Origin of the sequence: Algicella marina (assembly GCF_009931615.1) — a bacterium.
GTDB lineage: Bacteria > Pseudomonadota > Alphaproteobacteria > Rhodobacterales > Rhodobacteraceae > Algicella > Algicella marina.
Map to the genome: position 1 here is coordinate 1825926 of NZ_CP046620.1, position 55040 is coordinate 1880965.

At 60.6% G+C, this 55040-nt stretch carries 59 protein-coding genes and 2 tRNA genes (2 of these 61 cut by a window edge); 21 read left to right on the plus strand and 40 right to left on the minus strand.

What is annotated here, in order from left to right; genetic code table 11:
• The 3 genes in view from GO499_RS09100 to GO499_RS09110 are tightly spaced (at most 10 nt apart) and all read left to right on the plus strand, a layout consistent with a single transcriptional unit that may run on beyond the window.
• Positions 1–188, plus strand: the 3' portion of a protein-coding gene (locus tag GO499_RS09100) for a type II toxin-antitoxin system RelE/ParE family toxin (protein ID WP_161861905.1). 166 nt of this gene lie to the left of the window's left edge; 188 of the gene's 354 nt are visible here — the last part of the coding sequence; its start codon lies off the left edge, out of view; its stop codon occupies positions 186–188.
• Positions 185–571: a helix-turn-helix domain-containing protein gene (locus GO499_RS09105; protein ID WP_161861906.1), complete on the plus strand. Its 387-nt coding sequence runs from the start codon at positions 185–187 to the stop codon at positions 569–571. The genes GO499_RS09100 and GO499_RS09105 overlap by 4 nt, the downstream gene beginning before the upstream one ends.
• Positions 572–581: 10 nt before the next feature.
• Positions 582–1238 (plus strand): DUF6946 family protein, encoded by a 657-nt coding sequence (locus GO499_RS09110; RefSeq protein WP_161861907.1) that lies wholly within the window; start codon positions 582–584, stop codon positions 1236–1238.
• A 172-nt stretch (positions 1239–1410) separates the two neighbouring features.
• Here the strand turns inward: GO499_RS09110 and GO499_RS09115 are convergent.
• The 10 genes from GO499_RS09115 to GO499_RS19710 form a co-directional block, all read right to left on the minus strand.
• A tRNA-Phe gene (locus tag GO499_RS09115) sits at positions 1411–1485 on the minus strand.
• Positions 1486–1597: 112 nt separating this feature from the next.
• A complete protein-coding gene (locus GO499_RS09120) occupies positions 1598–1747 on the minus strand; it encodes a DNA gyrase inhibitor YacG (RefSeq protein ID WP_161861908.1) in 150 nt (49 codons plus the stop codon).
• Complete coding sequence (locus tag GO499_RS09125; protein ID WP_161861909.1) at positions 1744–2796, minus strand: ribonuclease E/G; 1053 nt, start codon at positions 2794–2796, stop codon at positions 1744–1746. Before GO499_RS09125 ends, GO499_RS09120 begins: the two co-directional genes overlap by 4 nt.
• Positions 2793–3377: a Maf family protein gene (locus GO499_RS09130; RefSeq protein ID WP_161863896.1), complete on the minus strand. Its 585-nt coding sequence runs from the start codon at positions 3375–3377 to the stop codon at positions 2793–2795. Before GO499_RS09130 ends, GO499_RS09125 begins: the two co-directional genes overlap by 4 nt.
• Positions 3377–3595 carry a translation initiation factor IF-1 gene (gene infA, locus GO499_RS09135; RefSeq protein ID WP_107495332.1) on the minus strand — a complete coding sequence of 73 codons (219 nt, stop codon included), beginning with the start codon at positions 3593–3595 and terminating at the stop codon, positions 3377–3379. The genes GO499_RS09130 and infA overlap by 1 nt, the downstream gene beginning before the upstream one ends.
• A gap of 129 nt (positions 3596–3724) precedes the next feature.
• A complete protein-coding gene (locus tag GO499_RS09140) occupies positions 3725–4168 on the minus strand; it encodes an arsenate-mycothiol transferase ArsC (RefSeq protein ID WP_161861910.1) in 444 nt (147 codons plus the stop codon).
• Between the two features lie 4 nt (positions 4169–4172).
• On the minus strand, positions 4173–4658 hold the full coding sequence (locus GO499_RS09145; RefSeq protein ID WP_161861911.1) for a UPF0262 family protein: 486 nt from the start codon (positions 4656–4658) through the stop codon (positions 4173–4175).
• Positions 4655–5965, minus strand: a complete 1311-nt coding sequence (gene hisD, locus GO499_RS09150) for a histidinol dehydrogenase (RefSeq protein WP_161861912.1) — start codon at positions 5963–5965, stop codon at positions 4655–4657. Before hisD ends, GO499_RS09145 begins: the two co-directional genes overlap by 4 nt.
• A 76-nt stretch (positions 5966–6041) precedes the next feature.
• Complete coding sequence (locus GO499_RS09155; RefSeq protein ID WP_161861913.1) at positions 6042–6518, minus strand: DUF2948 family protein; 477 nt, start codon at positions 6516–6518, stop codon at positions 6042–6044.
• 41 nt (positions 6519–6559) lie between these two features.
• Positions 6560–6730 carry a hypothetical protein gene (locus tag GO499_RS19710; protein ID WP_284154951.1) on the minus strand — a complete coding sequence of 57 codons (171 nt, stop codon included), beginning with the start codon at positions 6728–6730 and terminating at the stop codon, positions 6560–6562.
• A 135-nt stretch (positions 6731–6865) separates the two neighbouring features.
• Between GO499_RS19710 and GO499_RS09160 the strand changes: the two genes are divergently transcribed.
• Positions 6866–6940, plus strand: a tRNA-Thr gene (locus GO499_RS09160).
• Between the two features lie 94 nt (positions 6941–7034).
• Here the strand turns inward: GO499_RS09160 and GO499_RS09165 are convergent.
• The 4 genes from GO499_RS09165 to GO499_RS09180 form a co-directional block, all read right to left on the minus strand.
• Entirely contained in the window at positions 7035–7406 is a 372-nt protein-coding gene (locus GO499_RS09165) for a hypothetical protein (RefSeq protein WP_161861914.1), read from the minus strand.
• A gap of 2 nt (positions 7407–7408) precedes the next feature.
• On the minus strand, positions 7409–8215 hold the full coding sequence (locus GO499_RS09170) for a hypothetical protein (RefSeq protein WP_161861915.1): 807 nt from the start codon (positions 8213–8215) through the stop codon (positions 7409–7411).
• Between the two features lie 341 nt (positions 8216–8556).
• Positions 8557–10260, minus strand: coding sequence for an ABC transporter ATP-binding protein (locus tag GO499_RS09175; protein WP_161861916.1), 1704 nt, complete (start codon positions 10258–10260; stop codon positions 8557–8559).
• Positions 10261–10499: 239 nt separating this feature from the next.
• Positions 10500–11453 carry a zinc ABC transporter substrate-binding protein gene (locus GO499_RS09180; RefSeq protein WP_161861917.1) on the minus strand — a complete coding sequence of 318 codons (954 nt, stop codon included), beginning with the start codon at positions 11451–11453 and terminating at the stop codon, positions 10500–10502.
• Between the two features lie 56 nt (positions 11454–11509).
• Here GO499_RS09180 and GO499_RS09185 point away from each other — a divergent pair, with 56 nt between their 5' ends.
• From GO499_RS09185 to GO499_RS09195, 3 genes are read left to right on the plus strand one after another with little or no spacing between them, the layout of a single operon-like run.
• Positions 11510–12028, plus strand: a complete 519-nt coding sequence (locus tag GO499_RS09185; protein WP_161861918.1) for a helix-turn-helix domain-containing protein — start codon at positions 11510–11512, stop codon at positions 12026–12028.
• Positions 12025–12807, plus strand: a complete 783-nt coding sequence (locus GO499_RS09190; protein ID WP_161861919.1) for an ATP-binding cassette domain-containing protein — start codon at positions 12025–12027, stop codon at positions 12805–12807. The genes GO499_RS09185 and GO499_RS09190 overlap by 4 nt, the downstream gene beginning before the upstream one ends.
• A complete protein-coding gene (locus GO499_RS09195; protein WP_161861920.1) occupies positions 12807–13598 on the plus strand; it encodes a metal ABC transporter permease in 792 nt (263 codons plus the stop codon). Before GO499_RS09190 ends, GO499_RS09195 begins: the two co-directional genes overlap by 1 nt.
• A gap of 120 nt (positions 13599–13718) precedes the next feature.
• On the opposite strand, the gene GO499_RS09200 is transcribed toward GO499_RS09195, so the two are convergent.
• The 7 genes from GO499_RS09200 to GO499_RS09230 are packed head-to-tail and all read right to left on the minus strand — an operon-like array spanning position 13719 to position 19670.
• The gene (locus GO499_RS09200) at positions 13719–14945 is read right to left on the minus strand and encodes a BatD family protein (RefSeq protein ID WP_161861921.1); all 1227 of its coding nucleotides are present in this window, start codon (positions 14943–14945) and stop codon (positions 13719–13721) included.
• Positions 14939–15592: a hypothetical protein gene (locus GO499_RS09205; RefSeq protein WP_161861922.1), complete on the minus strand. Its 654-nt coding sequence runs from the start codon at positions 15590–15592 to the stop codon at positions 14939–14941. Before GO499_RS09205 ends, GO499_RS09200 begins: the two co-directional genes overlap by 7 nt.
• Positions 15589–16524, minus strand: coding sequence for a vWA domain-containing protein (locus tag GO499_RS09210; protein WP_284154952.1), 936 nt, complete (start codon positions 16522–16524; stop codon positions 15589–15591). The genes GO499_RS09205 and GO499_RS09210 overlap by 4 nt, the downstream gene beginning before the upstream one ends.
• Positions 16521–17480, minus strand: a complete 960-nt coding sequence (locus tag GO499_RS09215; RefSeq protein ID WP_161861923.1) for a VWA domain-containing protein — start codon at positions 17478–17480, stop codon at positions 16521–16523. The genes GO499_RS09210 and GO499_RS09215 overlap by 4 nt, the downstream gene beginning before the upstream one ends.
• A complete protein-coding gene (locus GO499_RS09220; RefSeq protein WP_161861924.1) occupies positions 17477–17848 on the minus strand; it encodes a hypothetical protein in 372 nt (123 codons plus the stop codon). The genes GO499_RS09215 and GO499_RS09220 overlap by 4 nt, the downstream gene beginning before the upstream one ends.
• The gene (locus tag GO499_RS09225; RefSeq protein ID WP_161861925.1) at positions 17845–18690 is read right to left on the minus strand and encodes a DUF58 domain-containing protein; all 846 of its coding nucleotides are present in this window, start codon (positions 18688–18690) and stop codon (positions 17845–17847) included. Before GO499_RS09225 ends, GO499_RS09220 begins: the two co-directional genes overlap by 4 nt.
• The gene (locus GO499_RS09230) at positions 18687–19670 is read right to left on the minus strand and encodes an AAA family ATPase (protein WP_431309889.1); all 984 of its coding nucleotides are present in this window, start codon (positions 19668–19670) and stop codon (positions 18687–18689) included. The genes GO499_RS09225 and GO499_RS09230 overlap by 4 nt, the downstream gene beginning before the upstream one ends.
• 155 nt (positions 19671–19825) lie before the next feature.
• Here GO499_RS09230 and GO499_RS09235 point away from each other — a divergent pair, with 155 nt between their 5' ends.
• On the plus strand, positions 19826–21163 hold the full coding sequence (locus tag GO499_RS09235) for a HAMP domain-containing sensor histidine kinase (protein WP_161861926.1): 1338 nt from the start codon (positions 19826–19828) through the stop codon (positions 21161–21163).
• Positions 21160–21816, plus strand: a complete 657-nt coding sequence (locus GO499_RS09240) for a response regulator transcription factor (RefSeq protein ID WP_161861927.1) — start codon at positions 21160–21162, stop codon at positions 21814–21816. The genes GO499_RS09235 and GO499_RS09240 overlap by 4 nt, the downstream gene beginning before the upstream one ends.
• 193 nt (positions 21817–22009) lie before the next feature.
• Here GO499_RS09240 and GO499_RS09245 read toward each other — a convergent pair whose 3' ends face one another.
• Genes GO499_RS09245 through GO499_RS09255 form a run of 3 tightly spaced genes read right to left on the minus strand, consistent with a single transcriptional unit; the run spans position 22010 to position 24880 of the window.
• Positions 22010–23287: a TRAP transporter large permease gene (locus tag GO499_RS09245; protein ID WP_161861928.1), complete on the minus strand. Its 1278-nt coding sequence runs from the start codon at positions 23285–23287 to the stop codon at positions 22010–22012.
• Between the two features lie 7 nt (positions 23288–23294).
• Positions 23295–23873: a TRAP transporter small permease gene (locus GO499_RS09250; protein WP_161861929.1), complete on the minus strand. Its 579-nt coding sequence runs from the start codon at positions 23871–23873 to the stop codon at positions 23295–23297.
• Between the two features lie 29 nt (positions 23874–23902).
• The gene (locus GO499_RS09255) at positions 23903–24880 is read right to left on the minus strand and encodes a sialic acid TRAP transporter substrate-binding protein SiaP (protein ID WP_161861930.1); all 978 of its coding nucleotides are present in this window, start codon (positions 24878–24880) and stop codon (positions 23903–23905) included.
• 200 nt (positions 24881–25080) lie between these two features.
• Here GO499_RS09255 and GO499_RS09260 point away from each other — a divergent pair, with 200 nt between their 5' ends.
• The gene (locus tag GO499_RS09260) at positions 25081–25860 is read left to right on the plus strand and encodes a GntR family transcriptional regulator (RefSeq protein WP_161861931.1); all 780 of its coding nucleotides are present in this window, start codon (positions 25081–25083) and stop codon (positions 25858–25860) included.
• A gap of 435 nt (positions 25861–26295) precedes the next feature.
• Here the strand turns inward: GO499_RS09260 and iolB are convergent, their stop codons facing one another.
• The 8 genes from iolB to GO499_RS09300 form a co-directional block, all read right to left on the minus strand.
• Positions 26296–27102, minus strand: coding sequence for a 5-deoxy-glucuronate isomerase (gene iolB / locus GO499_RS09265; RefSeq protein ID WP_161861932.1), 807 nt, complete (start codon positions 27100–27102; stop codon positions 26296–26298).
• A 5-nt stretch (positions 27103–27107) separates the two neighbouring features.
• Positions 27108–28013 carry a myo-inosose-2 dehydratase gene (gene iolE, locus GO499_RS09270; protein ID WP_161861933.1) on the minus strand — a complete coding sequence of 302 codons (906 nt, stop codon included), beginning with the start codon at positions 28011–28013 and terminating at the stop codon, positions 27108–27110.
• The gene (gene iolD, locus GO499_RS09275; RefSeq protein ID WP_161861934.1) at positions 28013–29842 is read right to left on the minus strand and encodes a 3D-(3,5/4)-trihydroxycyclohexane-1,2-dione acylhydrolase (decyclizing); all 1830 of its coding nucleotides are present in this window, start codon (positions 29840–29842) and stop codon (positions 28013–28015) included. The genes iolE and iolD overlap by 1 nt, the downstream gene beginning before the upstream one ends.
• A gap of 5 nt (positions 29843–29847) precedes the next feature.
• Positions 29848–31758, minus strand: a complete 1911-nt coding sequence (locus GO499_RS09280; protein ID WP_161861935.1) for a bifunctional 5-dehydro-2-deoxygluconokinase/5-dehydro-2-deoxyphosphogluconate aldolase — start codon at positions 31756–31758, stop codon at positions 29848–29850.
• Positions 31759–31948: 190 nt separating this feature from the next.
• On the minus strand, positions 31949–32770 hold the full coding sequence (locus GO499_RS09285) for an ATP-binding cassette domain-containing protein (protein ID WP_161861936.1): 822 nt from the start codon (positions 32768–32770) through the stop codon (positions 31949–31951).
• A gap of 1 nt (position 32771) precedes the next feature.
• On the minus strand, positions 32772–33881 hold the full coding sequence (locus GO499_RS09290) for an ABC transporter permease (RefSeq protein WP_161861937.1): 1110 nt from the start codon (positions 33879–33881) through the stop codon (positions 32772–32774).
• Between the two features lie 87 nt (positions 33882–33968).
• A complete protein-coding gene (locus GO499_RS09295; protein WP_161861938.1) occupies positions 33969–34889 on the minus strand; it encodes a substrate-binding domain-containing protein in 921 nt (306 codons plus the stop codon).
• 127 nt (positions 34890–35016) lie between these two features.
• A complete protein-coding gene (locus GO499_RS09300; RefSeq protein ID WP_161861939.1) occupies positions 35017–35847 on the minus strand; it encodes a MurR/RpiR family transcriptional regulator in 831 nt (276 codons plus the stop codon).
• 82 nt (positions 35848–35929) lie between these two features.
• Between GO499_RS09300 and GO499_RS09305 the strand changes: the two genes are divergently transcribed.
• From GO499_RS09305 to GO499_RS09315, 3 genes are read left to right on the plus strand one after another with little or no spacing between them, the layout of a single operon-like run.
• On the plus strand, positions 35930–37042 hold the full coding sequence (locus GO499_RS09305; RefSeq protein WP_161861940.1) for a Gfo/Idh/MocA family protein: 1113 nt from the start codon (positions 35930–35932) through the stop codon (positions 37040–37042).
• Positions 37043–37055: 13 nt separating this feature from the next.
• The gene (gene iolG, locus GO499_RS09310; protein ID WP_161863899.1) at positions 37056–38057 is read left to right on the plus strand and encodes an inositol 2-dehydrogenase; all 1002 of its coding nucleotides are present in this window, start codon (positions 37056–37058) and stop codon (positions 38055–38057) included.
• A 3-nt stretch (positions 38058–38060) separates the two neighbouring features.
• Positions 38061–38834: a TIM barrel protein gene (locus GO499_RS09315; RefSeq protein ID WP_161861941.1), complete on the plus strand. Its 774-nt coding sequence runs from the start codon at positions 38061–38063 to the stop codon at positions 38832–38834.
• A gap of 576 nt (positions 38835–39410) precedes the next feature.
• Here the strand turns inward: GO499_RS09315 and GO499_RS09320 are convergent.
• Positions 39411–40277 (minus strand): helix-turn-helix domain-containing protein, encoded by an 867-nt coding sequence (locus GO499_RS09320; RefSeq protein ID WP_161861942.1) that lies wholly within the window; start codon positions 40275–40277, stop codon positions 39411–39413.
• Between the two features lie 188 nt (positions 40278–40465).
• On the opposite strand from GO499_RS09320, the gene GO499_RS09325 reads away from it, so the two are divergent.
• The 8 genes from GO499_RS09325 (at position 40466) to GO499_RS09360 (ending at position 48122) form a co-directional block, all read left to right on the plus strand.
• The gene (locus GO499_RS09325; RefSeq protein WP_161861943.1) at positions 40466–41704 is read left to right on the plus strand and encodes an amino acid ABC transporter substrate-binding protein; all 1239 of its coding nucleotides are present in this window, start codon (positions 40466–40468) and stop codon (positions 41702–41704) included.
• Between the two features lie 89 nt (positions 41705–41793).
• On the plus strand, positions 41794–42657 hold the full coding sequence (locus GO499_RS09330; RefSeq protein ID WP_161861944.1) for a branched-chain amino acid ABC transporter permease: 864 nt from the start codon (positions 41794–41796) through the stop codon (positions 42655–42657).
• Positions 42657–43574 carry a branched-chain amino acid ABC transporter permease gene (locus GO499_RS09335; RefSeq protein ID WP_284154953.1) on the plus strand — a complete coding sequence of 306 codons (918 nt, stop codon included), beginning with the start codon at positions 42657–42659 and terminating at the stop codon, positions 43572–43574. The genes GO499_RS09330 and GO499_RS09335 overlap by 1 nt, the downstream gene beginning before the upstream one ends.
• Positions 43571–44299 (plus strand): ABC transporter ATP-binding protein, encoded by a 729-nt coding sequence (locus GO499_RS09340; RefSeq protein WP_161861945.1) that lies wholly within the window; start codon positions 43571–43573, stop codon positions 44297–44299. Before GO499_RS09335 ends, GO499_RS09340 begins: the two co-directional genes overlap by 4 nt.
• Positions 44292–45002 (plus strand): ABC transporter ATP-binding protein, encoded by a 711-nt coding sequence (locus tag GO499_RS09345; protein WP_161861946.1) that lies wholly within the window; start codon positions 44292–44294, stop codon positions 45000–45002. Before GO499_RS09340 ends, GO499_RS09345 begins: the two co-directional genes overlap by 8 nt.
• A gap of 12 nt (positions 45003–45014) precedes the next feature.
• A complete protein-coding gene (locus tag GO499_RS09350; protein WP_161861947.1) occupies positions 45015–46466 on the plus strand; it encodes an aldehyde dehydrogenase in 1452 nt (483 codons plus the stop codon).
• A gap of 523 nt (positions 46467–46989) precedes the next feature.
• The gene (locus GO499_RS09355; protein ID WP_161861948.1) at positions 46990–47205 is read left to right on the plus strand and encodes a hypothetical protein; all 216 of its coding nucleotides are present in this window, start codon (positions 46990–46992) and stop codon (positions 47203–47205) included.
• Positions 47206–47333: 128 nt separating this feature from the next.
• Positions 47334–48122 (plus strand): Crp/Fnr family transcriptional regulator, encoded by a 789-nt coding sequence (locus tag GO499_RS09360; RefSeq protein WP_284154954.1) that lies wholly within the window; start codon positions 47334–47336, stop codon positions 48120–48122.
• Here the strand turns inward: GO499_RS09360 and GO499_RS09365 are convergent.
• The 7 genes in view from GO499_RS09365 to GO499_RS09395 are tightly spaced (at most 18 nt apart) and all read right to left on the minus strand, a layout consistent with a single transcriptional unit that may run on beyond the window.
• Positions 48104–48694 (minus strand): class I SAM-dependent DNA methyltransferase, encoded by a 591-nt coding sequence (locus GO499_RS09365; protein ID WP_161861949.1) that lies wholly within the window; start codon positions 48692–48694, stop codon positions 48104–48106. The two genes, GO499_RS09360 and GO499_RS09365, sit on opposite strands and share 19 nt — an antisense overlap.
• The gene (locus GO499_RS09370) at positions 48691–49413 is read right to left on the minus strand and encodes a PIG-L deacetylase family protein (RefSeq protein WP_161861950.1); all 723 of its coding nucleotides are present in this window, start codon (positions 49411–49413) and stop codon (positions 48691–48693) included. The genes GO499_RS09365 and GO499_RS09370 overlap by 4 nt, the downstream gene beginning before the upstream one ends.
• Positions 49410–50501, minus strand: a complete 1092-nt coding sequence (locus tag GO499_RS09375; protein ID WP_161861951.1) for an acyl-CoA dehydrogenase family protein — start codon at positions 50499–50501, stop codon at positions 49410–49412. The genes GO499_RS09370 and GO499_RS09375 overlap by 4 nt, the downstream gene beginning before the upstream one ends.
• Entirely contained in the window at positions 50498–51535 is a 1038-nt protein-coding gene (locus GO499_RS09380) for a glycosyltransferase family 2 protein (protein ID WP_161861952.1), read from the minus strand. The genes GO499_RS09375 and GO499_RS09380 overlap by 4 nt, the downstream gene beginning before the upstream one ends.
• Entirely contained in the window at positions 51532–53583 is a 2052-nt protein-coding gene (locus GO499_RS09385) for a catalase (protein WP_161861953.1), read from the minus strand. Before GO499_RS09385 ends, GO499_RS09380 begins: the two co-directional genes overlap by 4 nt.
• Positions 53584–53601: 18 nt before the next feature.
• Positions 53602–54642, minus strand: coding sequence for a glycosyltransferase family 4 protein (locus GO499_RS09390; protein WP_161861954.1), 1041 nt, complete (start codon positions 54640–54642; stop codon positions 53602–53604).
• Positions 54639–55040, minus strand: the 3' portion of a protein-coding gene (locus GO499_RS09395) for a glycosyltransferase family 2 protein (RefSeq protein ID WP_161861955.1). The gene runs 510 nt beyond the window's last position; 402 of the gene's 912 nt are visible here — the last part of the coding sequence; the start codon falls outside the window, past its right edge; the stop codon is at positions 54639–54641. The genes GO499_RS09390 and GO499_RS09395 overlap by 4 nt, the downstream gene beginning before the upstream one ends.

Here is a 55040-nt window from a genome sequence, read left to right on the forward strand (position 1 = left end):
TGAAGGAGCTGCGCTGCACCGCCGCCGATGGCGTCTGGCGCATCGCCTTCGCATTCGACCCCGACCGGCAGGCGATCCTGCTTGTCGGCGGGGACAAATCCGGTGGCAGCGAGAAGCGGTTCTACAAGTCGCTGATCGCCCGGGCGGACGACCGCTTCGACCGCCACCTGGAGAGACCGAAAGGATGACGACGATGGCCCGGAGCCTGAAGGACAAGCTGGCGACCTTGGACCCTGCCCGCCGCGCGGTGATCGAGGCTGAGGCGGATCGGTTGCATGCCGAGTACCTGACACTGCAGGAGTTGCGGAGAGCCAAGAAGCTGACCCAGGTGCAGCTGGCGGAAACTCTCGGCGTCCAGCAGGCCACCGTCGCGAAATATGAACGGCAAAGCGACCTCCTGCTTTCGACGCTGACGAGCTACGTCCGCGCGATGGGCGGGGAGCTCAAACTGATGGTCGAGTTCCCGGGTAAGGCTCCGGTGGCGCTGGAAGGGTTGGGAGAGACGGAGGAACCGCGGCGAGGGCGTCACGCATGTCGGCAAGACCAAAGCCGAGCAACGGTGATCCCGTAGTCCGTTCTTGATGAGCAAGATCTTCACACCCAGCAGTGGCCCCGACGATTGGCAGCAGTTCCTTGCCGATCCGCAGAAGCAGTGGAAACGCGGTTATTCCGCCATGGCCGCGGCCCTTTCTTGGGAGGCAGCAAAGGATCTACCGCCGGAGATCGCCGCGCTGCTCGGGCCCGACGTGGAACTTCTCTTCGCGATCCCGGAGCACAAGGTCGCCCTTCCCGGCGGGCGACGGGAAAGCCAGTGCGATGTCTTTGCCGTCGCCCGGGCCGGGGATGAGACGATCGCCCTTGCTGTCGAAGCCAAAGTCAACGAACCCTTCGGGCCGACGGTCGGGGAATGGATGGTCGGCGCCAGCGCGGGCAAGACGGAGCGGATGACCTTCATCCGTGACCTGCTGGGATTGCCGGATGGGGCGATCGACCACGTCCGCTACCAGTTGCTCCACCGCACCGCGGCTGCCGTGCTCGAAGCGACGCGGTTCAAGACTGACCGCGCCGCGATGATTGTGCAATCCTTTTCCCAGGAGCACCGGTGGTTCGAGGATTTCGCAGCCTTCACCAGCCTGCTCGGGCTCGAAGCCACGCGCGGAACTCCGCTGCGGCACATCCTGCCCTCCGGCAAACCGCTCGACCTTGGCTGGGCGGTCGGGTCAGCCGAGTTTGTCTAGGTCTTCACTTCATCAAAATCCACGACTCCCCGGATAGCACCGAGGGCGCGATTTCACGCACCGGAACGCGAACGTCTCACGAACAAAAAAGTCCCACTTTTGCCCAGACGCGAAAACGGTGGGACGATTTTGCCCCATAACCCATTGATATCATTCATCCAGGGAGGTGCAATGGTGCCCGGGGGCGGATTTGAACCACCGACACGCGGATTTTCAATCCGCTGCTCTACCCCTGAGCTACCCGGGCACGGGTGAAGATAGTCTCTTCGGGTGGAGAGGGTTTAGGCCATGCGAACTTGGGTGTCCAGAGCGTTTTTCATGCCTTTTTCACCTGACGTTCGCAATGGACCACGCATGTCCTACTCGGTTTCCGGGGTTTCGGATTCGTCGTCCGTTTCAACCCTGTAGCTCTCCGTCAGCCAGCGTCCAAGGTCGACGTCGGCACAGCGCTTGGAGCAGAAGGGTTTGTATTTCCGGTCGCTTTCCCGCCTGCAGATCGGGCAGGTCATGGCAGCAGTTCCCGCAAGGGCCGTCTCTCTCGCTTCCGCTGGAACTCGGCGTGGCCGAGGGGCGTCCAACCGGCGAAACTGGTCTCGACACTGTCCCCCTTCAGGCTGGAGCGGATAACCTGTTCCAGAACCTTGCGTTCCTTCTTGGGATAAGGGGCGAAATCCACAGTAATCTGCCCGCCGAGGCCCCGGACACGCAGCGCCCTGGGCAGAGCGCGGATCGTGGCAATATTGGCCTTTAGGCCAGCGGCAAGCGAAGTGTCGCCGCCGGTATTGACGTCGATGGCCACAAGGGCGCTGGTGGGCTCCACGCTGAACCAGGCGCCGCCTGACAGCTTCTCGACACTACCTTTTGCCGCCTCGACGGCCTCCCACAGACTGAGTTCCTCGAACGATCCCGCGCGCTCTCGCACTTCGTCAGGTTCCGGCGATGCCCAGTCCCTCCAGGCCAGTTCGGCGGCACCCGGTGCGTCCAGCAGCAGGGTTGGTGCATCGGCGCCCGTGTCGGCCATGATTTCGGTGGCCAGTTTGCGCATGTCGGAAATATCGGCAAGGATCGTCTCTTCATCGCGCCCTTCGGCAGCTGATCGCAGGATCAGTCCGAGGCCGCTGGCACCTTCCATCCCCTCCGCGCACAGGTCTGCGAGGCGCGCGCGTTCTTCTTCATCCTTGATCTGGCGGGAGATGTTGTTGCCCGGCCGGTCGGGCGTGACGATGGTGTAGCGACTCTTGAACAGGATGCGGGTGGTGACCGGCACAGCCTTGCCCGGTTCGGCATTGGTGGTCGTCTGCACCAGCAGTTTCTGACCGGGCGCAAGGCCCTTGTGCTCCCGCAAAAATCCTCTCCGGCCGCCGCCCAACTGCACGGTCACGCCGCCCATGCCCTTCAGAGGCCGGTCGACTATGGCATGATAGGTTGCGCCCGGTTGGGGTGAGGCGGCCTCTGCGGGCGCATCAACCAGCAGATCCTCCAGTACACCATCGACCTGCAGGGCCGCAATCTCGCGCCCATCTGGCAATCTGTCTACGGCGATGACGCGGCCTTTCATGCGACAGCTCCGGTATCCGACCGCGCATAGCCTATGCCTTGCAGCATCCCGGCGGTTTCGGCCAGCGGCAGCCCCACGACGGCCGACCACGACCCCTGAAGCCACGGTACAAGCGCGGCGGCGCGACCTTGGATGCCATAGCCCCCCGCCTTTCCTCGCCACTCGCCAGACGCGATGTAGCCGGTGATTTCCGCCTCGCTCAATCTCTTCATCTTAACCAGAGTTTCCACTTCACGTGTGCGCTGCACATCTGCACTCCGCACCGAGACGCCTGTGATCACACGGTGACGCCGTCCGGACAACAGGCGAAGGAAGCGTTCGGCCTCTGCGGCATCGTTCGGCTTGCCGAGAATTCGAGAGCCGGCGGCGACAACTGTATCTGCGGCGAGAATGATCTCGCCCGGCCGCACCTCGGTGGCAAGGGCCTTCTCGTATGCCATGCGCTTGGCATACGGGCGCGGCTTCTCGCCTGCTGTCGGCGTTTCATCGATGTCGGCAGGTCGCACCTCATCCGGTACGATGCCGATGCTTTCCAGCAGTTCCAGTCGCCGCGGACTTGCGGAGGCAAGGATCAGACGCATCACTTGAAGCGATAGTTGATCCGGCCCTTCGTCAGGTCATAAGGGGTCATTTCGACCTGCACCTTGTCGCCGGCAAGCACGCGAATGCGGTTCTTGCGCATCTTGCCTGCGGTGTGCGCAATGATCTCGTGGCCGTTTTCGAGCTCCACCCGGAATGTCGCGTTGGGCAGAAGCTCGGTCACGACACCTGGGAATTCAAGAAGCTCTTCCTTGGCCATGGTCTCTCCGATTCTTATTGCGAAAATGCGCCTCCTTGGAGGTGCGCGCGGAAGATGGGTGCAAAAGTGCGGAAATTCAAGTCAAATCGCCGTTTTGTTGAATGCCGCGATGTTACCTCGCTGCAGTCGTCACGCAAAGCGTTCCTTGATCTTTGAAAGTATCTGATCCCGGCTCTGACGATACGAAGCCAGTTTTTCCTCTCTCGTTTCGCCAAGCCCCGTGGGGTCGAAGATCGGCCAGTATTCGACTTCCAGCGCATGATGCCGGGTGTATTCCTGCGCCTTGCGGAGGCTGGCCGGGCTCAGGGCGACGATAAGATCGTAGCTGTCGATCTCATCACCCCATTCCTCCATCTCCTCAAAGGAGCGGGAGCGGTGGCGCGTCAGCTCGACGCCAATCTCATCGCAGACAGCTATGGAAAAACCGTCAATTTCAAGCTCATGGCGCACTCCGGCGGATTGTACGTAGATCTTTTTGCCGTGCAGCTTCTTCATGATGCCCTCCGCCATGGGTGAGCGGACGGAATTGTAGTCACAACAGAACAGGACCGACGTAGGTGCCTGAGATGTCATGATTTCAACCCTTGAAGTGCAGCACGCAAACGAGAGTGAACAGGCGCCTGCCTGTATCGAAGTCCAGTTTGACCTTGCCTTCCAGACGCTCCATCAGCACCCGACTGCCTTCGTTGTGAATACCGCGCCGTCCCATGTCGATGGCTTCGATCTGGCTCGGAGGCAGGCGCTTGACCGCGTCGAAATAGCTTTCACAGATCTGGAAATAGTCCTTCACCACCTGCCGGAATGGGCTGAGTGACAGCTGAAATTCCGCTGCTGGCTCGTCGTCAGTGTCGGCGACATTGAAGATCAGGCGGCGGTCCTTGATGGAAAGGTACAATTTGTACGGCCCCGGCGGGACTGGCCGTCCCTCGCGCGGGACAAGTTCAAAACTGTTGTCTTCCAGCAGGTCGAAGATGGCGACACGGCGTTCCTGTTCGATCTCCGGGGTCGGTGGCGGCAGCCCCCGATCATCCAGCGTGACATGGACAAGGCGGGATCTGCTCATCGGCTGGCCTCGTTTATGCGGTCGAGGCGGCACCGGACGGACAGCCCGTGCGCCTGCAGACTTTCTGACCGGGCAAGTGTTTCCGCGGCCGGGCCGACTGCGGCGAGACTGGCCGGTGTCATCCGGGCCAGAGTCGTGCGTTTCATGAAGTCGAGCACCGACAGACCACTGGAAAACCGTGCTGTGCGCGAAGTAGGCAGAACGTGATTGGGGCCGCCGACATAATCGCCAATCGCCTCCGGCGTCCAGGCGCCGAGGAAGATGGCCCCTGCGTTGCGAATCTTCGAACTCAACGCATCGGGGTCACCGACGCAAAGCTCCAGATGCTCCGGCGCGATGATGTTGGTAAGTCGGGCCGCTTCCTCCAGAGAAGGGGTTACGAAGATCGCGCCATAGTCTTCCCAGCTTCTGCGGGCGATGTCTTCCCGCTCCAGCGTTGACAGCCGCGTCTCCACCGCCCGTTCGACCGACCGTGCGAACCCGGCGTCGTCGGTGATCAGGATCGATTGGGCGCTCTCGTCATGCTCGGCCTGGCTGAGAAGGTCGCATGCGATCCAGTCCGTGTCGTTGTCAGCATCGGCGACAACAAGAATTTCCGAGGGGCCGGCGATCATGTCGATGCCGACACGACCGAACACCCGGCGCTTGGCCGCTGCTACATAAGCGTTGCCGGGTCCTGTTATCTTGTCCACCGCGGCAATGGTTTCGGTGCCGTAGGCCAGTGCCCCGACCGCCTGTGCCCCGCCGACGCGATAGATCTCGTCCACCCCCGCCAATCTTGCTGCCAGCAGCACCAGGGGATTGAGCACACCATCGGGTGTCGGCACGACCATCACAAGGCGGTCGACCCCGGCCACCCGCGCGGGAATGGCGTTCATCAGTACCGACGAGGGATAGGAGGCCAGCCCGCCAGGAACGTAGATGCCGGCCGCCTCCACCGCCGTCCAGCGCCAGCCGAGGGTGGCGCCGCTCTCATCCTGCCAGGACTCGTCACGCGGCAACTGCTTTTCGTGGTAGGCCCGGATGCGGGCGGCAGCCAGTTCCAGCGCCCTGCGCTCATCCTGCGGCACCTGGGTTTCAGCCGAGGTAATCTCCTCCTCGGAAATGCGCAGGCGTTCTTTCGGGATGTTCATGCGATCAAACCGGGCAGTGTACTCCAGCAAGGCCGCATCGCCCCGCCGCTCCACATCCGCGAGAATGGCAGCGACCGCCTGATCAACGTCTTCCTCGACCTCGCGTTTCAGACCGAGAAAGCGCTGAAACGCCTCGGCGAATGACGGATCATCGGATTCAAGCCACAACGGCATGCGCAACCCCTTGAAAAACTCCCTGCTGACTTACCCTCTGGGCAAGTGGGTCTCAAGCCAAATGGGACGGCGGATGTCAGATGTCGTGGCTGGGCAAGCTGCCAGATATCGCCTTGTAGGGACGTGTCACATCCTTGAGGATGACACCGAGGCACTCGACATCGGCGACGATCTGGCCGTCACCGGCGAAGGTAAGCACCAGCTTGCCGGTCCCGTCCTCCCCCGGCTCGAAAGTCGCCTGAAGGATGCTGAGAACCGTGTCTTTTTCCTTCGGGTCGATGCCGTTGGACGAGACGGCCTGCACATCCTCGATGATCAGCAGGCTGCGCACCCGTTCGAAAGGACGGCCTGCCGTTTCCGCCCGATCCTTTTCTTCCCAGCGGAAACGATTGCACAACAGGGCCAGCCGCCGCCGCCTCGGCATCCACGAAATATCCCCGGTTTCCAGGACGCTGTCCTGCAAGAGCGCCGACATGACGACGACGTCTTCATTCGACTCGGCATAGATATTAAGCGGGCGCTCGGCCCCGTCCTCGAAAGTCGCGTCCTGCACTTGGTTCTCCCTGCTGCTCACCGCCCGGCTACCCGCACGGGTCAGCCATCGCCCTTGCTCGTCTCGTCCGGCCTTGGATCGGCGTCGCCACCTTCGGAACGTACCCTGGCCTGTGCCTTGCGCTTGCGCAGGTTCTCGCGAAGTGCCGCCGCCAGCCGTTCGCTGCGATCGTTTCTTGCCGTCGTTTTGTCCGTTGTAGTTCGATCCGTCATGACATCCTGCGTAGCAAGCACGCACGTCCGCGTCCAGCGCCTGCGCCGTCGATGAAATCGCAGTCAGGCTCTGGAAAGACTCGGTTTGCACTTGCACGCGGCCGCAAATCGGCTAAAACCCGCCCCAGTCTACGGGCCGCTGTAGCTCAGTGGTAGAGCGCACCCTTGGTAAGGGTGAGGCCGAGAGTTCAATTCTCTCCAGCGGCACCATTTCACATTTTCTTTCAAAACGCCCAAAAACCTAAAAATTACAGAGACTTGCGAAGTTCGAAATCCATATTCGCGAGAGTAGACCATAAGCGCCTTAAACACGATTCTCAGCACTGTTTCTTGAGAGTGAGATCGCCGTTTTCCAGATATTCCAAGGATTTGCGAGAAAAGCCAAGGTGATTTCGAAAATCTCCTCTAGTGTGTGTTTCGACTTGGCGTTTTGTCCCGCGACTGTTGTTGGCAGACGGGTCATGACGACTGGGTTGTTTATGTCGAGGTCGCGCCCCGCCTGCGTAAAAGCGTCAGTCATCACACCTGCAAATTGATTTAGAACATTCTTGGGCAACGCATGATGTACCTGGCTTTGAACGCCAAAACTATTGAACATTGCGGTATCGTTCGGAAATGTTTGATCATAAGCTGAAACGTAATTGGACGAGCTCTTACTCAGGTTAATTGTAACCACTTCTATCTCCGGGCTTCAGCCGTACTTGGGTTGAGCGGGTGCACGCATTCGAAAAGGGCAAGCGCTTGGCCGCCAGGGCGGGCGCCGTCGGTGAAGTCGAACAAACCTGTGACGTTGTGATCCTTGAGGTGCTTGTAAAAGGCCCGGTTCAGGATCGGATATCTATCGTGACGCGAGTGAACCAAGAGGGGTTCTTCGTAGTGAAACGCCTGTGCTGCCGCGTTTTCGCAGAGTGGATGCCAGATACCGTTCAAGACGCGATACTTGCCACGATACCCGTGCTTTGGTTTCTCGCCCAGATACTCCAGCAGCCGCCGGACGGTGACGTTGAAATAGGGCGTCTCGGGCGTGATCCCGGTCTCGCGCCCCGTGAACGTGACTACTGAGAAATGGCAGCGCCCCGGCATGTATGCCTCAATCAGATCACGGACCCGCGCGGACACGACCAGATTGTTGAGGACGAAAGCCTCCGGCAGCAGTGCCAGTGCGGCATCCGCGCAGGTATAGCTGCTCCAGAGATAATCGCTGAGCGCGTCGTCCGGGATGGTCAGTTCGCCGTAGGCCCAGTCCTCCATTCCTTCTGGCAAGGGCAAGACGTCCCATCTGGCTTTCGTTTCGGGTTCGAGGATGCGGGTCTCCCGGTCGGGTCCGAATTGCAGATGTCGTCGACGCGGTTCTGATTTTCGTTGTAGCGGCATAGAAAGGCCCTCCGCGGACGTGAGCCCATAGAGCGGCGCATCGGTCCAGATCATCGGGTCCAGCCAATCGGCGCCGGTCTTGATCTCCAACGGATGAGAGGGAGGGTTCATGAATCATCCTGTGTGAAATCAATGAGTGTTGGGCCACAAAGACCAAGTTTGCGCTGTCGGCTCAAGTATGTTGATTAGCATTTGGTTGAGGGTTGCATGGCCGTGGCCCACGCAAGGCTTCGGCATGGGGCCTCAGAACCGCTTCCCAGCGCTCCAGTTTGTCGAAGGGCTCCTGCTGGTCAAATCCAACGAATCCGCCACAATCGGAGTTCGAAATCACTCTGTTTGGGCGCGCCACATCACACTTTCGACTGTCAGAATAACTAAACGCCACGCAAAGAGAGGCTTTTTTGGTGTTCCATACCCATCTTCCGGCGTGAGTATCAGTGGGTCAGGCTGTATCAGGCGGCATTCATCGCCGCGTAGCGTCCGTTTCGCTCAATAAGCTGCGCGTGGGTTCCGGTTTCAACGACCTGGCCCCGTTCCATGACGACGATCCTGTCTGCTTCGCGAATGGTGCCCAGCCGATGCGCGATCACGAGTGTGGTACGTCCTTTCGAGAGCGCGGTGAGCGATTGCTGGATGCGGCGCTCCGTTTCAGTGTCGAGGGCCGAAGTTGCTTCGTCCAGGATGAGGATGGGCGGGTTTCTGAGAAAGATCCGGGCGATGGCGACGCGCTGCTTCTGACCACCGGAGAGCATGACACCGCGTTCACCGACCACAGTGTCCAGCCCTTCCGGCAGGTCGGCGATCATGTCGTCGAGGCGGGCTTTGGAGGCGGCTTCCACGATGTCCGCTTCCGTGGCATCCAACCGACCGTAAGCGATGTTTTCGCGCAGCGTACCGCCAAAAAGAAAGACATCCTGGCTGACGACACCGATCTGCTGGCGGAGTGAGCGCAGAGAGAATTCGCGGATGTCAACACCATCAATCAGGACGCGTCCGGCTTGAGCCTCATAGAAGCGCGGCACAAGCGAGAGTAGCGAGGTCTTGCCTGCACCAGACGGGCCGACGATGGCCACGGTCTCACCGGCCGCGGCCGCCAATCTGACGCCATTGAGCACCGGCCGCGCCTTGTTGTACCCGAAAACAACATTGTCGATTTCGATATCGCCACGAAACCTCGGGGCCGGCCGGGCATTGCTGCAATCCAACACTTCGGGTTCCAGTTGCATCAGTTCCAGATAACGGCGGAAACCGGCGATGCCACGCGGATAAAGTTCGATGACGGCTGCAATCTTTTCCAGCGGACGGAAGAAGAGCGCCACAAGCAGAAGAAATGCAACGTACCCTCCCGTTGTCAGTTCGCCGCGGAGGACGAAGAGCGCGCCAACAACCATTACGGTCACCTGCACGAAGCGCATGCCCATGTAATTCAGTGTGGAAGACGCTGCCATGTAGCGGTAAGCGGCCAACTTTGTGTCGCGATAGCGACCGTTGTCCGCCGAGAACAGTTTCTTCTCGTGTTCCTCGTTGCCGAAGGCCTGAACCATCCGAATGCCGCCAACATTCTCTTCCAGCCGGACATTGAAATCAGCGACTCGTGCATAGATTGACCGCCAGATCCGCGTCATGCGGCCACCAAAGAACATTACGATGACAGTACAGGCCGGTACGATCACGGCTGTGAGCAGCGCAAGTTTGACGTTGATCGCCATCATCATCACGAATGCGCCGACGAAGGTCATCACTGCGACGAACAAATCCTCCGGCCCATGATGGGCGACTTCACCAATCTCTTCGAGATCCCGGGTAACACGAGCGACGAGTTTGCCGGTGCGCACTTTGTCGAAGTAGGAGAAGGACAGCCGTTGCAGTTGTTCGAACGCACGGCGGCGCATCTCGGTCTCGATATTGATGCCCAACATGTGGCCCCAATAAATGACGATGGCCATGAGTGCCGAATTGAACAGGTATATGACCACCAGCCCCGCAGCGGCCAGCAGCGTCAGGGTGACATCGCCGCTTGGAAGCAGCACATCGATGAACAGCTTGATCGCAAAGGGGAAGGCCAGTTCGAGGATTCCGGAAAGTACGGCGCTTCCGAAATCCAGCCAGAACAGGGCTTTCCATGGTCGGTAATAGTTGAGAAATTCCCGCAGCATTTCCATCCGCCGTGACCGTTTCCGCGGTGCCTGGGAGAGCTGCCTGAGTGCCGCGGACGCAGCGTTATCACAGCGCGGATGCAGGCGCCACAAAACTTGAACCTGTAGCAGCGCCGATGGTCAAACAGCAGATTCGCGCTGACTTGGAAGCAATGGTATCAGCCGAGTGCAGGCCTCGAGTCCCTGAAACTGTGGCCCCTTGCGGCTGACACCTGGTGCGATGACTGGGGCCGTGGAAACTACATGCAATCCGCAAGCTTCGCCGCCAGGTTGCGCAGAACCTGCGGGTAAAGCTCCGGCCCCGGCTCGATTTCGGCACCCAGCGGGTCAACAACTGCCGTCCGAGCAGCCGAACCTTCCATGACGGCATTGACGATACCCGGATCGAACTGTGGCTCGGAAAGAACACAGCCTATCCCCTGCTCTGCCACGCGAGCCCGGATTTCGGCAATTCGGCCGGGGCTCGGAGCGGATGCGTCGGAAAGGGATATCGCGCCGGAGGCTGGAAACTCGAAGGCATGTTCGAAGTACTGGTAAGCATCATGGAAGGAGATGAACTTGCCGCCACGCTTCGGCTCCAGCACCTCATTGATTTCGGTGCGAAGGGTACTCAGTTCTTCCTGCGCCTCGGCCGCGTTCGCCTTGTACGTAGATGCATTATCCGGATCGGCTGCGGAAAGTTCCGTGGCAATGGTGTTCAGCCAGACAGACGCATTGTCCGTCGATAACCATGCGTGAGGATCGTGCGCATGGCCCTCGTGGGAATGATCTTCCTCCAGATCGTCCGCATGCCCATCCTCGGCTTCGCGATCTTCATCGTGGTCGTGACTTTCGAACAGGGCGCCTTCGCGAACCTCCAGTTCGATTGTACCTTCCGCCTCCAGCAATTCCGTGACGGCAGCATCTGCGGCCAGGGAAGAGATTGCGCCTTCGAGCCAGGGGGTCAGGTCCGGGCTGACCCAGAAAACCAGATCGGCATTCTGGAGGGCGGCGGCCTGAGAGGGACGAAGATTGTATTCATGCGGGCTTGCTCCGGGCGACACAATCAGAGACGGCTCCCCTACCCCGGCCATCACCCGTGCTACCAGTGAATGCACCGGCGCAATGTCTGCCGACACGCGCGGAACTTCCGCCATTGCGGGACATGCTAGGCCGAGGGCAAGAAGGGAAGAAGAAAGCAGGTTTCTGGACATGTCTCATCTCATGTGATTATATAACGTAACGTACCGACTACAGGAAATGAAATAACATGACAAGCGCTGCTGGTTCAGAATCCGAACTGCCGACGAGTGCTGTGGGTTTTGATACGCACGATCACTCCGGTTGCATTAGCGATGCTATCACGTCGGCCGAGGATTTGTGTGCCCGCGAAGGCTTGCGTTTCACCCCTGTTCGCCGCAGGACTTTGGAACTTCTGCTTGAGGAACATCGTGCCGTTGGCGCCTATGAAATGCTGGAGTTGCTGAAGGCATCCGGTTTCGGCTCCCAACCCCCTGTCGCCTATCGGGCACTCGAATTCCTTGTCGCCAACGGTTTTGCCCACAAGATCGAATCTCTGAATGCATTTATTGCCTGCGCTCACCCGGGTGCGAGCCATTCGCCGGCATTCATGATCTGCCGGAAATGCCAATCGGTGGCAGAGGCCCGAACTTCCGCCACGAGAGGGGCGCTTGGAGACGCGGCCAGAGACACAGGTTTCGAGATTGAGCGTACGGTTGTCGAAGCTGAAGGCGTGTGCCCGACCTGCCTGGAAAAGTCACCGGCATGAGCCTTGTTACACTGGAGAACCTGAGTGTCGGTTACGGCGCAAATGAAGTGCTGCGCGGAGTGTCCCTGACAATTGAACCGGGCGAAATAGTCACCGTGGTGGGGCCGAACGGATCCGGAAAGACAACTCTGTTGCGAACCCTGATCGGCGCCGTGACGCCAACGTCGGGCCATGTCCGCAAATCCTCTGGCCTGAAGATCGGATACGTGCCGCAAAAGCTCCATATCGACCCGACCTTGCCGATCACGGTAGAACGTTTCTTGCGTTTGCCTGGCGGCATCGCCCGCGCACGCTGTATTGAAGCGCTGGAGCAGGCCGGCGTGGCCGATCTGTCGAGGTTGCAGATGTCGGCACTGTCGGGCGGGCAGTTCCAGCGGATAATGCTGGCGCGCGCCCTGATCAGCCAACCGAACCTGTTGCTTCTGGACGAGGCGACACAAGGTCTGGATCAGCCCGGTTCGGCCAGTTTCTATCTTCAGATCGAGGAAGTCCGGAGAGCGACCGGATGCGCGGTGCTGATGATCAGCCATGAACTGCACGTTGTGATGAGCGCCTCGGATCGGGTGATCTGCCTCAACGGCCATGTTTGCTGTGAAGGTACGCCGGAGATCGTCTCCGCCGCCCCAGAATACCGCGCCCTTTTCGGGACGGGCACGGGGGGCGCATTGGCGCTCTACAGACATGAACACGACCATGCACATGATGAAAATTGCGATCATGGCTTCGATCACGAACATTCGCAGATGCAAGCAGAATCGCGGACAGGGGTAGCTCAGTAATGCTGGATGATTTCATGACCCGCGCGGCCCTCGCCGGTATTGGTGTGGCCATAGCCGCCGCTCCACTGGGCAGTTTCGTCGTCTGGCGGCGGATGGCCTATTTCGGCGATGCCACGGCGCACGCGGCGATCCTCGGGGTCGCTCTGTCGCTGGCCCTGAACGTCTCCATCTTCGCCGGCGCTATGACAGTTGCGCTTGTCATGGCGTTCCTTGTGACACTGCTGACCGGACGCGGTTTTGCGATGGATACCCTGCTTGGCGTGCTTGCGCATTCTGCATTGGCGTTCGGACTGGTTGCCGTCTCGTTCCTCTCGGGTGTGCGCATCGATCTCATGGCATATCTCTTTGGCGACATCCTTTCCGTTTCGCGGGTCGACCTGGCCGTAATCTGGTGCGGTGCGCTGCTGGTTGTCGGCCTGATCGGCTGGCGCTGGTCGGCATTGCTGACCTCTACTCTCAGTGAAGAATTGGCCTATGCCGGAGGGATCAATCCAAAGCGGGAGCAGCTCATACTTACTCTGGCACTGGCGATTACGGTTGCGGTGGCCATCAAGGTGGTCGGCGTGCTGTTGATCGCCGCCATGCTGATCATTCCGGCTGCCGCGGCCCGTCCCCTCTGCAGGACGCCCGAACAGATGGCGGTGGCCGCAGGGATCATTGGATGCGGATCGGCAGTGGTGGGTTTGCAGGCAGCTTACGCGCTCGACACCCCGGCGGGGCCGAGCATTGTTTGTGTTGCGGCGGTCGCATTCCTCCTGGCCAGCGCGTTCAGAACCGTTCGCTCGACCTGACCGTTTTGGAGGCGGTGTTCGATAGCGCTTGTTGCTGAGGTCTTTGCCATGCGACGTCCGTCGCGATCAAGCACGCGCCGACTTCGGTGTTTGAGCGTCGAACCGGAACTCTCGACTCAATCAGGCAGCAATCCCCGATGAGCGGGAACCGGCGACATTCTCGCTTGAATAAACGTGGCGACGGACCTCCCGGAATACGACCCGCAAGTCGACAGACTCGTGAAACTCTTTGCCTCCGAAGAGCATGGCGTCAACCGGTTGCAAAACAGGATGGACCTCGAAGGGGCGAGTCCCTGAGCGTGTTCGAATGAGCGATTGCGCAAGCGCCCGGAAGCGGACCGCATCGCCATCGTCGGCATGGCGACGTAGTCGGCGCAACTTCTGCCTCGTCTGGAACTTTCTGCGCAGGCGCCCAAGAACAACCGGAAAACCTGTGCGTCCCTTCAGAGTTGGGGTCAAACCCAAAATGAGCGTTAGGACAAATGTGGCCAAGAGGGGCCAATCGACACCAAGATCTTTACGCCAGCCCGAAGCTGCGTTGTCCGAAAAGCTGGCGTAACCTATAGGCGCGGCAGGGATCGTTGCTGTGCGACTTTCGCGAATGGACGTGTCGAAATACGGAATCGTTACCGGAGGGATGACACCCGGTTCGCCGGTGATCGGACGGAGACGCCATGTCCAGACCAGAGTCGTGACCGGCCCTTGGGAGGTGACCTGAAAGTTCTGTTCCGCCGGCGGGGCGAAAGTGATCAGCCAAGGCTCGCGGAGCGGCGGTTGCTGAGGCATCATTTCCGGCGTGGCACCGAGCGCGCGCAGCACGACCCTGCGTTCGACGTTCTGACCATCTTCGAGTTTTCCGGCATCCGTTTCCCAAGTGTCGGACAGTTCCAGCGCGCGGACCGGAAACCATTTCTCACCTGCATTCACGGGTTTTTCGCCAACTTCGATTTTTACCGGCGCAGACCTCACAAGGACCGTTTCCCGTTGTCCCTCTGCGTCGAGGACCTGGAGTTCATGGACGATCGGCAATATTTCAAGCGTTCCGGCGCGCTTGGGATAGAACGCGATGCGCCGCTCAAACACGCGGGCCGTTCGACCGTCGACCTGCTGATCGGTCCAGTCATCCTGTCCGAGCCGCGTCCAGTCGAAATCAGTCATGCTGCGCAATTTCAATTCCTCGTTGGTGATGGTCTCCCGATAGACACCACGGATGGTGGCGAGGATCATTTCGCTTTCCAGCGGAGCCTCCGCACGCGGATCGAGCACCAGTTCGAGATGCAGCGTATCCCGATCCTGAGCGGCAAGAGGTCCGGCCAGAGCGAACAGCAACGCCAGCAGTCTTACCATCGGCTCGGCTCCTCACGATGCGCTTCGCCTTCCTTGCGCCGTCGTTCCATTTCGGCGGCAAGTCGGCTCTTGAAGTATTCGCCCGGCGCATCGACCAGTGAGTCGAGCCAGCCAGCATCCGCCGCCGCCGTGCGCTCCCCTGTCACCGAGCGCTTGATGCTTGCACGCACGGGGTCGCGCTGCGCTGCCTGAATCGGCAGCGATGGGTCGTCCGGGTCGAAGTCGGCTGTGCCGACTCCGGACTGAGAAAGAACAGTTTCTATCCGCCCGTGGCCGCGCGCCTCACCAACCACCGGCTCTACCAGAGTAAGCACGATTTCGCGGTTGTGCCTGGCGTCGGCGTCGTACTGGTCGGCGAACAGAACGGCATCGAAGTAGGCAACCGAAAGGCTGTAGTCACCGGTCGTTGCCAGCGTCAGTCCCCGATCAAAAGTGGCGCTGCGACCAATCTCGGCAAACACGGCATCTGCCTCGGCATAGCGTCCGGCCTCGTAGAGCGCCGCGCCTCGTGCGCCGGGGTTTGCGATGAATGGCAACGCAAATTGTGGAAATCCGGCGCGCCAGACCAGCTTGGCCCATGCTTCGGGGCCAGCCGCGACAGCACAGAGCATGGCAGCCGTGAGAACAGCGAGAGACACGCGGCTCATAATGGCCGCCTACGCCGAAACAGTAATGCAAGCGGCAAGAGTGCAAGGCCCACAAACCAGCGCCCCTGATCCCTGTACCGCAGGTTGCGGCTTGCGGCGTCCGTGGCGACAGCGCCTCGTCTGGCGGTCAGGATTGAGTCCAACTCTCTGATGTCGCTTGCATCAACGAGGATGCCGCCCCCAGCAGCCGTGATGGCGACCAGCCCTTCACGGTGGGCAGGCGGCATTCCATAGGGCGGAGCATCGGGTGAAACGAATACTGCCGAGATGCGCGTTCCTGCTGCGGCCATCTGGCGGGCGCGATCCACTGCCTCCGGGCCAACCCCTCCGCCATCGGAGACCAGCACGACATCAGGACGTGCAGCGGACGCATCAGTAAGCGTCTGTTGCGCCATATCGAGCGCACGATCGGGCCGGCTGCCCTGCACAGGCATCGTTTGGGCGTCTGCGACTGCAATGACAGTTTGCAATACGGACGGGTCGTCGGTGGGCACGCTGACTAGAAAACTCTCAGCTGAATAGACTCCAAGCGCCAGCGGCCGAGTGCCGTGTCGGTCGATCAGACGCGAGACGGCAGCCTGAGCGTCGTCGAAGCCGCCGCCTTCGGTGACAGAAGGGGAAAGATCGAGCAGTATCATAATGGCGTCGAGATTGCGTAGGGTCGGCGCATCGGGATCACGTGTGGCAGGTCCCGCAAGACCAAAGGCAACAAGCGCTGCCGCCAGCGCGAGCAACCACGGTCCGGGATCGTTACGCGCCTCGGTCACCTGGCCGAGCTTGCGCAGGGCGTTCAGGAGATCGGGGTCAATCACCCGGTGCCATCGGGCGAGGCCGCTTGACGTGAAGGCTATCAGGCCGCCAGTCAGCAGTGCCAGCGGAACGCCGATCAGCCAGATCGGGCGAAGCAGTTCGATATCCAGGACGTACATCATTTCGTGGCCTCTCTCCCTTGCAAAGCGAGCAATGCGGCTATGAGTGCAAATCCGACGCCGGCCAGCCAAGGCCAGTAATTGTGCCAGGCGCGGATCGGTGGCGCATCGGCGAGACTCGGTTCCAACCGGTCGATGGCATCCGTTACGGCCATCAAGTCGTCGGTCGTCCTCACGCGGAACGTTTCGCCATCCGCGACATGAGCGATGCGGCGCAAAGTCTCGCTGTCGACCGCATCCCGTGCGCCCGGGACAGTTTCCAGATCGGCCGGACCAAGCGCGATGGTGTATATCTTCACGCCGAGGGTTTCGGCTGTGACCGCCGCTGCGACGGGATCGACAGCGCCCGTGGTGTCCTGCCCGTCGGACAAGAGCACGATAACACGGCTTTCGGCATCACGTTCGCGCAGCCGCCGGATTGCCAAACCCAAACCATCGGCAATGGCGGTGGCTTTTCCCGAAACGCCAATCTGCGCGGTTTCGATTACCTGTGCAACAGCGGTAACATCGTGTGTCAGCGCCGCGGCCACATAGGCCCGATCACCAAAAACAACCAGCCCGACGCGGTCACCCGCGCGCCCTCGCACGAAGCGTGACCCGACGCTTTGAACAGCCGCAAGGCGCGACACCTGCGCTCCGTCGAGATCGAAGTCCTCACGCTCCATGGAGCCGGAAAGATCCAGAACCAGCATGATGTCTCGACCGGAGGCCGGCACAACGCTGAGGGTGCGTTCCTCCCGCGGCCCGGTCAGTGCCGCGACCAAGGCGACCCAAGCCATGAACAGTACGATCCCCCGGGCGTGACGCCGGGACGGGGCGGTGTCTCTCGGCAGGAAGGCCGCCGCAATGGCCGGAGGCAGCACCACTGCCCCCGCCGCCTCCTTTGTTTCCGGGAGGAGGCGATACAGCAGAAACGGCAGGGGCAGCAGCAGTGCCGCCCAAGGGGCTGCGAAACTCATCTGCGCAGTCCTTTCCTTGCGGTCGCCACGACGGCGGCCTCAACCTTCGCTGGGTCGAGGGCCGCATTCGGATTGTAAAGCGCCTCGTCCAACCCATCTGGAGCAGTGCCACCTTTTTCCCGCAGTAGCGCGGCAAGGCCGGTGATCCGAGCCTGCTTCTCAAGGCCAGCGAGTCTTTCGATTGCGCTGCGAGCCTCTACAAGTGGGTTGTTCCGGCGCACCGTGACCAGCCGCAGCAGCGAAGAGATCAGCAATGCTGCAATCAGGCCGAGTGCGCAGGCCGCCAACGCATCCTGTATTCCAAACCGGGCGAAACTCTCCGGAATGCGGACGTGGGCGAGACGGGCGGCAAGTTCCTCTGGGGTCATGCCGCACTCACGACAAACGGATCCGCCGCGGGTACAATGCGAGTGGGAATGCCGTTCAGTGATAGAAGATCAGCGGATGCCGAAGGGCCGAAACGGCCCTTGGCGATGCGCGAACCGATCCGGGCGGAAAAGCTCCCGCGCGGCGGCGCTGCCTCGACGGCGTCCTGCACCAGCAGCACCTCCAGCGGACACTTCCGCATCAGAGCCGCTGCGGCCGGGCCGAAATCCGGCCCTGGTTCATCGAGGCCCGTCGCCAAGCGTACCGCGGTGCCCGGCGCGATCCGTTCGATAATTACATCAAGCAGTGCCGCGGCGCTGTCATGCTCAGTCTGAAAATCGGCCAAGGCTGAAGTGTGCGCGCGCACCAAGACTTCGGCCACACGCAGCATCGCCGTCTCTCGAGCACGCGGGGCAAGATAATCCACCTGACGGTTGCCGACAATCATGATGCCAACGCGCCCTCCGGCAAGCACCGCACGCCATCCTTCCAGCGCCAAAGCCTCTGCTGCGGCGACGGATCTGAAGCGGCCGCGCGTACCCCAAAGCATCGGTCCGCGAAAATCGGCGACAAGCATCAAAGTCCGTTCGACCTCCTCGTGACGACTGCGTACCTGCGGCCTGCCACTTCGCGCCGTAGCCGCCGGATCGATGCGCCGAAGGTCATCGCCTTCCTGAAACGGGCGGAGATCAAAAAGATCGCCGCCATCGCCACGACGCGGCCCGGACAGACCGCCGGCAAGCCCGTGGGAAAGGCCGGGAACGCCTTCCGCGACAACGTGGTCGGCAAGTGAAACGAGACGGTCGAGAGAAACTTCCGCCCCTGTTGTCCGAGGCAGGCTCACAACGCTTCCACGCCCGAAAGGATGTCAGCGAAGATCGTGCGGGCGGTTTCACCCGCGGCCTGTGCCCGCCATGTCGGCGCCATGCGATGGCACAGCACGTCAGGCGCCAACGCCGCCACGTCTTCGGGCACGGCGTAGTCGCGCCCGTGCAACCATGCGCGGGCGCGCGCAGTCGCAGCCAGCGCAAGTGTGCCGCGCGGACTGACCGCGTGACGGATCCTGTCTGTCACATCCAACCCTTCGGTGCCGCGTCGCGTCGCCATGACAAGTTCGACCATGTATTTTTTGAGCGCGGGCGAGAGGTGAACCTGCAGCACCTGCTCCTTCATCTCGGCGAGCGAAGCGTGATCCAACGCATGGGCCTCCGGTGAGAAATGCGTGCGTAATTCGCTCTCTACCAGATCAAGGATCTCCATCTCTGCCGCTTCGTCCGGCAGATCCAGAACGACATGGATCAGGAAACGGTCGAGCTGGGCTTCGGGCAGAGGAAAGGTGCCCTCCTGTTCAAGTGGGTTCTGGGTCGCAACCACCATGAACGGTTCAGGAAGGCCGCGTGTTTCACCCCCAGCCGTAACCTGGCCCTCGCCCATTGCCTCGAGCAGGGCTGACTGTACCTTTGGTGGAGCGCGGTTGATTTCATCCACGAGAACGAGGTTGTGAAAAACAGGGCCTGGCAGAAAGTCCATTACACCGCTGTCCTGCCGGTAGACCTGCGTTCCCGTGACGTCGGATGGCATCAGATCGGGCGTGCACTGGATGCGCGCAAAACTGCCCTCGACGCCGTCAGCAAGCCGCCGGACCGAGCGTGTCTTGGCAAGACCCGGCGCCCCTTCTATGAGCACGTGTCCACCCGTCAGAAGTGCGATCATCAGCCGCTCGACAAGTGCCTTGTGACCGACAAGACCCGCCTCCATCCGGGACGCCAGCGCCATTGCGGTGGCCGCGCAATTGTCGGCCGCCTTCATTGCGATATCTTCCATCCCGCTCTCCTCTTCGTCTGAAGGCCACAGAACCACGGCCCGCGGACAACTTGAAAGAACAGAAACGGGTTTCAGCGTATGTCGGGCAATTTGCCCGAGACAAGACGACCCAATTGCCCGATCTTGGCGGGCATCATGTTCCGGGAGGAAGAGATATGAGTCTGCGGTTCCGACTTGTACTGACACTTTGGATGGTCACGGCGCTTGCCGGTGTGATCACTCTCGGTCTGGCGGCTGCGGATGCCTATAATTCGGCAAGAAGCGACACCCAGACCACGCTCACCCGTGCGAGCTATGTGCTCGAGCGGAATTACCATATGGAGCCGAGAGTCGGGGACCCGCTGTACGCCGAAATGACGTCCATCAAACTGTTGAGCGTGATGGCACCCGGCAGTTGTATTCTTTACGAGCAGCGGCAAATCTCTCAACGTCGGCTCTGTGCCGGTTGGCAGGTGTTTGGCCAGATCGCGCCGTCCTGGTTCAGACAGGGCGTCGAGAAAGTTTTTGACCCGCCGGAGCCGATTGCGCGGCAGGGATCGGCATCGCAGAGCGGCCCGTTTCATATTGAGGCATCCTTCGATCCCGTCGCTGCGGCGACGCTGGCATGGCAGAGAACACGATTGGCCATGTGGCAGACTCTGGCGATGGCGGCCGGCGTATTGGCTTTGGGTACGATCGCGATCATCTGGCGACTTGGGCCGGTGCGCGGCATCGTATCGGAGCTTGACCGGCTTTCCCGGGGTGACCTCAACGCGCGGGTGGAATCGAGCGGCGCACAAGAGTTCGGTCAGATCGCCCAGGCGGTCAACCATCTTGCCGAACGTTTGCGCGCCAGTGCCGAGCAAAGCCGCGCCCTGACGCGCAAGCTGATCGAGGTTGAAGATGTGGAACGTCGACAGCTCGCACGGGATCTTCATGACGAATTCGGTCAAACCCTAACCGCGACGGCAGCACTGGCTGCCTCCATCAGTTACGCGGCTCCTGACGACCGTGACGACATCAAGCGCGACGCGCGTGCCATTGGGGCTAACATCCGCAATATGATGGAATGCCTGAGAGGTGCCTTCGCGCGGCTTCGCCCACCCGATCTGGAAGAAGTTGGCCTAACGGCCAGTCTGCGCACTATGCTGTCAGGTTGGGAGACGCAGAGTGGGACGAGGTTTGTGCTCGACTGCAGCGTGGATGAAAGCGGTATGGATGATGCAGTGGCGCTTGACCTCTACCGGATTGTGCAGGAGTGCGTGACCAATGCCATGAGGCACGGGACACCCAGACTGGTTGACGTAACGTTGCGGAACTTGGGGGAAACCATCACCCTGACAGTGGAAGATGATGGTGGCGGCACCCTCGCCCCCGACGCGGCGGGACATGGAATTCTCGGGATCAACGAACGCGCCAGCGCCATGGGAGGCGCGCTTTGCATGGAAGAGACTGCCGATGGCGTGCGCGTTGCAGTGACATTGCCATCCACAACCGTCAGAACCGCCGCATGACCGACCATCGCGTCATGATTGTCGACGACCACCCCGTCGTGCGCGAGGGTTACCGCCGGTTGATAGATCTGCAACCGGGCCTGAGCATCGTTTCAGAAGCCGAGGATGCACGCGGCGCCTACATCCGCTTTCGCGAGACTTCACCCGACGTGGTCGTTATGGACGTCACCCTGAACGGGGTAAGCGGAATCGAGGCGATCCGCCATATTCGTCAGTACGATGAAAGCGCGTTGATCGTCGTTTTCACCATGCACCAGGGTTCAGCTTTCGCCCTGAAATCTATCGAGGCCGGGGCCGCCGGATACGTCACGAAGAGCAGCGACCCTGAAAATCTGATCAAAGCCATTTTCGGAGTGCTGGAGGGCCGTACAGTAATCTCGCCGGACGTCATTGAATCCATCGCACAGGACCGAATTGCCGGAGCTGGCAATCGTCTTGATGACCTGACCACGCGCCAAACCGAAATACTGAGGCTGCTGGCAAGCGGCTGGCCCGTAGAAAAAATCGCGGAAGCACTATCGATCAGCCTCAAGACGGTGCGTAATAACCACTATCAAATCAAGAGCGTGCTCGGCCTCGAAACCGATGCGCAGATGGTGTGGTTCGCATGGGAAACGGGCCTCGTACAAGCGCCGCTTGAAGAAAAGGCGTGACCGTGGAACCACGCGCGCACGACGACGAAGCCGGAGACAATTTCGAAGTGTCATGTGCCGGAACGGCTGGAGTTCGATGGACCGGGGTGGGCGGATGGTCGGCAAAATAGCCGGTTTCGCCCGATGCCAGTGCCTATTCCGGGTCGATCAGAGTGCAAGAATTGTTGGCAAACCGCCACTACCCGGAAGGTAATCACCGATATATCTGCTGCGGCAGCCACATCGAGAGAGCGGGAACGAATGTGAGGAGCATGAGCACAGCGATCAGCGGTATGAGGAAGGGCGCTGTAGCGGTGACGCATCGCTCGAACGGAACTTCCGAGACTTTCGACAAAACGTAGAGAACCAGACCGACCGGTGGTGTCAGGAGGCCGATCATCAGGTTCAGAACCAGGATGATCCCGAAGTGCACCGGATCCAAGCCGATTTGTACAGCGACTGGCAGAAGCACTGGTGTCAGAATGGTTATAGCTGCCAGTGTTTCCATGAAGCAGCCGACGATGAGCACAACAAGGGTGATTAACAGCAGCAATGCGACCTTGTTGTCGGTGACGGACAGGAGGGATGTAGAGATTGTCTCTGCCACTCTGTTGGCTGTCAGGAGCCATGCAAAGATTGCCGAAGCAGCTACGATAAGCAGGATGGCAGCTGTGGTCTCTACAGTTTCGAGCGATATCCGCACTATCCTGCGCCATGTGAGTGTCTGGTAAACCAGCAGGCCGAGCACCAGCGCGTAAGCAACGGCTGCGATGGCTGCCTCTGTTGGGGTGAAGGCTCCACTCATGATACCCCCAACAATAATAACGGGCGTCATAAGCGGCAGCAGTGCCTGAATGAACGTTGTGCCGAAGTGCTTTGGCGAGAAATGCTGATCTCGCGGGTAATTCCTTCGGCGCGAGTACCAGGCGACCATGATCATGAGCGAGCCCGCCATTATCAGCCCCGGAATGAGCCCGGCGACGAACAGTTGTCCGATCGAGGTCTGTGCCACGACGCCGTAGATCACAAGTGGCAGCGACGGCGGAATGATCGGGCCGATGGTCGAGGAAGCAGCCGTGATACCGACGGCAAAGTCAGGATCGTAACCTGCGTCGCGCATTGCCTTGATCTCGATGTTGCCAAGGCCTCCGGCATCGGCCACGGCAGCCCCTGACATCCCTGCAAATATTACGGATGCACCGACATTCACGTGGCCGAGCCCGCCGTGCATCCAGCCTACTGCCGCCCGGGCGAAGGCGAATATCCGAGTCGTGATCCCTGCGGAGTTCATCAGATTGCCGGCCAGGATGAAGAACGGCACAGCGATCAGGGGGAACGAATTGATCCCGTTGACCATGTTGGCCAACACGATCATAGGAGGCATGCCTTCGAACACGACAAAGGTCAACGAGGCCAGCGCGAGCGCCGCCGCGACAGGCACGCCAAGCGCCATGAGCACGAAAAGCAAGCCGATCATGAGGTAGATGGACATTGAGGGGTCAGTCCTTTTCGGTCGCGGCCGGATCCAGCTGCCGCATGATGTCTTCAGGGGTCGCCCACAGTTTCCGCCAAAGGTTCAACGCTGAATAAATCGTCATGACGAGAAGGGCTCCGACGCAGATCGCGTAGATGTATTTTTTGGGCACTGGTAACGTGACCATCTGCTGTCGCGTCTTGTCGACGAGTGAGAGTCCGATCCAAAACAGACCGGCGTAGAAGGCGAAGGAGATCATTTCTGCCATGACCGCCATCACCTTCCCCAATCGCCGAGGCGCCATGCGGATCAGGAATTCGAGCATGATATGGCTGTGCCGACGGACCGCCGTCACCGAGCCGAGGAAGCATACGAGTATCAAGAGGTAGCGGGCCACCTCCTCCGTCCAGGCGAGCGAGTCGTTCAGTACGTAGCGTGTGAAGAACTGCAAAAACACCACGATGGCCAACGCCCAGAAGGAAACGATGCCGGGCAGGTCGATCCAGTGCAGGCCACCAAGGTTATCGCTTTCGTCCGCAAACGTGACGGAAGGGGACACGGCTCCATCGCCGTGCCCCTCCGCACTGTCGTCCGTCTCCCGCATTGCGGCAGCCTTTCTTTGTCGGGTTCTGTTTACTGCCCCAGCGCCTGGAGGCGCTCGTACATCTCGAGTGTGTAGGGTACCTTGCTTTCGTCGGTGACGATCGGTGCCACTGCTTCCTGAAAGGCGGCCTTGTCGACTTCGTTAATTTGAATGCCTTCGTCGATGAACCACTGCACCAGGTCTTGCTCGGACTGGTTGATCTCGTCCGCACATTTGGCGGCGGCTTCCTTCATCACTTCCTCGAGCGTCGCGGCATCCTCCCCGGTCACGCCCATCGCAGTTTCCGACACGATGATTATCAGCGAGTTCCCGATATGGCCGGTCAGGTTGATGTTCGACTGGACCTCGTAAAACCGCTTGAATTGAATCGTGGGCAGCGGGTTCTCCTGTGCATCGACCACGCCCTGCTGGAGTGCCAGATAGACTTCGGCGAAGGCAATGGGCGTGGGGTTGGCACCTACCGCGTTCGGGAACATCACCATAACCGGGCTGTCGGGCACACGGATCTTGAGTCCCTCCATGTCTGTCGGCTTGGAGATGGGGAAGTTCGAAGTCACATGACGGTACCCATACCAGGTAATTGCCATTACCGAATGGCCCGTCGCCTCGCGGTAGCCTTCCGAAAGTTCCTCAAACAGGTCGCTGTCCCGGTAAGCCTCCCAGTGTGCGTAATCGCGCAACATGAAGGGGTAATCCGATATGGCTATCGGACCATAGTCTCGTTCTGCGAAGTTCGGTCCGGTGTAGATAATATCAACCGATCCCAGGGTCAGACCCTCGTTGATATCACTTTCGTTGCCGAGCGAAGATGCAGGAAACACCTCGATATTGACCCTGCCTTCGGTGCGGGTGGAGACTTCCTCGGCCGCCCAGAGTGCCCATTTGTGGTAACTGGAATCTGTCTCGTAGACGTGAGCCCACTTCAGGTCGGCAGCAGAAACTGACCCGACCCATACTGCACCGACCGCCGCGCAGGCGACAATTGTCCTCAGTGTTCTTGCAATCATTGTTTCCTCCCTGGTTCACCGCCGTTCCGGCTGTTGATGGCTTCATGGTTAGCTGAAGGATTTCTAGTATACAAGATATATCAGTTGTATTGAGGACCTTGAGGATGCTCTGGCAGTCGGTAACTTCGGGTGTTATCGACCTGTGCAGGTGCTGGTCGACGTGGCCCGCCCGATGAAGGACCGCCACTCCAGGTGAGACGATGACGAAGGAAGACAGGCCACACGCCCCCAAAGCGCGAAAGCAGCGCAGCCGTAACGCACCACCCGCGCCGTCGAGGCGAGAGCGGCTGCGGACCAGCCGCGTTTCAGATGTCATCTACGACGACCTGCGCTCTGCAATCATCAGAATGGATCTTCGCCCCGGCGATCCAGTGGTTGAGGCTCACATCAGGGACCGCCACGGCGTCAGCCGCACCCCGGTGCGCGAGGCTGTATTGCGCCTGGCCGAAGAAGGATTGGTCGACGTTGTCTCCAAATCGGGAACGTTCGTGAGCAGGATTCCCCTCGTTGCCCTGAGAGAAGCCATCGTCGCCCGGCGCGCGCTGGAGGCGGTGACTTGTGCCGCCGCAGCTGAGAGGGCTTCGGAAAGCGATGTCATGAGTTTGCGGGCAATTGTCCAGCGTCAAAGAGAACGAGCAGAGACCGGCGATCTCGAGTTCTTTCACGATGCCGACGATGCGTTCCACGCGGAAGTCGCCGCCATCGCCCAATATCCGGGCCTCTGGACAATGATCAGTAATATCCGGGTGCAGGTTGAACGCTATCGCCGGCTGACATTACCACAGCCCGGCCGCATGAAAATGGTGGTGCAGGAGCACGCTGCCGTTGTCGATGCCATTGCCGCACACGACGCCGAGACGGCCGTGAAGGCCATGCATGTTCATCTGGACAAACTTCAATTGGACATTTCGATCTTCCGCGACCTTTGGCCGGAATGCTTCATCATCGATTTTCCTATCGACAACCTGGCGGCCGAATAGGGATAGTGAAGTAGCGGTAGCTTGGAAAGGTCGGAAGGTAGCGGTACCCTCGGTGCCCCGTTCAAATTGATGCCGATACAGGCTTCCGAATACTGAGTTTGCGGGTGATATGAGGCACCAAAGGCCACGCGAGCATTTCGTTCGCGGCACCTATCGCACCCATGCCCTGCCCCTCAGCTCGCGACATCATGAGACAGTCCAATACGCAAAAGCCTCCCTATTGGTGATCTCTGCCTCCGAAACCCCGACACTCAATTGCGTTAGAAAATCCGGGTCTTGTGGAACCGAAACTTGCCACGAACAAGTAAACTTCGCCCCCCGCTCGTTGGCAGCTACCTGACAAAGAGTCGTGAAAGCTCAAGCGTTGAGGCCATGTGCGAGATTGTGGAGCCGATCGTTCGAGGGAAACGTTGACTGATGGCTGTGTCCCGACACTTACGCATCACGCTTCATGATCCACTCGACCGGAGGCGCCGGCACGAAACGCCATTTGCGCAGCGGGCCAGCCATGACGTTGAGGTAGTACATCTCAAAGCCATAGGGGGCGCCACATGGGTGGTGGCCGCGTGGCACAAGAACCACATCTTCATTAGAAACCGCCATCGTTTCGTTGAGTTGCAGATCATCCGTGTAGACGCGCTGGATGCCAAAGCCATCTGCCGGGTTGAGACGGTGGTAGTAGGTTTCTTCCAAATAGGTGATGCGGGGATAGTCGTCCTCGTCATGGCGGTGGCTTGGATAGGAAGACCAGTGACCGGCCGGGGTGAAGACTTCCGTCACCAGCAGGCTGTCGGCGTAATCCTCGTTCTCCATCGCGATGTTGTTGATGTGGCGGGTGTTTGTGCCCTTTCCGCGCGTTGCCAGGGATATGCCATCCGGGCCGATGCGGCGCGCCGCGTGGCCGCCCATGCCCGGGGCGGAACACACGGCAAGCACGCAATCAGTTTCGGCTGTGGCATCCCACTCAGTTCCGTTCGGTAGGTAGAGGCAATGCGGGGGCGTCTTTTCGAAGACATTCATCCGCTCGCCCAATACGCCCCAATCCTGCCCTGCCCCTTTTATGGCCGCCCTGCCCTCAACCATGACAAGGATGACCTCTCGGTCACCGGTGGCTTCGGCGGCGCTGTCGCCCGCCCGCAATCGATAGAGCGAAAATCCCACGTATCGCCAACCGGCGCTTTGCGGCGTGATTTCGTGTACCTTGCCACGGGTGCCGAAGGGTTTGCGCAGAAGATCTGTCATGGGTCTCAACTCTCTATTGTCAGGCCGGAGCGGGTGCAGATTGCTACGATGTGGTCGTAGCCGAGCTTTGAGTACTCGAAGGGTGGCGCCTTGCCCGGGTCTTGCTCGGCCTCGACGACGATCCAACCGTCGTAGTCCATCGCCTTCAGTCGATCGATGATGGCCGTGAAATCGATGCAGCCGTCCGGGTCGCCCGGCACAGAATAGACCCCGGAGGCTACCCCGTCGAGGAAGCTGCGATCCTCGGCATGGACCCAATCCAGAACCGGCTGCCTCACATCCTTGAAGTGTACGTGATGAACGCGGTCGGCCCACTTGTCCAGAACTGCCAGCGGGTCGGCGCCGGCGAAGTGCAGGTGGCCGGTATCGTAGAGTAATGTCAGCGCCGGATCGCTGCCCTCCATGAGCCAGTCGATATCTTCGGCATCTTGCACGATCGCCCCCATGTGGTGGTGGTAGGATAGTACAACGCCTTGATCGCGCGACCATTTGGCCAGTTCCGAGAGTTTCGCGGCATAGCCCGTTACCTCCTCGCGGCTCAACTTGGGGCGTTGGCTGACCGGCCGGGCGATGTCGCCCTGAATTGTATTGGAGCATTCCGCGTAAACGATACACGGTGCTCCGAGGGAAGCGAACTGCTCAACCTGGCCCCGGATCGCGTCCTTCTCAGTTGCGAGGTCATTGACCAGCAGGTTGCCCGAGCACCAACCGCCGCACAGGCTCACACCATAGCGGTCAAGGTAGGCGCGCAAACCTTCGGTGTCGGCGGGCATCCGGCGCCCGCGTTCCACGCCGCTGTAGCCGATGCGCGCGGCATCCTGCATCGCGCCTTCTGTGGTGTAATCCCTCGTAAGGTCCGGCAGGTCGTCGTTCTGCCAAGCGATCAGGGAGATGCCGATCTTCACAGCCATCAGTCTGCCCTCTGTGTCTTTTTGCTGGTCTCGTAATTGGTGCGGGCAGCTTTGACCTCGTCGCGCTCTGACACTTCCGGCACGCCCACGTCCCACCAGGTTCCACCGTGTTCAGTCGACGGATAGGGATCGGTGTCAATCACAATCACGTATGGACCTGTTGCCTCGCCGCGCTTCGCCAACGCTGCCTCCAGTTCGGCGATCGAGCCGACCTTGACCGAGACCGCACCCATCGACTCGGCGTGCTTTGCAAAGTCTATCGACGACGGCGTCTCGTGGATCGTGTGTTCGAGAAGGTTGTTGAACTCGGCCCCGCCGCAGCCCATCTGCAGGCGGTTGATGCAGCCGTAGCCTCGATTATCGGTCACGACCACGGTAAAGGAGATGCCCATCATCGCCGCCGTCGCCATCTCGGAATTGGCCATCATGTAGGTGCCATCGCCCGTGAAGCAGATGACGTCGCGCTCCGGCGCGGCCATCTTGATGCCCATGGCACCTGCGATCTCGTAGCCCATGCAGGAGAAGCCATACTCCATGTGATACGAGCCCGGCCTGCCGGCCTTCCAAAGCTTGTGCAATTCGCCCGGCATCGTACCGGCGGCGCACATCACGACCGTATCCTCATTAGCGGCACGCTGGACGGCGCCGATCACCTGCATATCGGTAGGCAGTTCATTGCCTTGCGGGGCGGCGGTCAGGGGGTCGACCTTGCCGAACCACTCGTCCTTGAGCCCGTCGGTCCGGGCCGGCGAGATGTAACCTTCCAGTTCCTTGTCCAGTTCTTGCAATCCCTTAGCCGCATCGGCCAGCAAAGGCACCGCACCGTGCTTCATCGCGTCATAGGCCGCGACGTTGAGCGAGATCAGCCTGCGCGCCGGGTTGGCAAACAACCCCCAGGAACCTGTGGTAAAATCCTGGAACCGCGTACCGACGCCGATGATAACGTCCGCTTCGGCGCAAACGACGTTGGCCGCCTCGCCGCCAGTGACGCCGATTGGGCCGAGATTTAGCGGATGATCCCAGAGCAACGCCGATTTGCCGGCCTGGGTCTCTGTCACCGGGATGTTGTGCGCTTCGACGAAGTGTGCCAAGTCCTCGGTCGCGTCCGCATAATGTACACCGCCGCCGGCGATGATCACCGGCCGCTCGGCTGCGCGGATCATTTCCGCCACAGTGGCCAATTCCGCCTCGTCGGGGCGGATGCGACGCTGGCGCCAGATCTTAGGCTCAAAGAAGCTCTCGGGATAATCGTAGGCCTCTGCCTGCACGTCCTGACAGAACGACAGGCAGACCGGGCCGCACTCCGCCGGGTCGGTCATCGTGCGGAATGCTCGCGGCAGTGCGGTCAGCAACTGTTCTGGTCGGGTGATCCGATCAAAGTATCGGGTCACCGGTTTGAAGCAGTCGTTCACCGTGATCGTCCCGTCCCCCCAATCCTCGACCTGTTGCAGCACCGGGTCGGGACCACGGTCAGCAAAAACGTCGCCGGGAACCAGCAACACTGGCAGCCGGTTCACATGGGCCAGGGCTGCTGCCGTCACCATATTGGCAGCCCCCGGCCCGATGGAGGATGTTACCGCCATTGCTTTGCGGCGCCCCAATTGCTTGGCATAGGCGATGGCGGCATGTGCCATCGTCTGCTCGTTATGGCCGCGCCAGGTGGGAAAGCTGTCCTTGTTAGCGTGAAGCGCCTCACCGATTCCAGCGACGTTGCCGTGTCCGAAAATCGCCCAGCAGCCTTCGATGAATCTCTCACCGTCGCCGTTTTTCTGCGCCGCAATATAGCGTATCATAGCCTGGGCGGCGGTCAGTCGGATCGTCTTTTCCATCGGCTTTATCCCATGTTCCGGCGGGCTTCGGCCCGTGCCTTGTCCCAGATGACGCAAAGGCGGGCGTAGTTTTCGGCCATCTCCGTCACCGCTTCCCCGTCTGTGATGGTACCCGTAAGCCAGTTGCGCGCGGCATTGCCAAAGATTGTGCGGCCCACAGCAAAGCCCTTGACCAGCGGCTGTTTCGCCGCAAGCGCGAAGCTCGCTGCAAGCTCGTCTTCCGGCGCGTCGAGTCCGAGGACTACGATACCACGCGTGCGGGGATCGTTGAATTCGATGGCGCGGGCGGCATTTTGCCAGGCGGCTTCGGTCTTGAACGGCTCCAGCTTCCACCAGTCGGGATACACACCCGCGTCGTAGAAGGTCTGGATCAACTTGGCAGAGGTCTCGTCATCCACGGGTCCGACCTTGGACGGGATGATTTCCAGCAGGAACTCCAGGTTGTTTCGCCGCGCGGCAGTGAACAGTCGTCGGACGCGATGGATATGCGCGTCCATCGTTTCCCGGTCGTCGTCCGGATGCACGAAAATCAGCAGCTTGACCACATTCTCCCGTGGCCATTCGCGAAACCGCCCGAAGTCTTCGCCGAGGTCTGTTTCGAATTCGATGGGGCGCGAGCCGGGCAGTTCGGTCGGCCGCCCGATCCAAAGGCCCGTTCCGCTGGCTCGGTGCAGCGCCGACCGCCCGATCCGGTTGTCGCAGAGGATGCCGTAGCCCGACTGGCCGTCCTGCACCGTGAGCGCAGCGTCGAGACAAAGTTCCTTGAACCGGGCGCCCTTTTCCAGCGTGTAACCGTCCATCTCCTCGAGTTGGAGGCGGTGGTCAAACGCGAAAGTCTTCACGGTTGACCAATCGCCCTGACGGTTTGTTGCCCAGTGCACCTGCTCCAGTTCAACGTCGTTGCGCAGGTCGGGACGCTTGATGCCGCGCTTGAAGAAAAACTGCAATTCCTCCCAGCTTGGATAAGCCGGGGTGCATCCATGGCGGCTGACTGCGAAAGCACCGCAGGCATTGGCGTATTTTAGCGCCGTGGGCCAGTCCTCATCATCGAGCCACCCCTTCAGCAAACCCGACATAAAGCCGTCCCCAGCTCCGAGAACGTTGAAAACCTCAATAGGAAAGCCTGGACCAGCCTCGCCATCGTCGAGGCTTTCCGGCACCTCGCCGGTAAATGCCACAGCGCCAGCTGCGCCGCGCTTGCACACCAGCGTTGCCCCCGACACCTGCCGGACCTTACGCAGCGCCGCGATGGTGTCTGTGGTACCGCCCGCGATGTGGAATTCTTCTTCTGTACCAACGATAAGGTCGAAGAGATGCAGCGTCGATTGAAGTTTGGCCGTGACCGTTGCGGATTCGACGAAACGGCTCTCGCCCTCACCGTGGCTCGCGACGCCCCAGAGATTGGGGCGGTAGTCGATGTCCAGCGCGGTTCGCATCCCGGTTTCCCGCGCAAGTGTGAGCGCCTTGAGTGTCGCCGCCTCCACCTGGGGGTGGGACAGATGTGTGCCTGTTGCTACTACGGCGCGCGCAGACCGGATGAATTCAGGATCGATATCGGCGACCGTCAGCCCCATGTCGGCACAGTTCTCGCGGTAAAAGATCAGCGGAAACTGTTCCTGGTCGCGGATGCCCAGAAGCACCAGTGCAGTCAGCCGGTCGGGATCGGTCTTGACCCCATCGACATTTACGCCCTCGCGCACCAGTTGCTCGCGGATGAACCGGCCCATGTGTTCGTCTCCGACGCCAGTGATCACAGCCGATTTCAATCCCAGCCGTGCCGTACCGCAGGCGATGTTGGTTGGCGAACCGCCGATGTACTTGTCGAATGAGCCCATGTCCTCAAGTCGGCCGCCGATCTGCGCGCCGTAGAGATCCACCGAGGAACGACCGATGGTGATGAGATCAAGCTGCTTCATTTTTCCGACCTTTCGTTATCCATTCGCTCGCCAGGATCGAAATCCGGTGACGCGGTCGACGGTCCCGCATTGCTATACCTGTCAGCCCGGGACCGGTTCATCAGATGACCGTTCCAGGGAGGCACTTCCGCGCCCCGCCTGTTCGGGGCGGGAATTGTGATCAGCAGACAGGACGGTTTGCGTACCGGCGTCAGACGGTTCCACCAAGCGAGCCTTCCAGCTGGGCCATTTCCTGCCCACCCGCCATCAGATCCTGAAGCTCTTCAGGGGTGATCTCGCCACGTTTGGCTGTGCCTAGAGTCTTGCCGCGGTTGAGGACGGTGAACCTGTCGCCGACGGCCAGCGCGTGTCGCACGTTATGGCTGATGAAAACGACTCCGACGCCCTGTTTTCGTACTCGGTCGATGGTCGCCAGAACGTTTGAGGTTTGGCGAACACCAAGAGCGGAAGTGGGCTCGTCGAGAATCAGGATCTTCGCGCCAAAATAAACCGCGCGAGCGATTGCTACCGTCTGCCGTTCACCGCCCGACAATGTGCCGACGGCCTGGTCCGGGGCGCGCAGATTGATGCCCATCTGGCGCATGGCCTCCGTGGTGGCGGAGTTCATCTTGTCGTAGTCCATCCGCTTCAGCGGACCTCTGCCGACAACCGGTTCGCGACCCATGAAAAAGTTACGCGCGACGCTCATCAAAGGGATCATGGCAAGGTCCTGGAACACCGTTGCGATTCCGGCCTCCATCGCATCGCGCGGGCTCTCGAAATCCATGTTCTTGCCTTCAAACAAGATTTCGCCCTTTGTCGGTTTGTGCACGCCCGACATCGTCTTGATGAAGGTGGACTTGCCGGCCCCGTTGTCACCCAGCAGGCAGTGGCATTCTCCAGATTTCACATCGAAGCTTACGCCAGCCAGAGCGATGATGTTTCCGAAGTGCTTTTCGATGTTTTTCATCTCGACGATAGGCGCGGAATCCGCCGACACGTCGCCGTGGTGGAATGTGCTGTCTTCGGTCATCTTAACGCTCCCCCGTCACGCGTTTGCGAATGGCGTTGTTGAATAGAACCGCAATCAGAAGCATGCCGCCCAGGAACACCTGGAACCAATCCTGATCGAAACCGGTATAGGTCAAGCCGATGACCACCATCCCGAAGATGATCGCTCCGAAAAAGGCGCCGATTGCCGAGCCATAACCACCCGTAAGCAAACAGCCACCGATCACTGCGGCAATGATGGCCTCGAATTCCTTCTGGAAGCCACGGCGCGCATCGGTCGAACCAGCGTCCATCACCGTGATGATCGCCACCATGGCCGCACAGCAGGCCGTCACCATGAAGAGAGAAATCTTGACCTTCTTGACGGGAACACCTGAATTCGTCGCGGCGTTGGCGTCACCGCCAGCAGCGAAAATCCAGTTGCCTACTGGTGTTCGCAGCAACACCCAGGTTGCCAGCAGGGCGATGATGAGAAACCAGAGAATCTCCACCGGAATCCCGGGCACCTTGGGCGAACCGTTGTTGAAAGTCTCGACCCAGCCTTTATCGGCGAGCCAAGCGAACAATCCCGGAAACGCATCGCCGGAGAAGAAAGGAACCAGCCAGTCGCCTTCGGTCGCATCGCGAACCCCGCGAAGCTGCGTCGACCCGCCGGTGGCGAGTTTGAGGCCGACCAGCGAGAGACCACGCAGAATGAACAGAAAGGCTAGGGTCACGATAAACGACGGTAGTCCCGAGCGGATGACAATGAAGCCATTGATCGATCCGACCAGCGCCGCGAACACGAAAGTTGCGGGAATGGCAATGATCAAAGGCAAACCGATGGTCACCGTTGCGGCGGCGAAGAAAAGACCGGCAAAGGCCACCATTGATCCGATGGACAGATCGAACTCTCCGCCGATCATCAGCAATGCCGCACCGATGGCGAGAATGCCGAGTTGTGCTGCAGGGGTCATGAAATTCATCACGCCGGAAAGCGTGAACATCGCGCTATCAGCGGTGATGAGAAAGAAAATTGTAACAAGAAAGACGCCGGCGATCGCCCCGAGTTCGGGTCGCTTCATGAGGCGGGCGCCGAAGCTTTCTAACTTCAGCCGTTCGTCGGCGACAGATTCAGGCGTAGTATCCGACATTTTAGAATCCTCCGGTGACCTGTGCGATTTGAATGGGCCGTGGCGTGGGTTGACGCCACGGCCCCGCTTGCGGTCAGGTTTTGTGGCTTAGCGGATGCCTTCGGCCGACAGTTCGATCACCTGGCCGGCCTTGTCGGCGGTGACGAGGTTCGGCCCCGATGCGACGTCGCCACCCGGGATCAGCCCGTATTTGGCATGAGCCGCGAGGAAGACGACCGGCAGATAGCCCTGCAGGAACTGCTGCTGGTCGATTGCAAAGGCGGCATCGCCCGCAACAATTGATTCCAGGAAGCTCGCTGACAGATCGAATGACGCGACAAGGATCTCGCGGCCTGAGGCCTTCGCCGCAGCGACAGAGGGCTCACCCGCAGTGCTGGCTCCAAGCGCCATTACGGTGTCGATGCTTTCGTCTGATGCCAGTGCGGCCGCGACTTTGGATTCGATTTCGGTCGGATCGTTCGACGTCGGCAGAACCGTCACGGCGCTACCGAAGCCCTCCTCGAAACCGGCACAGCGCTGGTCCAGTGAGACGTTGCCGACTTCTTGGTTAACACAGATCGCGGTGCTTCCGCCCATTTCGGCCAGTTTTGCGCCAGCCGCTTTTCCCGCGTCAAACTCTGACTGGCCGACATGAAGCGCTGCACCCAATTCACTAGCAACGTCCGAACCCGAGTTCATCGAGATGACAGGAATACCTGCGGAGATGGCGCGCTCAATCGACGGCCCAAGTGCATCGCCGTCCGGGATCGATACCACCAGTCCATCGGGCTCCTGGTTCACGGCTGCGTCGATAAGCTGGCTCATGGCGACCATATCGAAGGTCTCGGGTGCGCGATAATCGACGTTTGCACCGGTCTGCTGGGCGGCCAGATCGACACCATTTTTCACGACGGACCAGAACGGGTCATTGGCCTGACCGTGGCTGACGACAATGATGTCCTGTGCCAGCGCCGGCGCAGCGAATCCGAGAGCCGCGGCGAATGCGGCAGTTTTGAATATTTTTGTCATGATACCTCCCATTTACCTGTGTTGGGGCCTCCCCCTTCGAGCGCGACGATTGCCGTGCGCTCACTCCGTCGCATCATCTGACGCAAAACGGAATAAATATTCCATTACTGGCGAATCGACACTTCTGTCAACCCGGTTGGCGAAGTGCCTTGATAGCGACAGCCAGAGCAGTGGTGAGAGCCATGGACGCATTGGGCGCCCGAAAACCGCCGACTTCGGCCTCGCGCGCCATCAAAAGGTCGGAGGCACTCTCGGCCAACGGACACTGCTCGCTGTCTGTCAGTCCAAAAACTGTAATTCCACGCTCCGCCACCCGCCCGGCAAGGCGCACCGTCTCTTCAGAGAACGGCGCATAGGTGACCGCGAAAAGGACATCACCCTCGAGAATTGATTTGTCGGAATTGAGCATCCCAGCACCGAAATGCAGTGCCGCGGGAACGCCCAACTGGTCGAGGATATACGCCATGTTGCTGACAACCGAGAACGCCCGCCGGAGGCCTACGAGATGCACAACCCGCGCCTCAGCCATACCACGAGCCACCCGGTCGATGGCATCGTGTGTCACCGTATTCCCAAGTGAAAGCAGTGATTTATGCCCCGCTTCAGTAAAGTCCGCCAGCAGGCGACTGGTTCCAAGCGCCCCCTCCTCACGCAGACTCGCAAGGCGCATCTCGTAATTGGGTCGAAGCTCAGTGTACTGCGCCCGAAACAGCGCCTGCATCTCCGAGTAGCCCGAGAAGCCAAGAACCTGGCAAAACCGCATATAGACTGAGGGGGCTACCTCGCAGGCGTGAGCCATTTCAGACACCGTAGAAACAGCGATGAGATGCAGGTGACGCCGCGTGAAGTCAGCGCACTGTTTCAGCCGCTTTGGAAAACCATCAATTGAAGCGTCAAGCTTTTCCAGCAGATCAGCGACGCTGCCCGGGGCGCCCTCGAAGGAGTTTTGCTCATTCATACTTATCTCTTATCTTGACAGACGCAGCCTAACATCTCATTCCGATAATGGAACAAAAATTCCACTCTTGGGGAGAATCATCATGCTGGGCTTTGGCCTCATCGGTACCGGCTTCATGGGAAAAGCGCACGCACTCGCGTATCGCACCGCGTCTGCGGTCATGGGCGACATCCCCGGTGTGCGTCTCCAAACGGTGTGCGACGTGCCGACGGATCGGGCCGAAGCGATGGCAAGGCAGCTTGGCTTCGCGCGCGCCACCGACAATTGGCGGAATGTTATCGACGATCCGGCGGTGGACATCATCTCGGTCACAACGCCGAATGCGCTGCATCATGAGATGACGCTCGCCGCCATTACGGCGGGAAAGCATATCCATTGTGAAAAACCGCTCGCACTCACGCTAAAAGAGGCTGAAGAGATGGCGGACGCCGCCCGTGCTGCGGGAACACGCACTATGGTCGGCTACAACTACATCCAGAACCCTGCCGTGTTGCACGCACAAACGCTGATCAATTCCGGGCGAATTGGACGTGTCGTTCACTTTCGTGGCTGTGTCGATGAAGACTATCAGGCAGATCCGGACCTGCCTTGGACATGGCGCGCACGTCGCGCCGACGCCGGTCTCGGAACGTTGGGTGATTTGGGCTGTCACCTGGTGTCCATCGCCCACACGCTGATGGGACCGATCAACAGCCTGATCGCCGACACCCAGATTATTCATAAGTCCCGCCCCCTGCCCGACGGATCGGGTCGGGCGGAAGTCGAAAACGAAGATACGGCCTCGGCGATCGTGCGCTTTGCCAATGGGGCGCAAGGGTCGATCTGCTCGTCGCGCTCCGCTTGGGGCCGGAAGAACAAGCTCGATTGGGAAGTCCACGGCACCGCCGGAATGATTGCATTTAGCCAAGAGCGGCTGAATGAGTTGCAACTGTATCTTAACGAAGGCCCCAAGTCCGAGCAGGGCTTCCGCACAATCCTTACAGGACCAGAGCATCAGCCTTATGGTCAGTTCTGCCCGGCACCTGGCCACCAACTCGGTTTCGGCGATCTCAAGATCATCGAGGTCGCACAGTTTATCCGCGCTATCGTCGAAGGCCGCGAAGCCTTCCCCAACTTCACGGACGCGCTCGGTTTCGAACGCGTCATCCATGCCATCGATCAATCGGCCCGCGATGGACGCCGCGTCGAACTTTGAAAGGAAGCAAAGCATGAAAGTAGCACTTTTCGGCGCGGGTCGGATCGGTAAGGTCCACGCTGCCTCGATCAAGATGGATCCTCGGTCGGAACTCGTTGCGGTCACCGACGTCATGAGTGATGCGGCCGAGGCGCTCGCCCGCGAACATGGCATCGAAGCGCGCTCGCCAGACGCCATTCTTTCCGATGCCTCCATTGATGCGATCCTCATCGCATCGTCGACCAACACCCATGCCGATCTGATCGAGGCCGGCGTAAAGGCCGGTAAGGCGATTTTTTGTGAAAAGCCCATCGACCTGGATCTCGCGCGTGCTCTTGAGATCCGGAAGATCGCTGCCGGTCATAACAAACCGATGATGATGGGCTTCAACCGTCGTTTCGATCCGAACTTCGCCGCGGTAAAAACCGCACTCGACGCGGGAGAGGTTGGCAAAGGCGAACTGCTCGCCGTCACTTCCTACGATCCCGCGCCGCCGCCGGTGAGTTACATCAAGGTGTCCGGCGGCCTTTACCGAGACATGATGATCCACGATTTCGACATGTGCGCATTCCTGTTCGGGATGCCGGCACAGGTAATGGCGCATGGTTCATGTCTCGTCGATCCCGAGATCGGTGTCGCGGGCGATGTGGATACGGCCATTGTCGTTCTGACTTACGCCGACGGACGACTCGCAACGATCCGCAATTCGCGGCGCGCGCCCTACGGCTACGATCAGCGTGTTGAACTGCTCGGGTCGGAAGGCATGCTCGCCGCCGAGAACGAGATCGAGAATACGCTGGTCAAGTCCACATCTGCCGGCGTCGTGTCCGCCAAGCCGGTCTATTTCTTCCTCGAGCGTTACATGCGAGCCTACGCGATCGAATGGTCGGCGTTCGTTGACGCATGCGTGGACGGGAAAAATGTCCCCGCGACGATTCAGGACGGCGTCAATGCGCTGGCCCTGGCCGAAGCCGCAAACCGGTCACGCGTGGAAGGCCGCCCGGTCGAGCTCAACTCGATCATGACAGGAAACTGACGAATGGTCTTTACTCTGGCTGCATGCGCCGAGATGCTCTGGCGCGACAGGCCGATCGAATGGCGGTGCACAAAGCTCGCCGAAATGGGCTTTCAGGTCGGTCTCTGGAACTGGCCGGATCATGATCTTGACAAGCTGGCCAAGTCCGGCGCGACGTTCTCGATCATGAATGGCTATCTCGAGGGTCGGCTCGCAGACGACGAGGGTGCCGACGCGCTCCTCGCGTCGGCACGCGACACCGCCAAGATTGGCAAACGGCTCGGCGTCGCGCGTCTGAATCTTCACGGAACAGGTCTCGGAGAGGGTGGCCGCCCGGTTCTCGCGGAAGTTGCCACACCGCTAAAGTGGGTGAAAGCGCTGGATACGCTGAACCGGATCTGCGACCTCGCCGAGGAAATGGACGTTGTCTTCACGCTCGAGAACTTGAACCTGCCGGTCGATCACGCAGGGGTTCCGTTTGCTCGGGCGGAAGAAACATTGGCTCTTGTTTCCGCAGTTAGTCGTCCGCAACTGCGACTTAATCTGGATCTGTACCATGCCCAGATTGGCGAGGGGAACCTGATCGAGTTGTGCCGAGCTTGCCTGCCATGGATCGGCGAAATCCAGGTCGCCGACGTGCCCGGCCGGTGTGAACCGGGAACCGGTGAAATCAACTACGCCGGAGTCGCAAAAGCGCTGAAATCTATGGGATACACCGGCCCGATCGGGATGGAGGCTTTTGCTTCGGGTGCCCCTGAAGACGCATTGTCCGCATTTAAAGCCGCTTTCTCTGCCTAGCGTAGCCATGGCCGATACTCATTACGTTCGTGTTGATGCCGGCCATGAGCGTGGTTTCGGTGTCGTCCCAGACACTTGGCCGGGATTGCGTCGCAGGCGGCGGCGACCTCCGTCATAGTGGCTGTACGGCCGGCGTCAGGGGTTAGGATAACGTCGGCACAGACCAATCCATCGCGTGCTGTGGGCGAGCCGAGCCGAATGCATCACGTAATGAAAACGCCGTTCTACGCTGGCATCGCGAACAGCGCACCTGCCGCATTCCCTGTCCTTGTTGCATCGTTGTTGTTCAGAACACGATTTCATGAATTGCTTGATTCACCCAAACTGAGATTGAGGGGCAGTTTGAGCCCGAACTTAGCCAGGCGGCAAATCTAAGAAGTTCGGTCGTCTCACAGAATTTTTCTCAAACACGCGAGAGTCCGCGCTCGCGGCGAGATGTCAGTGGTTCGCAGTGGTGATAATTGTGGGGCGAAAAACTACTGGCACTGAACCTCGTCCCCACTGCAGATGGCTGCAACCGCCTTCGTTACAATTTCAAATGCCCCGCCAGTTGTTGGCAAAGAGGCGCTGCACAGCCTATGGCCATTCAGCGAAGGAGACTTCCTTCGTACGCGTACGATAAAGCGGGGTGTAGGTGCGGCGGAATTGCGCGGGAGCGAGGCTTGCGTGGCGGCGAAAGAAACGCGTGAAATATGCGGCGTCGCTGAAACCGAGTTTATATCCAACTTCGGCTACTTGGAGGTTGGTTGTGATCAGTAGTGCCTTTGCTTCTTCCATTAAACGTCGCTGCATGTGTTGATGCGGAGGTATGCCGATTGCGCGGTGTACAGCTTCGTTCAGGCGGTCGCGCGACACGCCAATGCGGCGAGCGTACTCCGCCACTGTCCAGTGATTTTGCAAGTGCAGTTCCACCAAATTTAGAAAGCTATCGGAGATACGATGCGGCTGGGGCTCGCTTGCCTGAAGAGGCGGTGCGGCGGCCCGCCAAATTTCGATCATCAGAAGCGAAACGCAATGGTGCAGAACGGTTTCGTTTCCCGGTGCCAAAGTACGCAACTCGCTCTCGATCTTGTCAAACAGCACAACGAAGGATTGCATCATCGGGGGTGTTATGTCGGACAGAAAGATGCGGCGGCTGACCACTTGGCGGACATGGGCCGAGATCACGTCGGTCGGCAGCGCACGGCCGAGGGCGCGTTCAGGCATACGGATCAGAAATCCCCTCGTGCCTGCGGCCAGTGTGATCCGGGTCGACCAGCCCGTTGGGGACCAGATTAGACAAGGTCCAGCCACGTCCCGTTCGACCTCATCGGAAACAAATGCGCCACGGCCCGCTTCCAGAATCACAAAGGTCGCGCGACCGCCCGAAGTGGCAAATTCGGTCTTGGTCAGCGCACTCTTGATGCGCTCTGCCTGGATAGTCTGACGCTCTAAAGACTGCAATTTCGCTAGTTACCTGTCAGCAGTTCCGTCAAAAGTACAATTATATCCCCAAAATGTCTATTATCCTAAGTGTCGCCGCAACTTAGGCTGACGGCATTCACCGCACTGAGAACGGCGGGGATCTGGAGACCGTGTCGATTTGACTCAAATGGGCCACGGTATCCTGATAATCATTGGGAGGGAAATAAATGAACAAAACGCTCTTCGAGGCGGCCCGATTGACGCGGCGCCAGACGGCTTGTGCCCTCGCGGCACTTGCCATCGCGGTCGGTGCGCATGGCGTTGCGGCACAAGATCGCGACAAGGTGACCATCGGATACGCGATATCCAAGTCCGGCCCGAACGCTGGCGGTGCGGACATGACTGTCACACCCAACTATGAATTGTGGGTTCAGGAGGTGAATGCCGCAGGTGGCCTGACACTGCCCGACGGCAGCCAGTTGCCGATCGAAGTCATCGCCTATGATGATCGATCTTCCGCTGAGGAGGTGGTCCGCGCAGTCGAGCGTCTGGCCACACAGGACGAGGTGGATATCATCCTGCCGCCCTGGGGCACCGGTTTCAATCTTGCCGTCGCACCGCTGATGGCCAAGTTCGGTTATCCCCATCTGGCTGGTGCTGCCGTCACCGACAAGGCTTCGGACTTCGTCGAGCGCTGGGACACTAGTTTCTGGTTCATGGGCGGCAGTGTCGATTACGTTTCTGCGTTTACCGACATACTCGTGGCTGAGCGCGAGGCCGGTCGTATCAACGACAAGATCGCCATGATCTCGGTCGCGGATGGCTTTGGCATCGATCTGGTCAAGGCAGCGCGGCCTAGCTTCGAGGCCGCTGGTTTTGACATCACCTATGACAAGAGCTTTCCGCCGGAGACCTCGGACTTCGCTACCATTCTGAACGAGGCCGCGAACTCCGAGGCGGACACCTTTGTCGCCTTCACCTATCCGCCACATACCTTTGCGCTGACGAAGCAGGCCAAGGTCGCGAGCTACAGCCCGCCGGTGTTTTACCTCGGCGTGGGAGCCGGCTTCCCGGTCTATCCGGGCATCGCCGGTGGATCTGTCGAAGGGGTGATGAGCCTTGGCGGGATCGACCCGGACAACGAGCTGAACTCGGCCTACCGCGCCAAACACGAAGAGATCGTGGGACGCGCGCCTGATTACTGGGGCTCGGTGCTGATCTATGCCTCGCTCCAGATGCTGGAACAAACCATCGAGCGGGTCGGTCTGGACAAGTCCGCAATCGCCGACGAACTGTCGACCGGCACATTCTCGACCGTGCTGGGCGAAGAAACCCGGCTGGAAAACAACCAGTTGCGCGCGATCAACTGGGTAGGTCAGTGGCAGGATGGTCAGTTCGTGGCGGTATCCGCCGAAGGGGGCGGAGGCACGGTTGCGGCTGAGTTGCCCAAGCCTGACTGGGAATGATCCTCGTAGCGTGAGCAGACAACTTTCGGGTCGGAGTGCGGCGGCTGAATCCGCCGCCTCCACCCGCCTCCAACAAGACCGGAGCTTCCATGCTTGAACACGTCGTCAACGGCCTCGTGCTCGGCGGCACATATGCGCTTGTCGCAATGGGGCTGACCATCCAGTACGGGATCGCCCGGATCATGAACCTAGGTTTCGGGGACATGATCATCGCCGCCTGCTTCGCCACCTACGTTCTGTCTACAACTTTATCGATCAACCCGATCGTCTCACTGCTGATCATCGTGCCGGCGGGCTATGCCGTCAGCGATGTTATTTATCGCGTGTTGATGAAGCCACTGGTGGATCGCGCGCCCGACGATGGCGCGCTGGAGGTCGACAGCATCCTTGTCACCTTCGGGCTGCTCTTCGTGATCCAGGGCGTTCTGCTGGCGATCTTCGGTGGCGGCTACACCAGCTACAGCTTTCTTAACACGCCGGTCAACGTTCTGGGCACCGTGGTCGCAGGCAACCGGCTTCTGGCGCTGGTCCTGAGCCTTTTGATCGGCGGTGCGTTGGTCGTTATCCTGTTCCGCTCCCGCTGGGGCATGATCCTGCGTGCCGTCGCCTTGGCACCGCACAGTGCGCCTCTCTTCGGCATCGACACCGATCGCGCCGCGCGGACCGCCTTTGCCATCGGCGGTGCCATGGCCGCAACCGGTGGCGTGGTCGTCTCGATGTTCCAGACCTTTACCGCGACCGCGGGGGTCGTGTTTACGATGAAGGCCCTGATCGTCGTCATTCTTGGCGGCAAGGGCAGCGTGCCGGGCGCCATCGTCGCCGGGCTGCTGCTGGGTCTCGTCGAGACCTTCGTCGCTGCCTATGTTGACCCCGGCCTGACGCTGGCCGCTGTCTACACCGTGTTTCTCGTGCTGCTGCTGGTGCGGCCGAACGGCCTGTTTGGAAAGGCGTGATGATGAAGACTTCGCATGGTTTCGCCCTGGCCGGTATTGCGATCATCCTGCTGGCGATCGCACCGCTGATCGTATCCGACTATTGGACAGGCGTCCTTCTGGGCATGACCGGCTATGTAACGTTGGCCACTGCGTGGGCGCTCTTCTCCGGCCCGACGCGCTACATTTCACTGGCGACAGTGGCTTTTTTCGGGGTCGGCGCCTACACGGTCGCCGTTCTGAACGAGGCCCTGCCCTATCCGCTTGTGCTCATCTGTGCGGCGGGGATCGGCATGGTCATGGCGCTTGTGGTCGGCCTCTCGACGCTGCGCCTAGCCGGGGTCTATTTCGTGATCTTCACCTTCGGGCTGGCCGAGCTGGTGCGCCAGACCGTCAGCTGGTGGGAGGTCAACGTGACCTACACCATGGGCCGCTACGTGTTCTTGCCGTTCGAGGGGCGACACATCTATTGGCAGCTTCTCGCTCTGGCTGTCGTAACCTTCCTGATCGCATGGACAATTGGGAGGTCGCGAATCGGTCTGGCGCTCAAGGCACTTGGCGATGACGAAACCGTAGCCGCCCATGCCGGTGTAGACGTGACCCGGATCAAGCTCCTGCTATTTGTCATCTCGTCCACGATCATCACCCTGGTCGGTGCCATCCAGGCCCCGCGCTGGACCTACATCGAGCCCTCCATCGTCTTCAATCCGACGGTCAGCTTCATGACGCTTATCATGGCGCTGTTGGGCGGGGCGATGCGGCTCTGGGGGCCACTGGTGGGTGCGGTACCGCTGTTCCTGCTGTTCGAATGGCTCTCCGTCAGCTTCCCCGACCACTTCTCGATCATCCTCGGACTGCTCTTCATCCTGATCGTCTTCGTCATGCCAAATGGCGTTCTGGCCAAAATTGAAGATCTGCGAAAGCGAGGCCGGGCATGAGCAAACCGCTTGAAATAGCCAGGCTGCACAAACGCTTCGGCGGGCTGGTCGCGGTCAGGGACGTGTCGTTCAAACTGCAATCCGGCGAGGTTGTGGGCCTTCTGGGCCCGAACGGCTCGGGCAAGACGACCGTGCTCAACATGATCTCGGGCGCCCTGCCCTGCGATGGCGGCACGGTGCGCATTGGCGACACCGACATCACCCGGATGAAGCCCCACAGGGTGGCAAAGCACGGCGTCGCCCGTACCTTTCAACTCGTCCGCCCGCTGCCCACCCTGAGCGTGGCCGAGAACGTGCTGCTGTCGCTGGCCTTCGGTCACAAGCGGTACTGGGGCCGCGAGGCGCGCGCGCTGGCCGAAGAGAAGCTGGCCTTCGTCGGGCTGGCCGGACGTGGCGACGAGCAGGTCGGCAATCTCACATATATCGACCAGAAACGGCTCGAAATGGCTCGCGCGCTGGCTTCGGAGCCTGATCTGCTGCTGCTCGACGAATGGCTGGCGGGCCTAAATCCCTCCGAGTTGCGCATCGGCATCGACCTCGTCCGGCACCTGCAGAGCGAGGGCATGACCGTGCTGCTGGTCGAACACATCATGGAGGCGGTGCGTGCGCTCTGCTCGCGCTGCATCGTGATGAGTGCGGGCGAAAAGATCGCCGAAGGCCCCTCGGCCGAGGTGCTGCAAGACCCGGCTGTCATCAAGGCCTACCTGGGGGACGACCATGCTTGAACTGAAGGATGTGACCGTTCGCTATGGCAAGCATCTAGCGGTGGACGGCGTCAGCTTTGCCATCGCTAAGGGCGAAGTTGTCGTTGTCCTGGGTGCAAATGGTGCGGGCAAGTCATCCCTGCTAAAGGCCATTGCCGGGATGGTCCCGACCTCCGAAGGCTCCGTCGAATTGAATGGTGAGACCGTGACCGGCGTGCCGGCCTACACAGTGACAAACCGGGGCATTGCGCTGGTGCCTGAGGGGCGCGCCATCGTCGGACGCATGTCGGTTGAGGAAAACCTGCGACTTGGCGCGACTCCGCAACGCGCCCGCGCCTCGGAAGAGAAAACACTCTCGCAGGTTTTCGACATCTTTCCCCGGCTGGCCGAGCGACGAAAGCAACTTGTGCAGACCATGTCCGGCGGCGAACAGCAGATGGTCGCCGTAGGCCGTGCAATGATGTCGAAACCTGAATTTCTGCTGCTGGATGAACCGAGCCTTGGCCTCGCTCCGATCGTGGTGGGTGACATGTTCAAGGCGCTGGCGCGGGTGCGCAAAACCGGAGTGGGGCTGCTGATCGTCGAGCAGAACGTGAAGATCAGCCTGCGCCAAGCAGATCGCGGCTACCTACTCGAAGCGGCTCGGATAACAGGTTCGGGCACGTCGGAAGAATTGATGAACGACAGGGCCGTCAGACACGCCTTTCTTGGCGGCGAGATGTAAATGGAGAAGAACATGAGCGTTTTGGACCTACTGATCGAGGGCGAAAAAGTGCAGGCCGAAGATGGCCGCACCTTCACCCGCAACAATCCTCTGACCGGCGGGGTGGCGACCGAAGCCGCCGCAGCAACGGTCGCCGATGCCAACCGCGCCGCCGATGCTGCCGCGCGCGCCTTCCCCGAATGGTCCAGTACCGGCCCCGGCGAACGGCGTCGCCTTCTGCTGGCGGCGGCGGACAATCTCGAAGCGCGCGGGGGCGACATTGCCCGCGCCATGGCCGAAGAACTGGGGGCCACCGCCGCCTGGTCGGGGTTCAACGTCATGCTGGCGGCGGGGATGCTGCGTGAGGCGGCCTCGATGACCACCATGATCAAGGGCGAAGTCATCCCGTCAAACCGCCCCGGCTCCATGGCCATGGCCATCCGCCAGCCCGCCGGTGTGGTGCTGTCGATGGCGCCGTGGAACGCGCCGGTCATCCTTGGCGTGCGATCAATCGCCATGCCATTGGCTTGCGGAAATACCGTGGTGATGAAATCCTCCGAACTCTCGCCCCGCACCCATGCGCTGATCGTCGAAGCGATGCAGGAAGCGGGCCTGCCCAAGGGCGTGCTCAACGTGCTGTCCAACGCGCCCGACAATGCCAGCGAGATCGTCGAAGCCCTGATCCGCCACTCCGCCGTGCGCCGGGTGAACTTCACCGGCTCCACCCGAGTTGGCCGGATCATTGCAAAACTCGCGGCCGAAAACCTCAAGCCGGCGCTGCTGGAACTCGGCGGAAAGGCTCCAATGATCGTGCTCGACGATGCCGACCTCGATGCAGCAGTCGCCGCCGCCGCCTTTGGCGCTTACATGAATCAGGGCCAGATCTGCATGTCGACTGAACGGCTCGTGGTGTTGGCCTCAGTAGCAGATGCATTTGTCGAGAAACTTGCCGCCAAGGTCCGCAGCCTGACCGTGGGAGACCCGCGCGAGGGAAACACCTCGCTGGGTTGTGTCGTGGACAAAGGCGCCGTAACCCGGATCATGAGCCTTGTGCGCGATGCCGAGGACAAAGGCGCGACAATCCTGGCCGGCGGGCATACGGATGGCGTCCTCATGGAAGCGACCCTGATCGACCATGTCACACCTTCGATGCGCATCTATTCCGAGGAAAGCTTCGGCCCGACCGCGTCAGTGGTCCGCGTGGCCAGTGTGGATGAAGCAGTTCGCGTGGCGAATGACACCGAATATGGACTGTCAGCCAGCATCTTCGGACGAGACACCGTGCGAGCTATGAATATCGCCAAGAGAATCGAAAGCGGTATTTGCCACATCAACGGCCCCACCGTACATGACGAAGCACAGATGCCCTTTGGAGGGGTCAAGGACTCCGGCTATGGCCGTTTTGGTGGCATGGCCGCGATCGAGGAATTTACCACCCTGCGCTGGATCACAGTTCAGGACGGACAACCTCATTATCCGATTTAAGGGGAGTTTTTGTTCGATCTTGAAGGTAGAAACTGTGTGATAACCGGCGGGGCTAAATCGTTTGGACCGGCGGCGGCGCGACGCGTGGGAACGTTCTTGCCTGACCGTCCAAACCACCAATTGCGTCAATATCGCTTACAGTCCGGACATCTTACGCCAACATGGTGCACTGCCGGGCGCTCAGGTCAGGGGATCACTCCCGACGCGAGGACTCTTGGGCAAAAACTGCATTGGCAGATGAAGACGTTGCGATTGTTTGGCGCGCTCATGAAGCGGATCACATCGCACAGCCACCAACCATCGGTAGCGGTATTTTCCACTTCCCCTAGACCGGGCACCCAACGTGTCGGCGACACAGCATTGCGCAAGGCGTGTCCGAGATCAGGCGGGTTCTGAAGGATAGCGACAAACGCATTGTCGAGACGGTCCCAAGCGAGGGCTATCGCCTGGTTCCTCCCGCCGGTGCGCGCGAACTGCGGCAAGGCTGCTCGCGGCGCTGGCCGTCAGCTAATTGGTGGGCGTCGTGGGCGCGGCTTTTCGGTTCGCAGAGAGCGGCCCGGAGGATGCACCCGACATCGCGGTTTTTCCGTTCGAGGATTTCCGCACGGCCGCCAACAGAGGAATTCTCAGCGACGCAGTGAGTGAGAGTATCTTCACCGCGCTCGCCCGCTTTCCGCAACTGATCGATGCTGAGAGCGAGGCGCGTATCGGGACGGACGAGATCGACGTCCCTCTGTAGGCCACATGGCAGGAACTTTGCGCCGACATCGGCGTTTAAAATGTGGTGAGCCAGCCAAAGGTTAGCGCCTGACTATCCCCAACAGTTGGTTCCCGGATTGGAATCAACAGAAATTCAGGAGCTAATGGATGAAGGACGAACTGGTTGGCGGGTCAGGACGTTCGGTCGCAAGTACTGATTTGGAAATGACTGAAAGCGCCTTGGCGGAGCGGGGCCGACGCGGGCTCGTGAGGCGATTGGAGCCGGAATTGTGGGGAATGCTACAAGCGGCGTGCTCCGAAACAAGGCATCTTGGTGCACGAGAACTTCTTTCCGAGGCCGGCGACGATCTCGACACGAGTGCTCTTCTGCTCGACGGGCTGATGGCCCGCTATGTCAGGGGAGCATCCGGGGGCGAGACGCAGCGCGCGATTGTTTCCATCAGTGTTCCCGGGGATTTCGTTGACCTGCACGGCCTACCGCTGAAACGGCTGGACCACGATATCGGCGCGCTGACAGATGTGCGGGTGGCCTTGTTCCCCCATGCGGCGTTGAACCGGATAATCGACCGTTCCGCTAGGTACGCACGGCAGTTGTGGCGGTTAACGATGATCGACGCCGCAATTCACCGGCATTGGATATTTCGGGAAAGCCGGTTACGGGCGTTGGCGGCGGTGGCGGACTTCGTAAGCGAGATGGATCTGCGCCTAAGGGAAGCCGGAGAGGTCGAGGGTGACCGAATTCCCCTACCGCTCCTGCAGTCCGACCTCGCCGAGATCGCGGGATTGTCCACCGTCCATGTCAGTCGCGTGTGCAGGGACCTTCGCGAGGGCGGAACCTGCACGATCCGGGACGGACATGCCGAGATCCACGACAGAGCGCGGCTTCATCGCCTGGCGCACTTCGATCCCTCTTATCTTTACACCCCTGACGACTGATCTTGGCCGCAGTCGAAAACCGCTGCAATCCACGACGTCGCGGCGTCGCGGCGGATGTCGTGGTACGGGCGGGCCGCTGCAAGCTCGGTGAGCAAGCGAGTTTCGACCTCGCGTGCGGTGAGCGTCGTTTCGGTCGGGCCCAGGTAACCCGCTACGAGGCAGGATCCGCCGGGTGCAAGGCTGCGACTGACCAAGCGGATCGCCTTATCCAACTCGACGGGGGAAAGATAATAGAGCACTTCCGACAGGACGATCAGGTCCCATTTACCCGTCGGCCACCCCTCGGGCACTCGGCTCACTTCAAACCGAGCGCCCGGAATGCCCCGAGCGCGGGCCAACTTTATTGCTGTCGGAGCGAAATCAAGGCCGAGTAGGTTGTCGCAACGGCGTGCGATAGCTTGGCTCATTACCCCTATGGAACAGCCGATCTCCAAGCCGTGGGCGAACCGGCGCGATGGAAGGAGGGCCAGGCAACGGGCGTATTTCTCCGCCTCGTAAGGGCTAGTCTCATAGTCCCAGGGATCGCCTTTCTCGCGATAAAGCCTGTCGAAGGAGGCGGCGTCGCGGGTCATGCCGGAATGAAGATCTCATCTGCCGCTACGAAATGGGCGGCGAGGTCGAGCGGCATTCGAAAGCCTTCCGGGTCGTCGTCGATTAGGCCAGTCATCTGAGAGGCATGAGCGGCGACCGCGCACGCTTTGAGAGCGCGGTATGAGGTGGTCTGAAAACGTCTGAGGCCAGCACTGGATACCCCTGCCAGAGGCGGTTGTACCCTGCCCCAGACCGGGCAACCGAACATACCACAGCCCAGCCCATTCGCGATCCGACGGGCGAGCCGCCAGACGCGCTGGTGGTCGACATGTGGATCTCCGTTCCAAGTTGTCCAAATCGCGGTTACGTGCAAAAGAAGGTCGGCCAACCGTGCCTCAACCTCGACAAAGGTTTCGGGATCGTCAGGTGCGCCCTGATCGGGGTAGCCCAGCCAGATCGGTGTCTCTCGCCCTGCGGTGAGGAGACCGACCGCCTTCTCGACCTCGGATTTTCTCAAGGCGGAGAGGGCGGCGGCAGGATAAGCTTTCGACTTTGGATGCGACTTCGCTCCGTCCGTGACGATGGCGACGTGTACACGGTGACCGGCAGCGGAGGCTGCAGCGATGGCCCCGCCCATGGCGAGCGACTCGTCGTCCGGGTGGGGAGCCAGGACCAGCACCGCGCCGGGGCCTGTCAGTTCTGCGAGCTGGGCAGAGGGCGCGCACTCTGCCTGTGCGATTATTTCGGTAAAGGCCATCATTCTGACCAGATCTCGCCTATGGCGGCCTCCGCGGCCAGTAGGGTCTCACCCACCTGCCGCAATTTGCCATCGAGATCAGCCTGTCGCAGAAAAAAGCCAAGGTCGCGGCGGATCAGTTCGACCCGATGTCCCTTGGCGAAGGATCTGGTACCGAGGGCACGGTCGGCAAGCGCGATACCTTCTAGGCAGGCCAATTCCACTTCCTCGCGCACAGCAAGGCTGAGCGCTACGGCATCGGGCCCCGCGCCCGGCGTCTCTATACGGACGGCGGCATCATCAACCATCAATCGGGCGCGGTGGGCAAGGCTGGCGATCCGGGCAATGCGGTGCAGCTGAGCCTCACCCGGTGTATCCGCCGCGCTGACGGCTCGACGGACTTCTTCTGCCAAGGCCTCCAGCCCGCCGGTCTGCACGGCGGCATAGCGCCAGACGCCGCCCTGGAAATGTGGTTCTCGCAGGTAGTCGCCCGCCGCCCCAAGAACCTCTGCCGTGACGCCGCTGAAATCATAGGAACCCGAGGCGGTGGCCCGCATGCCGGAAGTGTCCCACGCGGTGGCATCAGCGCGCTCTGGGTTTCGAACCTCCGCAATGGCGAGGCGAAGGCCGTCAAAAGCTGTCGCCGTGACCACAGCGTAACTGACCGAGCCGATTCCAGAAGCAAAACGCTTGCCTCCAGCAAGTCGGACACGACCGTCGAGTTCAGCGTCGATACGCACCGGCTGGTCACCGTCGGCCCCCCAGACGCCGTAGATTGCCCCATGCCGTGCGGCAGCGGAGTGGCGCTCCACTTGCGCCGGGGTGCCATAAAGATGCAGAAGTTTAAGCGCATTCATATGCCCTTCCGCCAAACGCCCGACAGACAGGCTGGCGCGGCCGATGCGGCGCAGCAACGTGGCGTGCTCCTGCGCCTCCGCTGGAGTGGCAGCGGACGTGCACAGGCGATCCAAGATACCAGACGACGCGAGACGGTGCATATCGCCTGACAGGTCGCGGTGGCCGGCATCGGCCTCCACTACTCCGGCTGCAACAGCCTTGAGGGCACCGGCTTCGGTCAGCGACCGTGTCTCTCTTGCGGGCGCATTTGTCATGCTGTCAGCCTTTCCGTGTCGAACTGCGCTGCCGAAACCGCCGAAGCCAGCAAAGGCATTTCGCGTTCCACATCCGACAGCCGCATTCGGATGGGCTCCAGTCCGCTTAATTGCGCGTCGATCTCAGCCACTTGCGGAGCATCGGGGCCAAACTGCGCAACACGATCCCGTCGCTCCTGCCGAAGCCGCAAGCGCAGGACTGTTCTAGCGGCAGGTTCTAGCGCGCTGTCCGCCAGCGGATCGCGGTCGGCGATGCGTCTCGCCAGCGCTTCGGCCATGCCGCCGGGTGCACGCCCATCCAGCCGGCAAGAGGTTGACACCCGCGCCGCCGGGCTGTGCCGCACTCGCCAGCCGCGGTCCTCTGCCGCTTCGGCAAACGCTCGATCCTCGCAGCTCGGCAGAGCCGGAATACCGCCGGTATCGGCATAGAGTGGCATCCGGAAAGCAAGGCTGGCGCCGGATGCTCCAAGTCCACAAGGGGCGGGGTCGTGTGTGAGAGGATAGATCAGCGCGCGGAGCGCGAGGGTAAGCGCAATATACTCGCCCTCAGCCGCGCCGCGCTGCGAGATGATCGGTGGCAATCGTGTGAATTCTCGGGCATCGGGGATCACAGATCCGCAGATCAGGTCGGCATGCTTCAGCTCTGCCAGGTTTGCGTCCAGCCAGTTGGGAAAGACCCGGCTGTCCGCGTCGGTAGTCAGCACCACGCCTTGGCGGGTGAGCCGGCGCGCTGCGGCGGCGACTGCCTGCCGCCGCACCGCTCCGACACCCTCCGGAGGGGTTTCTGCCAAATCCAGCAGAAGCCCGGCCGTGCCCGTCGCCGTGAACCATTCGCCCGCATAAGAAAAGGTCGCGTCGTCCGAGCCATTGACGACCAGAACTATCCCGCCCCGCCCCCGCAGGGCGGTGCGCACCGCTTGGAGGCAGTGCACGATCCGCTCCGCCTCGTTGCGGGCCGGAATGGTGATCGCAGCAGGCCACGGCGTATCATTGCCAAAGGCAAGGCAGCGCCTGGCAAAGGGCCGTCGGATCATGCCGCCCGATCCCAGAAGCGCAGGTCCTTGCAGGCCGCGATGAAGTCCTCCGGCGCACCTTCGAGCACGAAAACGCCGTCATCGGGCTCGTCTGGCACCGCGGACGACCAGAAAGCGGATTTCGCTTCGGCCGTCAGGGCAATGAACTTCTTGTGCGCAAAAGCGTCGGCCAAGAAACTGCGTGCCCCATGCATGCCCGCCAACTTCGCCGCGCCGTCCTCGGACGCCAGGATTGCCACCGCGTCGAAAAGGACAGACGGTGCACCGTCCAGCTTTTCGTCCGCCTCGATGGTCTTGCCACGAGCCGTCGTAATACCGCCGACTTTTTCGGCCACGACCGTCACCTGGGCGCCCGCAGCTTCGGCTGCCGATTTCAGCGCGTCGAAGGCTCCGCCGTCGATGCCATCGGTGAGAAGCACACCCAATTTGCGGCCGGCAAAGGTTTCGGGCGGGTTGGCGAGGATGCTGAGCGCGGGGGACACCTCGGTCTCTATCACCTCGCGCGCAGGCTCGGCGGGGGCAGGCATTTCAGGCAAGCCCAACCCTTCGGCAACCATCTGGGCCAGATCCTCGTCGACGACGATCAGGTGGCCGACCATTCGCTTGCGGATTGCAAGTCGCTCGACCTTGGAAAGTTCAAAGATGAAGGCGTCTGCGATGTGCCCCTTCTCGATATCCGTCTGGCTGAGGTAGAACTGACGCGCCTGACTGTAATGGTCAGCGAAGGTTTCCGAACGAACACGTTGCTTAGTCCCCGCCTCTTCGGCCGGGTAGGATGTGAAACCGCGCTCGGGGTCCTCGCGCGGGCCCTCGCCAAAGCTGTTCGGCTCGTAGTTCACGCGGCCCTTCGGGTTGTGCATCGCCATGTGCCCGTCCTGCTGCAGGTGTGCGAATGGGCATTTCGGGGCATTTATCGGAATGTGGTTGAAGTTGGGGCTGCCGAGGCGCTTGAGCTGTGTGTCAAGGTAGGAGAAGTTCCGCCCTTGCAGGAGGGGGTCGTTGGAATGGTCGATCCCGGGGACGATGTTGCCCGTCTGGAAGGCGACCTGCTCGGTTTCGGCAAAGAAGTTGTCGACCATGCGATTCAGCGTCATCGTTCCAACGATGCGCACCGGAACAAGTTCCTCTGGGATGATCTTGGTTGCATCCAGCACATCGAAATCGAAGCTTTCGGCGAAATCATCATCGAAGACCTGAAGACCGAGATCCCACTGAGGATTATTGCCTCTCCCAATTGCATCCCAAAGGTCGCGGCGGTGGAAGTCGGGATCTGCGCCGTTGATCTTGACCGCCTCATCCCAAAGAACTGACTGCATACCCTGTTTCGGCTTCCAGTGAAATTTCACGAAGGTGGATTTTCCCTCGGCATTTACCAGCCGGAAGGTATGCACGCCGAAGCCTTCCATGAAGCGGAACGAGCGCGGGATGGTCCGATCGGACATGATCCACATCGCCATATGGATCGATTCTGGCATCAGCGAAATGAAGTCCCAGAAATTGTCATGGGCCGTCTGCGCCTGCGGAAAGCCGCGGTCGGGCTCCTGCTTGGCGGCGTGGATCAGGTCGGGGAACTTGATTGCATCCTGAATGAAAAACACGGGGATGTTGTTGCCGACGAGGTCCCAGTTGCCTTCCTTGGTGTAGAACTTCACTGCGAACCCGCGAACGTCGCGAGCCAGATCCGGTGAACCCTTGTTGCCGGCAACGGTGGAAAAGCGCACGAAGACGTCGGTCTTCTCGCCCACCTCGGTTAGTATGCTGGCCCGGGTAAGGTCGCTGAGATCCTCGGTCAGCTCGAAAGTACCGTGGGCGCCGTAACCTCGGGCGTGCACGACACGCTCGGGGATGCGTTCGTGGTCGAAGTGAAACATTTTCTCGCGGAAGACCTGATCTTCAAGCAGGTGCGGGCCGCGCTCTCCCACCTTTAGCGTGTTCTGATCGTCCGAGATCGGCATGCCGACCTGCGTCGTCATCGTCTCATAATTGTCTTCGGCAACTTGGTGAGTCTCGCCGGCATTGCCTTTGCGGGTGTTGCTGTCATCTTTCATGGTGATCCCTTTCGGTTTTCAGTCTTGCATTGCTTGGGTTCGGGGTTGGTTGGCCGTGGTGGAACGCAGTAGAGCCGCCCATTGACCGGCCACGTGGGACAGCCGGAACTCTGGCCGCGCGGTAGCAAGCGGACGCAGGCCGATGACGTCACGCCAATCGGCGATCCGGGCCGCGATGGACTCGGGATCGCCGGTGTCGATGCACTGGCCTCGATCAGAGGCGACCTCGTCGTTCGCGCCAAGTCCCCGGTGCAGTAACGCCGGGCAGCCGACGGCATTGGCCTCGGCAATCACCAGCCCGAATGTCTCGGCAAAGTGGTCCTGTGGGTAGAACAGGCAGAGCGCCCGGCGCATCCAGCCGATCAAACCGCGCTGGTCGAGGCGCCCGAGAGGGATCACACCGCTCGGCACCGGTCCCGTCGGCCAGCAGAGGTAACCCGGGTCCGCCACGGCGAGGCGCAGAGACGGCATGCGATCCTTCAACACGTTGAACCGACGAAACACCTGAGCAAGCCCTTTGTGCGGCGAGGAAGCGAAGAGCAGCAGGTCAGGATCACGGGGCGTGTTGTCCGGGACAAGATCGTCAGCGATAGGGTTGTGGATGTAGTTAATGGCGGGCGCATCGGAGCCGAGAAAGCCCCGCAGCCATTCCGCTTGGGCAGCAGACACACACACCACCTCCACTCCGGCGCGGCGAAGCCCTGGAGCCAGAGCCCGGTTGTGACGACCGGGAAATACGTGCTGCCAAACCACGACCCTCGAACCGGGGTTCAGCCGCGCCAGCTTTTGCGCGACCTTCCACGAATTGACCACGACGATGACTTCAGGCGCTTCCGGAAGTGGGCGCTTGATGTCAAACTGCCCATAATGGACGCCTCCGAAGATAGCTTCTGGCCCCTGACGCGCGGTTTGGCGCACGGTGACGCGGGTATGGGGGGCTAGGCTTCCAGCGATGCGTGCCAGAGTTGCCTCGGTACCGCCAAGCCCTCTCAAATGCCCCGGCAACGCGCTGTAGGCACGGGGCGCGAGTGTATCGACGAAGGTGATTCCGCCGCTCACGCCACCCTCCCCTCGAGCCGGGCCATCCGGCTGAGCGCACTGCGGTCGCAGAGAGACGGGTCGGTGCAGGAGCGGATACTGACGCCGGACAGATCAATCGGCACCGGATCGACCTCACGCGTTGCGAACCAGCGGCCCACCGCGTCCCAGACCCGCTGGCGATCCGCGACACGCAGCGGGCTGTCATAATCGGTCGCCCCTGACTGGGTAAGGCTGTCCGGGGTCTCGATCTTTGTCAGCAGAATCTCGGGAATGACCCAAAGCACCTCACCCGCCATGATAAGCCGGTTTCGGAACTCCCTGTCCTCCTCGATGCAGTCCGAGAACCCGCCCAGCCGTTCAAAGACCGAGCGATGGAAAAGGCCGGAATTTACGTGCGTCCAGTCCCCTGGCACCCC

Excerpts from the sequence above, each read along its gene's own strand:
- GO499_RS09240 (WP_161861927.1), top strand. The coding sequence starts at position 21,160 with ATGACCGACCATCGCGTCATGATTGTCGACGACCACCCCGTCGTGCGC.
- GO499_RS09260 (WP_161861931.1), top strand. The coding sequence starts at position 25,081 with ATGACGAAGGAAGACAGGCCACACGCCCCCAAAGCGCGAAAGCAGCGC.
- GO499_RS09295 (WP_161861938.1), bottom strand. The coding sequence starts at position 34,889 with ATGACAAAAATATTCAAAACTGCCGCATTCGCCGCGGCTCTCGGATTC.
- GO499_RS09340 (WP_161861945.1), top strand. The coding sequence starts at position 43,571 with ATGAGCAAACCGCTTGAAATAGCCAGGCTGCACAAACGCTTCGGCGGG.
- GO499_RS09220 (WP_161861924.1), bottom strand. The coding sequence starts at position 17,848 with ATGACCCCAGAGGAACTTGCCGCCCGTCTCGCCCACGTCCGCATTCCG.
- GO499_RS09290 (WP_161861937.1), bottom strand. The coding sequence starts at position 33,881 with ATGTCGGATACTACGCCTGAATCTGTCGCCGACGAACGGCTGAAGTTA.
- infA (WP_107495332.1), bottom strand. The coding sequence starts at position 3,595 with ATGGCCAAGGAAGAGCTTCTTGAATTCCCAGGTGTCGTGACCGAGCTT.
- GO499_RS09125 (WP_161861909.1), bottom strand. The coding sequence starts at position 2,796 with ATGAAAGGCCGCGTCATCGCCGTAGACAGATTGCCAGATGGGCGCGAG.
- GO499_RS09200 (WP_161861921.1), bottom strand. The coding sequence starts at position 14,945 with ATGGTAAGACTGCTGGCGTTGCTGTTCGCTCTGGCCGGACCTCTTGCC.
- GO499_RS09335 (WP_284154953.1), top strand. The coding sequence starts at position 42,657 with ATGATGAAGACTTCGCATGGTTTCGCCCTGGCCGGTATTGCGATCATC.
- GO499_RS09120 (WP_161861908.1), bottom strand. The coding sequence starts at position 1,747 with ATGACCTGCCCGATCTGCAGGCGGGAAAGCGACCGGAAATACAAACCC.
- GO499_RS09140 (WP_161861910.1), bottom strand. The coding sequence starts at position 4,168 with ATGACATCTCAGGCACCTACGTCGGTCCTGTTCTGTTGTGACTACAAT.
- GO499_RS09380 (WP_161861952.1), bottom strand. The coding sequence starts at position 51,535 with ATGATCCGACGGCCCTTTGCCAGGCGCTGCCTTGCCTTTGGCAATGAT.
- GO499_RS09180 (WP_161861917.1), bottom strand. The coding sequence starts at position 11,453 with ATGTCCAGAAACCTGCTTTCTTCTTCCCTTCTTGCCCTCGGCCTAGCA.
- GO499_RS09285 (WP_161861936.1), bottom strand. The coding sequence starts at position 32,770 with ATGACCGAAGACAGCACATTCCACCACGGCGACGTGTCGGCGGATTCC.
- GO499_RS09345 (WP_161861946.1), top strand. The coding sequence starts at position 44,292 with ATGCTTGAACTGAAGGATGTGACCGTTCGCTATGGCAAGCATCTAGCG.
- GO499_RS09190 (WP_161861919.1), top strand. The coding sequence starts at position 12,025 with ATGAGCCTTGTTACACTGGAGAACCTGAGTGTCGGTTACGGCGCAAAT.
- GO499_RS09210 (WP_284154952.1), bottom strand. The coding sequence starts at position 16,524 with ATGATGTACGTCCTGGATATCGAACTGCTTCGCCCGATCTGGCTGATC.
- GO499_RS09195 (WP_161861920.1), top strand. The coding sequence starts at position 12,807 with ATGCTGGATGATTTCATGACCCGCGCGGCCCTCGCCGGTATTGGTGTG.
- hisD (WP_161861912.1), bottom strand. The coding sequence starts at position 5,965 with ATGCCGTTGTGGCTTGAATCCGATGATCCGTCATTCGCCGAGGCGTTT.
- GO499_RS09375 (WP_161861951.1), bottom strand. The coding sequence starts at position 50,501 with ATGACAAATGCGCCCGCAAGAGAGACACGGTCGCTGACCGAAGCCGGT.
- iolE (WP_161861933.1), bottom strand. The coding sequence starts at position 28,013 with ATGGCTGTGAAGATCGGCATCTCCCTGATCGCTTGGCAGAACGACGAC.
- GO499_RS19710 (WP_284154951.1), bottom strand. The coding sequence starts at position 6,730 with ATGACGGATCGAACTACAACGGACAAAACGACGGCAAGAAACGATCGC.
- GO499_RS09250 (WP_161861929.1), bottom strand. The coding sequence starts at position 23,873 with ATGCGGGAGACGGACGACAGTGCGGAGGGGCACGGCGATGGAGCCGTG.
- GO499_RS09350 (WP_161861947.1), top strand. The coding sequence starts at position 45,015 with ATGAGCGTTTTGGACCTACTGATCGAGGGCGAAAAAGTGCAGGCCGAA.
- GO499_RS09255 (WP_161861930.1), bottom strand. The coding sequence starts at position 24,880 with ATGATTGCAAGAACACTGAGGACAATTGTCGCCTGCGCGGCGGTCGGT.
- GO499_RS09280 (WP_161861935.1), bottom strand. The coding sequence starts at position 31,758 with ATGAAGCAGCTTGATCTCATCACCATCGGTCGTTCCTCGGTGGATCTC.
- GO499_RS09305 (WP_161861940.1), top strand. The coding sequence starts at position 35,930 with ATGCTGGGCTTTGGCCTCATCGGTACCGGCTTCATGGGAAAAGCGCAC.
- GO499_RS09315 (WP_161861941.1), top strand. The coding sequence starts at position 38,061 with ATGGTCTTTACTCTGGCTGCATGCGCCGAGATGCTCTGGCGCGACAGG.
- GO499_RS09300 (WP_161861939.1), bottom strand. The coding sequence starts at position 35,847 with ATGAATGAGCAAAACTCCTTCGAGGGCGCCCCGGGCAGCGTCGCTGAT.
- GO499_RS09370 (WP_161861950.1), bottom strand. The coding sequence starts at position 49,413 with ATGATGGCCTTTACCGAAATAATCGCACAGGCAGAGTGCGCGCCCTCT.
- GO499_RS09185 (WP_161861918.1), top strand. The coding sequence starts at position 11,510 with ATGACAAGCGCTGCTGGTTCAGAATCCGAACTGCCGACGAGTGCTGTG.
- GO499_RS09325 (WP_161861943.1), top strand. The coding sequence starts at position 40,466 with ATGAACAAAACGCTCTTCGAGGCGGCCCGATTGACGCGGCGCCAGACG.
- GO499_RS09215 (WP_161861923.1), bottom strand. The coding sequence starts at position 17,480 with ATGAGTTTCGCAGCCCCTTGGGCGGCACTGCTGCTGCCCCTGCCGTTT.
- GO499_RS09230 (WP_431309889.1), bottom strand. The coding sequence starts at position 19,670 with ATGGAAGATATCGCAATGAAGGCGGCCGACAATTGCGCGGCCACCGCA.
- iolG (WP_161863899.1), top strand. The coding sequence starts at position 37,056 with ATGAAAGTAGCACTTTTCGGCGCGGGTCGGATCGGTAAGGTCCACGCT.
- GO499_RS09110 (WP_161861907.1), top strand. The coding sequence starts at position 582 with ATGAGCAAGATCTTCACACCCAGCAGTGGCCCCGACGATTGGCAGCAG.
- iolD (WP_161861934.1), bottom strand. The coding sequence starts at position 29,842 with ATGGAAAAGACGATCCGACTGACCGCCGCCCAGGCTATGATACGCTAT.
- GO499_RS09385 (WP_161861953.1), bottom strand. The coding sequence starts at position 53,583 with ATGAAAGATGACAGCAACACCCGCAAAGGCAATGCCGGCGAGACTCAC.
- GO499_RS09365 (WP_161861949.1), bottom strand. The coding sequence starts at position 48,694 with ATGACCCGCGACGCCGCCTCCTTCGACAGGCTTTATCGCGAGAAAGGC.
- GO499_RS09145 (WP_161861911.1), bottom strand. The coding sequence starts at position 4,658 with ATGAGCAGATCCCGCCTTGTCCATGTCACGCTGGATGATCGGGGGCTG.
- iolB (WP_161861932.1), bottom strand. The coding sequence starts at position 27,102 with ATGACAGATCTTCTGCGCAAACCCTTCGGCACCCGTGGCAAGGTACAC.
- GO499_RS09175 (WP_161861916.1), bottom strand. The coding sequence starts at position 10,260 with ATGCTGCGGGAATTTCTCAACTATTACCGACCATGGAAAGCCCTGTTC.
- GO499_RS09130 (WP_161863896.1), bottom strand. The coding sequence starts at position 3,377 with ATGCGTCTGATCCTTGCCTCCGCAAGTCCGCGGCGACTGGAACTGCTG.
- GO499_RS09205 (WP_161861922.1), bottom strand. The coding sequence starts at position 15,592 with ATGAGCCGCGTGTCTCTCGCTGTTCTCACGGCTGCCATGCTCTGTGCT.
- GO499_RS09330 (WP_161861944.1), top strand. The coding sequence starts at position 41,794 with ATGCTTGAACACGTCGTCAACGGCCTCGTGCTCGGCGGCACATATGCG.
- GO499_RS09360 (WP_284154954.1), top strand. The coding sequence starts at position 47,334 with ATGAAGGACGAACTGGTTGGCGGGTCAGGACGTTCGGTCGCAAGTACT.
- GO499_RS09105 (WP_161861906.1), top strand. The coding sequence starts at position 185 with ATGACGACGATGGCCCGGAGCCTGAAGGACAAGCTGGCGACCTTGGAC.
- GO499_RS09245 (WP_161861928.1), bottom strand. The coding sequence starts at position 23,287 with ATGTCCATCTACCTCATGATCGGCTTGCTTTTCGTGCTCATGGCGCTT.
- GO499_RS09170 (WP_161861915.1), bottom strand. The coding sequence starts at position 8,215 with ATGAACCCTCCCTCTCATCCGTTGGAGATCAAGACCGGCGCCGATTGG.
- GO499_RS09235 (WP_161861926.1), top strand. The coding sequence starts at position 19,826 with ATGAGTCTGCGGTTCCGACTTGTACTGACACTTTGGATGGTCACGGCG.